This is a genomic window from Micromonospora sp. B9E7 (assembly GCF_039871815.1).
Taxonomy (GTDB): domain Bacteria; phylum Actinomycetota; class Actinomycetes; order Mycobacteriales; family Micromonosporaceae; genus Micromonospora.
On record NZ_JBDPLX010000002.1, the window covers coordinates 285,132 to 342,005 of the forward strand.

The 56,874-nt window shown below is 72.6% G+C and carries 52 protein-coding genes, 1 pseudogene and 1 riboswitch (2 of these 54 running past the window's edge); of the genes and pseudogenes, 33 read left to right on the forward strand and 20 right to left on the reverse strand.

The window, feature by feature from the left end; all coding sequences use genetic code 11:
• Positions 1-387: the beginning of a thiamine pyrophosphate-dependent enzyme gene (locus ABGB10_RS04000; RefSeq protein WP_347659465.1), read on the reverse strand. It extends 2,133 nt beyond the left edge of the window; 387 of the gene's 2,520 nt are visible here — the first part of the coding sequence; its start codon is at positions 385-387; its stop codon lies beyond the left edge, outside the window.
• Between the two features lie 51 nt (positions 388-438).
• On the reverse strand, positions 439-843 hold the full coding sequence (locus ABGB10_RS04005; protein WP_347659697.1) for a MarR family winged helix-turn-helix transcriptional regulator: 405 nt from the start codon (positions 841-843) through the stop codon (positions 439-441).
• A gap of 337 nt (positions 844-1,180) precedes the next feature.
• Between ABGB10_RS04005 and ABGB10_RS04010 the strand changes: the two genes are divergently transcribed.
• Positions 1,181-2,824 carry an alkaline phosphatase D family protein gene (locus tag ABGB10_RS04010; RefSeq protein WP_347659467.1) on the forward strand — a complete coding sequence of 548 codons (1,644 nt, stop codon included), beginning with the start codon at positions 1,181-1,183 and terminating at the stop codon, positions 2,822-2,824.
• Positions 2,825-2,929: 105 nt separating this feature from the next.
• On the opposite strand, the gene ABGB10_RS04015 is transcribed toward ABGB10_RS04010, so the two are convergent.
• Both ABGB10_RS04015 and ABGB10_RS04020 read right to left on the reverse strand, forming a co-directional pair.
• Positions 2,930-3,334 (reverse strand): YjbQ family protein, encoded by a 405-nt coding sequence (locus ABGB10_RS04015; RefSeq protein ID WP_347659468.1) that lies wholly within the window; start codon positions 3,332-3,334, stop codon positions 2,930-2,932.
• Positions 3,335-3,360: 26 nt separating this feature from the next.
• A complete protein-coding gene (locus tag ABGB10_RS04020; RefSeq protein WP_347659469.1) occupies positions 3,361-3,765 on the reverse strand; it encodes a hypothetical protein in 405 nt (134 codons plus the stop codon).
• Positions 3,766-3,943: 178 nt separating this feature from the next.
• Here ABGB10_RS04020 and aceE point away from each other — a divergent pair, with 178 nt between their 5' ends.
• Positions 3,944-6,682, forward strand: coding sequence for a pyruvate dehydrogenase (acetyl-transferring), homodimeric type (gene aceE / locus ABGB10_RS04025; protein ID WP_347659471.1), 2,739 nt, complete (start codon positions 3,944-3,946; stop codon positions 6,680-6,682).
• A 255-nt stretch (positions 6,683-6,937) separates the two neighbouring features.
• On the opposite strand, the gene ABGB10_RS04030 is transcribed toward aceE, so the two are convergent.
• The gene (locus ABGB10_RS04030; protein ID WP_088988232.1) at positions 6,938-7,384 is read right to left on the reverse strand and encodes an SRPBCC domain-containing protein; all 447 of its coding nucleotides are present in this window, start codon (positions 7,382-7,384) and stop codon (positions 6,938-6,940) included.
• A 187-nt stretch (positions 7,385-7,571) separates the two neighbouring features.
• On the opposite strand from ABGB10_RS04030, the gene ABGB10_RS04035 reads away from it, so the two are divergent.
• From ABGB10_RS04035 to gltX, 3 genes are all read left to right on the forward strand, one after another.
• Positions 7,572-8,921, forward strand: coding sequence for a GH1 family beta-glucosidase (locus tag ABGB10_RS04035; protein ID WP_347659472.1), 1,350 nt, complete (start codon positions 7,572-7,574; stop codon positions 8,919-8,921).
• Complete coding sequence (locus ABGB10_RS04040) at positions 8,918-10,195, forward strand: MFS transporter (RefSeq protein WP_347659473.1); 1,278 nt, start codon at positions 8,918-8,920, stop codon at positions 10,193-10,195. Before ABGB10_RS04035 ends, ABGB10_RS04040 begins: the two co-directional genes overlap by 4 nt.
• Positions 10,196-10,280: 85 nt before the next feature.
• Positions 10,281-11,690, forward strand: a complete 1,410-nt coding sequence (gene gltX, locus ABGB10_RS04045) for a glutamate--tRNA ligase (RefSeq protein ID WP_347659474.1) — start codon at positions 10,281-10,283, stop codon at positions 11,688-11,690.
• Between the two features lie 227 nt (positions 11,691-11,917).
• On the opposite strand, the gene ABGB10_RS04050 is transcribed toward gltX, so the two are convergent.
• Positions 11,918-12,532 (reverse strand): copper resistance CopC family protein, encoded by a 615-nt coding sequence (locus tag ABGB10_RS04050; protein WP_347659475.1) that lies wholly within the window; start codon positions 12,530-12,532, stop codon positions 11,918-11,920.
• A 252-nt stretch (positions 12,533-12,784) separates the two neighbouring features.
• On the opposite strand from ABGB10_RS04050, the gene ABGB10_RS04055 reads away from it, so the two are divergent.
• Positions 12,785-13,435: a hypothetical protein gene (locus tag ABGB10_RS04055; protein ID WP_347659477.1), complete on the forward strand. Its 651-nt coding sequence runs from the start codon at positions 12,785-12,787 to the stop codon at positions 13,433-13,435.
• Positions 13,436-13,557: 122 nt separating this feature from the next.
• On the opposite strand, the gene ABGB10_RS04060 is transcribed toward ABGB10_RS04055, so the two are convergent.
• Both ABGB10_RS04060 and ABGB10_RS04065 read right to left on the reverse strand, forming a co-directional pair.
• Positions 13,558-13,884 (reverse strand): hypothetical protein, encoded by a 327-nt coding sequence (locus ABGB10_RS04060; RefSeq protein WP_347659479.1) that lies wholly within the window; start codon positions 13,882-13,884, stop codon positions 13,558-13,560.
• 211 nt (positions 13,885-14,095) lie between these two features.
• A complete protein-coding gene (locus ABGB10_RS04065; protein ID WP_347659481.1) occupies positions 14,096-14,638 on the reverse strand; it encodes an orotate phosphoribosyltransferase in 543 nt (180 codons plus the stop codon).
• Between the two features lie 119 nt (positions 14,639-14,757).
• On the opposite strand from ABGB10_RS04065, the gene ABGB10_RS04070 reads away from it, so the two are divergent.
• The 8 genes and pseudogenes from ABGB10_RS04070 (at position 14,758) to fabF (ending at position 22,390) form a co-directional block, all read left to right on the forward strand.
• Positions 14,758-15,963 carry a histidine kinase gene (locus ABGB10_RS04070; RefSeq protein ID WP_347659483.1) on the forward strand — a complete coding sequence of 402 codons (1,206 nt, stop codon included), beginning with the start codon at positions 14,758-14,760 and terminating at the stop codon, positions 15,961-15,963.
• Positions 15,960-16,643: a response regulator transcription factor gene (locus ABGB10_RS04075; protein WP_347659485.1), complete on the forward strand. Its 684-nt coding sequence runs from the start codon at positions 15,960-15,962 to the stop codon at positions 16,641-16,643. The genes ABGB10_RS04070 and ABGB10_RS04075 overlap by 4 nt, the downstream gene beginning before the upstream one ends.
• A gap of 171 nt (positions 16,644-16,814) precedes the next feature.
• Positions 16,815-17,579 (forward strand): septum formation family protein, encoded by a 765-nt coding sequence (locus ABGB10_RS04080; RefSeq protein WP_347659487.1) that lies wholly within the window; start codon positions 16,815-16,817, stop codon positions 17,577-17,579.
• Between the two features lie 11 nt (positions 17,580-17,590).
• On the forward strand, positions 17,591-18,892 hold the full coding sequence (locus tag ABGB10_RS04085) for a helix-turn-helix domain-containing protein (protein ID WP_347659489.1): 1,302 nt from the start codon (positions 17,591-17,593) through the stop codon (positions 18,890-18,892).
• 78 nt (positions 18,893-18,970) lie between these two features.
• A pseudogene (locus ABGB10_RS04090) lies at positions 18,971-19,879 on the forward strand (ACP S-malonyltransferase); the annotation flags it as partial.
• Positions 19,880-19,893: 14 nt separating this feature from the next.
• Positions 19,894-20,838 (forward strand): beta-ketoacyl-ACP synthase III, encoded by a 945-nt coding sequence (locus ABGB10_RS04095; protein WP_347659491.1) that lies wholly within the window; start codon positions 19,894-19,896, stop codon positions 20,836-20,838.
• 83 nt (positions 20,839-20,921) lie between these two features.
• Positions 20,922-21,161 (forward strand): acyl carrier protein, encoded by a 240-nt coding sequence (locus ABGB10_RS04100; RefSeq protein WP_030330276.1) that lies wholly within the window; start codon positions 20,922-20,924, stop codon positions 21,159-21,161.
• Positions 21,162-21,163: 2 nt separating this feature from the next.
• A complete protein-coding gene (fabF, locus tag ABGB10_RS04105) occupies positions 21,164-22,390 on the forward strand; it encodes a beta-ketoacyl-ACP synthase II (protein WP_347659494.1) in 1,227 nt (408 codons plus the stop codon).
• A gap of 73 nt (positions 22,391-22,463) precedes the next feature.
• Here the strand turns inward: fabF and ABGB10_RS04110 are convergent, their stop codons facing one another.
• Positions 22,464-22,682: a hypothetical protein gene (locus tag ABGB10_RS04110; protein ID WP_347659496.1), complete on the reverse strand. Its 219-nt coding sequence runs from the start codon at positions 22,680-22,682 to the stop codon at positions 22,464-22,466.
• Between the two features lie 134 nt (positions 22,683-22,816).
• Here ABGB10_RS04110 and ABGB10_RS04115 point away from each other — a divergent pair, with 134 nt between their 5' ends.
• Positions 22,817-24,694: an NAD-binding protein gene (locus ABGB10_RS04115; protein ID WP_347659498.1), complete on the forward strand. Its 1,878-nt coding sequence runs from the start codon at positions 22,817-22,819 to the stop codon at positions 24,692-24,694.
• A gap of 4 nt (positions 24,695-24,698) precedes the next feature.
• Here ABGB10_RS04115 and ABGB10_RS04120 read toward each other — a convergent pair whose 3' ends face one another.
• Together ABGB10_RS04120 and ABGB10_RS04125 are read right to left on the reverse strand one after the other, a co-directional pair.
• Complete coding sequence (locus tag ABGB10_RS04120) at positions 24,699-26,420, reverse strand: glycoside hydrolase family 3 N-terminal domain-containing protein (RefSeq protein ID WP_347659698.1); 1,722 nt, start codon at positions 26,418-26,420, stop codon at positions 24,699-24,701.
• Between the two features lie 97 nt (positions 26,421-26,517).
• Positions 26,518-27,009, reverse strand: a complete 492-nt coding sequence (locus ABGB10_RS04125; RefSeq protein ID WP_347659500.1) for a DUF3145 domain-containing protein — start codon at positions 27,007-27,009, stop codon at positions 26,518-26,520.
• A gap of 309 nt (positions 27,010-27,318) precedes the next feature.
• Between ABGB10_RS04125 and ABGB10_RS04130 the strand changes: the two genes are divergently transcribed.
• Positions 27,319-27,648 carry a hypothetical protein gene (locus ABGB10_RS04130; RefSeq protein WP_030330285.1) on the forward strand — a complete coding sequence of 110 codons (330 nt, stop codon included), beginning with the start codon at positions 27,319-27,321 and terminating at the stop codon, positions 27,646-27,648.
• Positions 27,649-27,733: 85 nt separating this feature from the next.
• On the opposite strand, the gene ABGB10_RS04135 is transcribed toward ABGB10_RS04130, so the two are convergent.
• Complete coding sequence (locus tag ABGB10_RS04135) at positions 27,734-28,360, reverse strand: carbonic anhydrase (protein WP_347659501.1); 627 nt, start codon at positions 28,358-28,360, stop codon at positions 27,734-27,736.
• Positions 28,361-28,529: 169 nt separating this feature from the next.
• Here ABGB10_RS04135 and ABGB10_RS04140 point away from each other — a divergent pair, with 169 nt between their 5' ends.
• From ABGB10_RS04140 to ABGB10_RS04160, 5 genes are all read left to right on the forward strand, one after another.
• Positions 28,530-29,474 (forward strand): alpha/beta hydrolase, encoded by a 945-nt coding sequence (locus ABGB10_RS04140; RefSeq protein ID WP_347659502.1) that lies wholly within the window; start codon positions 28,530-28,532, stop codon positions 29,472-29,474.
• Between the two features lie 108 nt (positions 29,475-29,582).
• On the forward strand, positions 29,583-31,700 hold the full coding sequence (locus ABGB10_RS04145) for an AAA family ATPase (RefSeq protein ID WP_347659503.1): 2,118 nt from the start codon (positions 29,583-29,585) through the stop codon (positions 31,698-31,700).
• 106 nt (positions 31,701-31,806) lie between these two features.
• Positions 31,807-32,724 carry a cation diffusion facilitator family transporter gene (locus tag ABGB10_RS04150; protein WP_347659504.1) on the forward strand — a complete coding sequence of 306 codons (918 nt, stop codon included), beginning with the start codon at positions 31,807-31,809 and terminating at the stop codon, positions 32,722-32,724.
• Positions 32,725-32,836: 112 nt separating this feature from the next.
• Positions 32,837-32,968, forward strand: a riboswitch (cyclic di-AMP (ydaO/yuaA leader).
• A gap of 55 nt (positions 32,969-33,023) precedes the next feature.
• On the forward strand, positions 33,024-34,037 hold the full coding sequence (locus ABGB10_RS04155) for a hypothetical protein (protein WP_347659699.1): 1,014 nt from the start codon (positions 33,024-33,026) through the stop codon (positions 34,035-34,037).
• Between the two features lie 77 nt (positions 34,038-34,114).
• Entirely contained in the window at positions 34,115-34,648 is a 534-nt protein-coding gene (locus ABGB10_RS04160) for a hypothetical protein (protein WP_347659505.1), read from the forward strand.
• A 288-nt stretch (positions 34,649-34,936) separates the two neighbouring features.
• On the opposite strand, the gene ABGB10_RS04165 is transcribed toward ABGB10_RS04160, so the two are convergent.
• The gene (locus ABGB10_RS04165; protein WP_347659506.1) at positions 34,937-35,404 is read right to left on the reverse strand and encodes an SRPBCC family protein; all 468 of its coding nucleotides are present in this window, start codon (positions 35,402-35,404) and stop codon (positions 34,937-34,939) included.
• Between the two features lie 193 nt (positions 35,405-35,597).
• On the opposite strand from ABGB10_RS04165, the gene ABGB10_RS04170 reads away from it, so the two are divergent.
• Positions 35,598-36,560 carry a PfkB family carbohydrate kinase gene (locus ABGB10_RS04170; RefSeq protein ID WP_347659700.1) on the forward strand — a complete coding sequence of 321 codons (963 nt, stop codon included), beginning with the start codon at positions 35,598-35,600 and terminating at the stop codon, positions 36,558-36,560.
• Positions 36,557-37,384, forward strand: coding sequence for a 5'/3'-nucleotidase SurE (locus ABGB10_RS04175; RefSeq protein ID WP_347659507.1), 828 nt, complete (start codon positions 36,557-36,559; stop codon positions 37,382-37,384). The genes ABGB10_RS04170 and ABGB10_RS04175 overlap by 4 nt, the downstream gene beginning before the upstream one ends.
• 16 nt (positions 37,385-37,400) lie before the next feature.
• Here the strand turns inward: ABGB10_RS04175 and ABGB10_RS04180 are convergent, their stop codons facing one another.
• Positions 37,401-37,763: an STAS domain-containing protein gene (locus tag ABGB10_RS04180; RefSeq protein WP_030330302.1), complete on the reverse strand. Its 363-nt coding sequence runs from the start codon at positions 37,761-37,763 to the stop codon at positions 37,401-37,403.
• 387 nt (positions 37,764-38,150) lie between these two features.
• On the opposite strand from ABGB10_RS04180, the gene ABGB10_RS04185 reads away from it, so the two are divergent.
• The 5 genes from ABGB10_RS04185 (at position 38,151) to ABGB10_RS04205 (ending at position 41,118) form a co-directional block, all read left to right on the forward strand.
• Positions 38,151-38,294 carry a hypothetical protein gene (locus ABGB10_RS04185; RefSeq protein ID WP_347659508.1) on the forward strand — a complete coding sequence of 48 codons (144 nt, stop codon included), beginning with the start codon at positions 38,151-38,153 and terminating at the stop codon, positions 38,292-38,294.
• Positions 38,295-38,421: 127 nt separating this feature from the next.
• Positions 38,422-38,820, forward strand: a complete 399-nt coding sequence (locus tag ABGB10_RS04190; RefSeq protein WP_347659509.1) for a hypothetical protein — start codon at positions 38,422-38,424, stop codon at positions 38,818-38,820.
• Positions 38,821-39,290: 470 nt separating this feature from the next.
• A complete protein-coding gene (locus ABGB10_RS04195) occupies positions 39,291-39,977 on the forward strand; it encodes a BON domain-containing protein (RefSeq protein WP_347659510.1) in 687 nt (228 codons plus the stop codon).
• A gap of 98 nt (positions 39,978-40,075) precedes the next feature.
• Complete coding sequence (locus ABGB10_RS04200) at positions 40,076-40,573, forward strand: redoxin domain-containing protein (protein ID WP_347659511.1); 498 nt, start codon at positions 40,076-40,078, stop codon at positions 40,571-40,573.
• Complete coding sequence (locus ABGB10_RS04205) at positions 40,570-41,118, forward strand: thioredoxin domain-containing protein (protein ID WP_347659512.1); 549 nt, start codon at positions 40,570-40,572, stop codon at positions 41,116-41,118. The genes ABGB10_RS04200 and ABGB10_RS04205 overlap by 4 nt, the downstream gene beginning before the upstream one ends.
• Before the next feature lie 4 nt (positions 41,119-41,122).
• Here the strand turns inward: ABGB10_RS04205 and ABGB10_RS04210 are convergent, their stop codons facing one another.
• The gene (locus tag ABGB10_RS04210; RefSeq protein ID WP_347659513.1) at positions 41,123-43,990 is read right to left on the reverse strand and encodes a LuxR C-terminal-related transcriptional regulator; all 2,868 of its coding nucleotides are present in this window, start codon (positions 43,988-43,990) and stop codon (positions 41,123-41,125) included.
• Between the two features lie 134 nt (positions 43,991-44,124).
• On the opposite strand from ABGB10_RS04210, the gene ABGB10_RS04215 reads away from it, so the two are divergent.
• The 5 genes from ABGB10_RS04215 (at position 44,125) to serS (ending at position 49,478) form a co-directional block, all read left to right on the forward strand.
• Positions 44,125-44,610, forward strand: coding sequence for a hypothetical protein (locus ABGB10_RS04215; RefSeq protein ID WP_347659514.1), 486 nt, complete (start codon positions 44,125-44,127; stop codon positions 44,608-44,610).
• The gene (locus tag ABGB10_RS04220) at positions 44,607-45,755 is read left to right on the forward strand and encodes an alcohol dehydrogenase catalytic domain-containing protein (RefSeq protein ID WP_347659515.1); all 1,149 of its coding nucleotides are present in this window, start codon (positions 44,607-44,609) and stop codon (positions 45,753-45,755) included. The genes ABGB10_RS04215 and ABGB10_RS04220 overlap by 4 nt, the downstream gene beginning before the upstream one ends.
• A 50-nt stretch (positions 45,756-45,805) precedes the next feature.
• Positions 45,806-46,987, forward strand: coding sequence for a saccharopine dehydrogenase NADP-binding domain-containing protein (locus tag ABGB10_RS04225; protein WP_347659516.1), 1,182 nt, complete (start codon positions 45,806-45,808; stop codon positions 46,985-46,987).
• A gap of 25 nt (positions 46,988-47,012) precedes the next feature.
• Entirely contained in the window at positions 47,013-48,095 is a 1,083-nt protein-coding gene (locus ABGB10_RS04230) for a MerR family transcriptional regulator (RefSeq protein WP_347659517.1), read from the forward strand.
• A 96-nt stretch (positions 48,096-48,191) separates the two neighbouring features.
• Positions 48,192-49,478, forward strand: a complete 1,287-nt coding sequence (gene serS, locus ABGB10_RS04235) for a serine--tRNA ligase (RefSeq protein WP_347659701.1) — start codon at positions 48,192-48,194, stop codon at positions 49,476-49,478.
• A 130-nt stretch (positions 49,479-49,608) separates the two neighbouring features.
• On the opposite strand, the gene ABGB10_RS04240 is transcribed toward serS, so the two are convergent.
• From ABGB10_RS04240 to ABGB10_RS04260, 5 genes are all read right to left on the reverse strand, one after another.
• Positions 49,609-52,752: a discoidin domain-containing protein gene (locus tag ABGB10_RS04240; RefSeq protein WP_347659518.1), complete on the reverse strand. Its 3,144-nt coding sequence runs from the start codon at positions 52,750-52,752 to the stop codon at positions 49,609-49,611.
• 251 nt (positions 52,753-53,003) lie between these two features.
• Positions 53,004-53,894 carry a cytochrome c biogenesis protein CcdA gene (locus ABGB10_RS04245; RefSeq protein WP_347659519.1) on the reverse strand — a complete coding sequence of 297 codons (891 nt, stop codon included), beginning with the start codon at positions 53,892-53,894 and terminating at the stop codon, positions 53,004-53,006.
• Entirely contained in the window at positions 53,891-54,499 is a 609-nt protein-coding gene (locus ABGB10_RS04250; RefSeq protein WP_347659520.1) for a redoxin domain-containing protein, read from the reverse strand. The genes ABGB10_RS04245 and ABGB10_RS04250 overlap by 4 nt, the downstream gene beginning before the upstream one ends.
• A gap of 78 nt (positions 54,500-54,577) precedes the next feature.
• On the reverse strand, positions 54,578-56,041 hold the full coding sequence (locus ABGB10_RS04255; protein WP_347659521.1) for an NADH-ubiquinone oxidoreductase-F iron-sulfur binding region domain-containing protein: 1,464 nt from the start codon (positions 56,039-56,041) through the stop codon (positions 54,578-54,580).
• On the reverse strand, positions 56,041-56,874 hold the 3' portion of the coding sequence (locus ABGB10_RS04260) for a ferric reductase-like transmembrane domain-containing protein (protein WP_347659522.1). 801 nt of this gene lie beyond the right edge of the window; the window shows 834 of its 1,635 coding nt (coding positions 802-1,635); its start codon lies off the right edge, out of view; it ends in the stop codon at positions 56,041-56,043. Before ABGB10_RS04260 ends, ABGB10_RS04255 begins: the two co-directional genes overlap by 1 nt.

Consider the following 56,874-nt stretch of genomic DNA (forward strand, 5'->3'; position numbering starts at 1 on the left):
GTCGGCCGCGGACCCCGGGTCGCTGGTCGGCGCTGGATCGGCGGCGACCTGGGCGGCGCGAAGGCAGTAGAAGGCACCGGAGCGGTAGTGCAGCAACGCCGGATCGGTGGGGCGCAGCGCGGCGGCGACCGCGGCGTTGCCCTCGTGCCCAGCCGAACCGATGGTGTAGAACCCCTCCCCGAAGCTGCGCAGCCAGCGGCCGGCCAGATCGAGCTGCCGGCTGGTCACCTGCGCGTCGAACAGGTCGAGCACCTGCGCGCCGGTCAGTGGGGCGTCGTCGTTGATCGGGTCGGCGGGGTCACGCCGACGCTCAGCGGCGGGCAGCGCCGCCAGCGTCTCCCGGAACCGGTCGTCGAGGTCTTGCGGGGTGGTCACGTCGCACAGCATTACCGACGGGAGGCCTGGTCGCCCAGTGGGACACGGCCGCCACGGGTCGACTCACTCCGGATCGCAGGGCTCCGGAATGCCACCGTCGGACACCTTCCAGACCAGGTCACGCAGGGTGCTGAGCTCCCCGTCGGTAAGCGTGGACAGGAGTCGGGAGTCGGACATCACCATGGTCACCCGGTCCCGTTCGACGCGGCCCTTCTCGGTCACCACCAACGTCTTCTGCCGGCGGTCCGTCGGGTCGGTGCGTCGTTCGACCAGCCCGGCCTGCTCCAGCTTGTCGACCAACACCGTCACGTTCGACCGGTCGCAGCCCAGTTGCCCAGCGAGATCACGGGCCGGCAGCGGGTGGTCCGGGTCCAGCTGGTGCAACGCCCGCGCCGTCGCCGGGGTGAGCCCCAACTCGGCGAACGCGGAACCCTGCCGGTGTCGCAGGGCGTCGCTGACGTGGGCCATCCGGCGCAGCACATCGGCGGCGAGGCCAGCCCGGTCCACCGGTCCACCTGCTACGGAACCCACCTCCTGCGTCACGGCCACATCGTACAAAGCACGCCGTTCGCGCAGCTCACCGATCAGGTTCGGGCACCACGACCGGACGGGCATCGTCGGTCACGGCCCGGCCGGCCGGATCACCAGTGGGACGGCGGATCGGTGGGCGGCGGGTCGGGACGCATCGACGGAGGCCATTGGTGTTCGACTGCCGGAGACGAGCAGGGCCACTCACTGTCACCTGTCGGCCACCGAGGCTCGCCAGGCTCCCGGAGTCACGAAGATCGGACTCTGGGGAGGATTCGTGTCACTGTCCCGACGTACCATCCTGTTGTCCAGCGCAGTCGGCGCCGCGGGCGCGGTCACCGGGCTGCCGGCGGCGGCCGGCGCGGCGGCGGGCCGGCCGCTGGCCTATCCGTTCACCCTCGGTGTGGCCTCCGGCGATCCCGACCACGACGGGTTCGTGTTGTGGACCCGCCTGGCCCCGCAGCCACTGGCCGAGGACGGCCTCGGCGGCATGCCGGACCGCGACGTGCCGGTGCACTGGGAGTTGGCCGCCGACGAGCGGTTCCGGCATGTGGTGCGCCGCGGGGTGGTGGTCGCCCGCACCCGCTCGGCGCACAGCGTGCACGTGGAGTTGGCCGGCCTGCTGCCCGGGCGCGAGTACTTCTACCGGTTCCGTGCCGAGCGCCATGTCTCGCCGACCGGACGCACCCGCACCGCCCCGGCACCGTGGAGCATGCCGGCCGCCCTGGCGATGGGCTTCGCCTCCTGTTCCCAGTACGAGCACGGCTACTTCACCGCCTACCGGCGGCTGGCCGAGACCGAGCCGGAGCTGATCCTGCACCTGGGCGACTACCAGTACGAGTACGCCCCGGACACGTACAACGTCCCCGGTGGCAACCCGCGTGACCACGAGGGACCGGAGACCCGGACGCTGGCCAACTACCGGCAGCGGCACGCCCAGTACAAGACCGACGCCGACCTGCAGGCTGCGCACGCGGTGGCGCCGTGGGCGGTGGTGTTCGACGACCACGAGGTGGAGAACAACTGGGCCGACGAGGTGCCCGAGGCGCCGGACCCGGAGTTCCCCGCGCGGCGGGCGGCGGCGTTCCAGGCGTACTACGAGAACATGCCGCTTCGGCGCACGTCGATCCCCCGTGGCATCGACATGCAGCTCTACAGGCGGGTGCGCTGGGGGCGGCTGGCCACGTTCCACCTGCTCGACACCCGGCAGTACCGCGACGACCAGGCCTGCGGCGACGGCTACCGGGACTGCGCGGCGGCATCCGACCCGGCCCGGTCGATCACCGGGGCCGAGCAGGAGGCGTGGCTCCTGGACGGCTTCCGTCGCTCGGACGCCCAGTGGGACATCCTGGGCCAGCAGGTCTTCTTCGCGCAACGGGACAACAACTCCGGCCCGCTCACCGTCACCAGCATGGACTCCTGGGACGGCTACGTCGCCTCCCGGGACCGCATCACCCGGGGTTGGTTGGCCGCCGGGGTACGCAACCCGGTGGTGCTGACCGGCGACGTGCACGCGCACTGGGCCAGCGATCTCAAGCTGGACTACACCGATCCGACCTCGCGCACCGTCGGCACCGAACTGGTCTGCTCCTCGATCACCTCGACGGGTGACGGCGCGGACTCGGCGTCCGGCTCGCACCCGTGGTTCGCGTTCAACCCGCACCTCCGCTTCCAGAACAACCTGCGGGGGTACGTGCGCACCACGATCACCCCGGGACAGCTCACCGCCGACTTCGACGTGCTGCCGTACGTCAGTCGGCCGGGCGCGCCCGCGTACACCCGGGCCTCGTTCGTGATCGAGGACCGCGTGCCCGGCCTGCACCAGACGGCGGACAACCCGGTCCCGTCGGCGGTCCGCAGCGCCACGCCGTTCGCGGACCCCGGCCAACAGACCGTCGACCAGGAGACCGCCCGCCCGTAACCCGCCCGACGCGTCACGATCCTCGAACGGTGCCGCCTCGCTCCTGTCGAGGCGGCAGTTCCGGGGATGCCGCGCGGATCGTGACGCGGGACGGCGGCGCGACCGTCAGCCGGGGAGGAAGGAGAAGCGGACCTGACGGGTCGGGTTGTCGCCGTTGGTGTCGACGAGGCAGATCGACTGCCAGGTGCCCAGCGCCAGCCGGCCGGCCAGCACCGGCAGCGTGGCGTACGGCGGGACGAACGCCGGCAGTACGTGGTCGCGGCCGTGGCCGGGTGAGCCGTGCCGGTGCCGCCAGCGGTCCTCGGTGGGTAGCAGGTCGTCCAACGCGCTGAGCAGGTCGTCGTCGGACCCCGAACCGGTCTCGATGATCGCCACGCCGGCGGTGGCGTGCGGCACGAAGACGTGCAGCAGTCCGTCGCCCTCACCGGAGACGAACTGCTGGGCCTCCGCGGTGATGTCGCGGACGGCCGGGCGGGACCCGGTCTGGACGGTGATGACGTCGCTGCGCATACCCCGCATTCTGCCGCAGCGGGGGATCAGGAACTGCCGCCACCACCGGAGTCGCCGCCGCCGGACCAGCCTCCACCGGAGTCACCGCTGGTGCCGCCGCTCACCGGGTCCGTGCCGCCCGAGCTGTCGTCGCCGTCCCGTTGACGGTTGACGTGCCACTCGCTGCCGACGTCCCCGGTCGGCCCCGGGTAGACGCTGTGGCCGCCCTCGTCCGTGTCCGGACGGCGTCGGCGGCCGGGGCTGCCCGTCACACGAGCTGCGCGGATCGTGTCCCGGAGCAGGAGTGCTCCGATCACCGCCACGAGCGCGCCGATGGCCGCCAGCCCCACCAACACCGCCTCGCCGGAGGCGACGGCGACCACGCCGACCACCAGGCCCACGACCCCTAGAACCATCATGGTCGCGGCGACCGCGACATGGCGCCTGTTCATGTCCGCAACGGTAGGAGTGGAGGGCAAACCGCCCAGAATCCGCTGCGTCGTCGCGCTAAGTTACCGACGGGTACCTGTGTTCAGCATCGCGTCGGGGGCACCTAGACGTGACGGCAGGTGCCACCAGGGGGCAGGATGGCGCTAGAGACCTATCCCACACACAACCGAGGGAACGCCTGTGGCTACGGAACGCAAGCGCCCGGTGATCAGCGACGGCCTACCGAGCCAGCTTCCGGACATCGACCCTGAAGAGACAAGCGAATGGGTCGAGTCGCTTGACGGTGTCATCGACGAACGCGGTGCCAAACGCGCCCGGTACGTCATGCTGCGCCTGCTGGAGCGGGCCCGTGAGCGCCAGGTCGGGGTTCCGCCCCTGACCACCACCGACTACATCAACACCATCCCGTCGGAGCGCGAACCGTGGTTCCCGGGCGACGAGCACGTCGAGCGGCGGATCCGGGCGTACGTCCGGTGGAACGCCGCCATGCTGGTGCACCGGGCACAGCGCCCGGAGATCGGCGTCGGCGGGCACATCTCGACCTTCGCCAGCTCGGCGTCGCTCTACGAGGTGGGCTTCAACCACTTCTTCCGGGGCAAGAACCACCCGGGCGGCGGCGACCACATCTTCTACCAGGGCCACGCCTCCCCCGGCATGTACGCGCGGGCGTTCCTGGAGGGGCGGCTCAGCGAGCACCAGCTCGACGGGTTCCGTCAGGAGTTGTCGCACCCCGGCGGTGGGCTGCCGTCGTACCCGCACCCGCGGCTGATGCCGGACTTCTGGGAGTTCCCCACCGTCTCGATGGGCCTCGGCGGTCTGAACGCGATCTACCAGGCCCGGTTCAACCGGTACCTGCAGCACCGCGGCATCAAGGACACCTCGCAGCAGCACGTGTGGGCGTTCCTCGGCGACGGTGAGATGGACGAACCGGAGACGCTGGGCGCCATCGGCGTGGCCGCCCGCGAGGAGCTGGACAACCTCACCTTCGTGATCAACTGCAACCTCCAGCGGCTGGACGGACCGGTCCGGGGCAACGGCAAGGTCATGCAGGAGCTGGAGGCGTTCTTCCGGGGTGCCGGCTGGAACGTGATCAAGGTCGTCTGGGGCCGCGAGTGGGATCCGCTGCTCGCCGCGGACACCGACGGCGCGCTGGTCAACCTCATGAACACCACGACCGACGGCGACTACCAGACCTACAAGGCGGAGTCGGGCGCGTACGTGCGGGAGCACTTCTTCGGGCGCGACGCGCGTACCCGCAAGATGGTCGACCCGCTCAGCGACGACGAGATCTGGAACCTCAAGCGGGGCGGGCACGACTACCGCAAGCTCTACGCGGCCTACAAGGCGGCCACCGAGCACACCGGTCAGCCCACCGTCATCCTGGCGAAGACGATCAAGGGCTGGACGCTCGGCTCGCACTTCGAGGGCCGCAACGCGACCCACCAGATGAAGAAGCTGACGCTGGAGGACCTCAAGACCTTCCGCGACCGGCTCTACCTGGACATCCCGGACAAGGCGCTGGAGGACAACCCCTACCTGCCGCCGTACTACAACCCGGGTGAGAAGTCCGACGAGATCCAGTACCTGAAGGAGCGGCGCGAGCAGCTCGGCGGCTACCTGCCGTCCCGGCGGACCAGCACCAAGCGGCTGACCATCCCCGGTCCGGAGCGGTTCGCCGACGTCAAGCGCGGCTCGGGCAAGCAGAAGGTGGCCACCACGATGGCCTTCGTCCGCCTGCTCAAGGACATCATGAAGGACAAGGAGTTCGGCAAGCGCTGGGTGCCGATCATCCCGGACGAGGCCCGCACCTTCGGCCTCGACTCGATCTTCCCCACCGCGAAGATCTACTCGCCGCACGGCCAGCGCTACACCTCGGTCGACCGGGAGCTGTTCCTGTCGTACAAGGAGTCGACGACCGGGCAGATCCTGCACGAGGGCATCAACGAGGCCGGTTCGGTGGCCTCGTTCACCGCCGCGGGCTCGGCGTACGCCACCCACGACGAGCCGATGATCCCGATGTACATCTTCTACTCGATGTTCGGGTTCCAGCGGACCGCCGACGGGCTGTGGGCAGCCGCCGACCAGATGGCTCGGGGCTTCCTGCTCGGCGCCACCGCGGGGCGCACCACGCTCAACGGTGAGGGCCTCCAGCACGAGGACGGTCACTCGTTGCTGATCGCCGCCACCAACCCGGCGGTGGTCGCGTACGACCCGGCGTTCTCGTTCGAGATCGCGCACATCATGGAGCAGGGCCTGCACCGGATGTACGGGGACGCGCAGGAGAACGTCTTCTACTACCTGACGGTCTACAACGAGCCGATCCTGCAGCCGGCCGAGCCGGCCGGGGTGGACGTGGAGGGCCTGCTCAAGGGCATCTACCGCTACTCCCCGGCACCGCAGGTCGACGGCCCGAAGGCCAACGTGCTCGCCTCCGGCACCGGCATGCAGTGGGCGCTCAAGGCCCAGCAACTGCTCGCCCAGGACTGGGGGGTGGCCGCCGACGTGTGGTCGGTGACCTCCTGGACCGAACTGCGTCGCGACGCGGTGGAGACCGAGGAGTACAACCTCCTCAACCCTGGCGCCGAGGCGAAGATCCCGTACATCCAGCAGAAGCTGGCCGACGCGGACGGCCCGAAGGTCGCGGTCAGCGACTGGATGCGGGCCGTACCGGACCTGATCGCCCGGTGGGTGCCCGGCGACTACACGTCGCTCGGCACCGACGGCTTCGGCATGTCGGACACCCGGCACGCGCTGCGCCGGCACTTCCACGTCGACGCCGAGTCGATCGTGGTGGCCACGCTGCGGCAGCTCGCCCGTAGCGGCGCGGTGGCGGCCACCGTGCCGGCCGAGGCCGCCAAGAAGTACGCGATCGACGACGTCAACGCCGCCCCGGTCGGCGAGACCGGCGGCGACAGCTGATCCAGCACGATCGAGGAAGGGCCCGGCGTACACGCGCCGGGCCCTTTTCTTCGGTACGACCCACCCCCACTCGCGTCGATCATGGAGTTGTGGCGGGGGACGAAGCGGTCAAGCCACCTCGCACCGGGCACCACAACTCCATGATCGACCGCAGCGGAGGGCCGGTCAGGGAGCCGGAAGCGGCGGGGGTCCGGGGTCCCTGGCGGGGACCCGGACCACCGCCGTCGCGGGTGACGCCGGGAGGATGGGCGCTCGTCAGCCGACGGCGGCCAGGTCGGTGAGCCGGGCCAGCGAGTCCTCCAGGTCGGCGCCGACCCGACGCAGTCCGAGGCGCAGCAGGGCCGCCTTGACCGGGCCGGCCGGCCAGCGGACCACGATGAGCCGCACGATGGTCCCGCCCTCCTCCTCGTCGGTGGTGAGCTGGACGTAGATCTCGGTGCGTGCCTCCGCCCGAGAACCGGCGCCCTTGGCCCGTTCCCGCCAGCCGATCAGCGTCGGCTCCTGGTAGGCGATCACCTCGGCCTCATGCGCCGAGCCGCGCCCCGCCTGGACCAGTTGTCGCCGGCCGAAGCCCTCTCCCGAGAGCACTTCGGCCGCGCGGACCCCCGCCAGCCAGGCCGGCAACTGCTCGGCCCGCTGGACAACATCCCAGACCACTTCAATTGGCGCCGCCACGTGCGCACTGCGTTCAACGAGGATCATTTCCGTCTTCCTCCGGTGAGGACATCCCACGATATCGGCACTCTATGCGCTAAATCGGACTTACCTGGACGGGTTCGGAAAAAGACACGCCGATCAACCATTGCGGATTGCGCCAGGCCGGCCTATGGCGCATTCATCGAGAGCGCTTTAAAGTCCCGAACACGTTTCACGTTGACCGGGAGGGCGCATGTCGACCGCACCGATGCCCCAGTTCCCCACCGGCTTCCGCTGGGGCGTGTCCACATCGGCCCACCAGATCGAGGGCGCCACCGCCGCCGATGGGCGCGGTCCGTCCATCTGGGACACGTTCGCGCACTCGCCCGGCCGGATCAGCGACGGCAGCACCGGTGCGGTGGCCTGCGACCACTACCACCGGCACACCGAGGACGTCGCGTTGCTGGCCGGGCTGGGCGTCTCCGCGTACCGGTTCTCCATCGCCTGGCCCCGGGTGCAGCCCACCGGCACCGGCCCGGCCAATGCTCCCGGCCTGGACTTCTACGACCGCCTGGTGGACGAGCTGCTGACCGCCGGCATCGACCCGGTGGCCACCCTGTACCACTGGGACCTGCCCCAACCGCTCGAAGACGCCGGCGGCTGGCTGCACCGCGACACCGCCGCCCGGTTCGCCGAGTACGCCGACCTGACCGCCGCCCGGCTCGGCGACCGGGTCCGGCTCTGGATCACGCTGAACGAGCCGTTCATCCACATGAGCATGGGGTACGGGATGGGCGTGCACGCCCCCGGCCGGATGCTGCTCTTCGACGCCTTTCCGGTCGCCCACCACCAACTGCTCGGGCACGGGCTCGCGGTCGCCGCACTGCGGGCCCACACCGCCAGCCCGGTCGCCATCGCCAACAACTACTCCCCGGTGCGGGTGCTCGGCGACCGCGACGCCGACCGGGCCGCCGGTGCCGCGTACGAGGCGCTGCACAACCGGCTCTTCACCGATCCGCTGCTCGGCCGCGGCTACCCGGAGCTGCCCGGCCTCGACCCGGGCCTCATCCAGCCCGGCGACCTCGACACGATCGCCGCACCGATCGACGTGCTCGGGGTCAACTACTACAACCCCACCGGGGTACGCGCTGCCGAGGAGGGTTCGCCCCTGCCGTTCGACCTGGTCCCGCTGGACGGCTACCCGCGCACCGCCTTCGACTGGCCGGTGGCCCCCGACGGGCTGCACGAGCTGCTCGGCTGGCTGCGTGACACCTACGGAGACGCGCTGCCGCCCATCGAGATCACCGAGAGCGGCTGCGCCTACGACGACGCACCCGACGCCGACGGGCAGGTGACCGACCCGGAGCGGATCACGTACCTGGACGGGCACCTCCGGGCGGTCCGTGCCGCCATCGACGACGGGGTGGACGTGCGCGGGTACTTCGTCTGGTCGCTGCTGGACAACTGGGAGTGGGCCGAGGGGTTCACCAAACGCTTCGGGCTGGTGCACGTCGACTACGCCACCCAGACGCGTACGCCGAAGTCGTCGTACACCTGGCTGCGGGACGTGATCGCGGCCGGCCGGCCGGGGTCGACGCGGTGACCACCCTCGACCCGACGCCGGCGTCGCTGCCGGGGGCGCTCGCCGAGCCGACCGTGCCGGTCCGGCGCGGCTGGATCGGTTTGATCTTCGCGGCCAACCTCGGCGTGTGGATGGCGTTCTTCACGCCCATCCAGGTGCTGCTGCCCCAGCAGATCGAGCAGATCGCCCCCGGCGACAAGGAGAACATGCTGGCCGTGGTCACCGGCCTCGGCGCGCTGGCCGCGGTGCTGGCCAACCCCCTCGCGGGCGCGCTCTCCGACCGGACCTGCCTGCGGATCGCCGGCCGCGAGTTCGGCCGTCGGCACGTCTGGACGGCGGGCGGGGCGCTGCTCGGCGCGGCGGCCCTGGTGCTGCTGGCCCAGCAACGGACCATCCTCGGCGTCGCCCTCGGCTGGGTCGCAGCGCAGGTCTGCTTCAACGCGATGCTGGCCAGCCTCACCGCCGCCATCCCGGACCGGGTGCCGGTGGCGCAGCGTGGCGGCGTCTCGGGTTGGGTGGGGATCCCGCAGGCGCTGGGGCTCGTGCTCGGCGCGGTGCTGGTCACCGCCCTGGTCACCGGCAACGCCGCGGGCTACCTGGCCATCGCGGTGGCCATCCTGCTGCTGTCGCTGCCGTTCGCGCTGCTCACCCCCGACGAGCCGCTGCCGCGTACGCATCGGCCGGCGATCCGGGCGCGGGCGCTGCTGGCCTCGATGTGGATCAGCCCCCGCCAGCACCCGGATTTCGCCTGGGCCTGGATCACCCGGTTCCTGGTCCAGTTGGGCAACGCCCTGGGCACCCTCTACCTGCTGTACTTCCTCACCGACGGGGTGCGCCACCCCGACCCCGAGGGCGGCCTGCTCGTGCTGATCCTGCTCTACACGCTCGGGATGATGCTGACCGCGGTGGTCGCCGGCCGGCTGTCGGACCGTTCCGGGCGTCGCAAGATCTACGTGATCGCGTCCGGGCTGATCATGGCGGTGGCGGCGCTGCTGCTCGCGGTCGCGCCGGTCTGGCCGATGGCGATCGTCGCCGCGCTGCTGCTCGGCGCCGGCTACGGCGTCTACCTCTCGGTGGACGCCGCGCTGATCACGCAGGTGCTGCCCCGGGCCACCGACCGGGCCAAGGACCTCGGCGTCATCAACATCGCGAACTCGGCGCCGCAGGTGCTCGGGCCGGCGCTCTCCGCCCCGCTCGTGGTGTACCTGGGCGGCTACCCCACGCTCTACGCGGTCACCGCGGTGGTCACCCTGATCGGCAGCGCGCTGGTCGTCAAGATCCGCTCGGTGCCCTGAGTGTTAGGAAGGGACCCTTGTACAACGCCGGACGATAAGAAGGGGCCCTTCCTTACACGGTCGACGGTCGCCGTAGGCTGGGGGCGTGACGGTACGTGTGCGCTTCGCCCCTTCCCCGACCGGTATGTTCCACGTCGGCGGCGCCCGCTCGGCGCTGCAGAACTGGATCTACGCCAAGCAGCAGGGCGGGGTGTTCGTGCTGCGTATCGAGGACACCGACGCGGCACGCAACAAGCCCGAGTGGACCGAGGGCATCCTCTCCGCGCTGGACTGGATCGGCATCTCCCGGGGCAGCTACGAGGGCCCGTACTTCCAGTCGGAGAACGCCGGCGAGCACCGGGCCGCCGCCGCCCGCCTCTACGAGTCGGGCCGCGCCTACTACTGCGACTGCACCCGTGAGGACGTGCAGGCCCGCACCGGCTCGCAGTACCAGGGCTACGACGGCTACCACCGCGACCGTGGCCTCGGCCCGGGCCCGGGGCACGCGCTGCGCTTCCGTACGCCCGACGAGGGCACCACGGTGGTGGTCGACCTGATCCGTGGCGAGCCCACCTTCGAGAACAAGCTCATCGAGGACTTCGTCATCGCCCGGGGAGACGGCTCGCCGGTCTTCCTGCTGGCCAACGTCGTCGACGACATGACCATGGGGATCACCCACGTGATCCGGGCCGAGGAACACCTGCCCAACACCCCCAAGCAGCAGCTGCTCTGGGAAGCCCTCGGGGTCAAGCCGCCGGTCTGGGCGCACGTGCCGGTGGTGGTCAACGAGAAGCGGCAGAAGCTCTCCAAGCGCCGGGACAAGGTCGCCCTGGAGGCGTACCGCGACGAGGGTTACCTCTCCGGCGCGATGCGCAACTACCTGATGCTGCTCGGCTGGGCCCCGTCCGGCGACCGGGAGATCGTGCCCTGGTCGGTCATCGAGGACGAGTTCCGGCTGGAAGAGGTCAACCTCTCCTCGGCGTTCTTCGACGAGAAGAAGCTGCGCGCGTTCAACGGCGAGTACATTCGGGCGCTGCCGGTGGCCGAGTTCGTCGACACCTGCCAGCCGTGGCTGACCGGCACCGGGACCATCGCGCCGCCGCCGTGGCAGCCGGAGGAGTTCGACGCCGACGCGTTCGCCGCCGTGGCGCCGCTGGCCCAGACGCGGATCGCGGTGCTCAGCGAGATCGTGCCGAACGTCGACTTCCTCTTCCTGGCCTCGCCGCTGATCGACGAGGCCGCCTGGACCAAGACGATGAAGGACGGCTCCGCCGAGCTGCTGGACGACGCCGTCGCGGCGTTCGAGGCGCTGGAGTCCTGGGACGCCGAGTCGTTGAAGTCGACGCTGGAGGCGGTCGGCGCCGAGCGTGGGCTCAAGCTCGGCAAGACGCAGGCGCCCGTGCGGGTCGCGGTCACCGGCCGCACCGTGGGGCTGCCGCTGTTCGAGTCGTTGGAGGTGCTCGGCCGCGAGCGCACCCTGACCCGGATGCGCGCCGCCCGGCTCCGCCTGGTCTAGACGAGAGTAAGTCCTGGCTCAAGACGGGGCTGCGAGCGCAGCGAACGGCGCTCGCCATCCGCTCTGGCTGCCTGCCGTGCCGATGTGCTGTTGAGCGATATACCTCAGAGGTATGAATATGACTCTGAGGTATATCGCTCACTACCGCATCCGCCCCCAACCGGGGTGACCGACGGTCACCGCCGGCCGCCGGCTGCGCCCACGGCCCGAGCCAGGGTCAGGACTTACTACTCCAGGCCACCGACCTTGTCGCGTCGACGGCGGAACATCAGAGCGGCGGTGCCCAGCGCGGCCAGCAGCAGGCCGCCGAGCGCCCAGAGCCACCAGCGACCGCCGGAGTCGGACTTCTCCGACGCCGCCGGCACCGTGGACGCCGTCGGGCTGCCGGGGGTGGCCGACGCCGGCGCGGCTGAGGCTGAGGCCGTAGCAACTGTTGACGGGTCAGTCGAGGGCGCTCCGGCCGACGGCGAGGCGGACGGATTGGCGGCGGTGCCGGTCGTGAGGGTGAACCGCACCTCGCCCTTCACCGGGTGCCCGTCGGAGGACGCGAGCTGGTAGCCCACGATGTAGAGACCCGCCGCTGCCGGCTTGAACGGCACCCGCACCCGGCTGCCGTCGAAGACCGGTGGGCCGCCAGCGACCACATTGTCCGGCCCGGTTATTGTGATCTTCGTCGTTGCCGGTGGCGGCTTGGCGAGGAACCGCAGCTCGATCCGGGCGGGTGCCGTCGCCACTCGGGCACCGTCACGCGGGTCGCTGCCGGTCAACGAGTTGTGCGCGGCCGCTGGCGTCGGCGGCGCCAGAAACGACACACCGAACGCCACGCCGAGCACCACTGGCACAACCCGCACCGTACGTGTAACCCTGCCCCCCATGAACCCCTCCGTAAGGGTACGATCCGCCCGCTGATCAAACGGCTCCTCATTAGTCGAGCCGAGATCGCAGATAGTTCCAAATACTGTTCCACAAGCTGCAACTCATCGACGTTCCCCGGAGTCTGTAAGGATGACCCCGGCCATCCGGTCGGCTTCGCACCGACAGACCGGTCCGGACGTCACAACGATGCCATCCATCGAACGGGGCGAGGAGGCGGGATGGTCCGACAGATGAGGCGGTTGGCCGCCGTGCTGGCGGGCGCGCTGGCGACGGCGCTGCTGTCACTCGGCACCGCAGGCCCGGCCTCGGCGGCGCCGAAGCCCGCACCCGCCGGAGTGGACATCACCGGCGTGGGGCTGTCCGCGCCACTGCGGTTGCGCGCGGAAACGCAACCCGCCCACGTCGGAGCGGTCATCGACCAGGTCAACTTCCTCGGTCAATCCGGCATGGCCAACGGCCCGAAACCGGCCGACCTCGGTCCGAAGTACACGGTCGTGGTGCTCGCCGGCGAGACGCCGAAGCAGACGTACGACCTCTATCCCAAGGCGGTCGGTGGCCCCCGGGTCTACCGGCCGGCGAAGCAGCCGGACGGCCGCAAGACCAGCGCCGGTTGGTTCCTGGGTCGACTCAGCATGTCCGAGACCCTGCGCACCGCCGGCGTGCCGCTGGAGCGGCAGTTCGACACGGTCAGCGGCGGCGTGGGCGGCGGCGAGCGGGTGCTCCCGGAGGACACGCTCGACCCCGCCAAGGATCTCGACGAGGCGCTCGGCGACCTGCAACGACTGCTGCTGCTCAACGTCGGGGTGATGCTCACCATCACGGTCGGCCTCGCCGGGATCGCCCTGCTGATCCGCCGTCGTACACGCTGATCCGCCGTCGCACGCTGAACAGCCGCACACGCTGAACAGCCCCGCACGCGCTGAACAGCCCCGCACGCGCTGAACCCGCGCCCGTTGAACCGCCGCGCCCGCTGGTCAGCGGCGGGCGGTGATCAGCACCAGCGGCGGGGTGGGCGTTCGCGGCGGGTGGCCCGCGGACGCGGCCGGACCGGGCCGTGCCGGTGCGCCCCGGCCCAGCCGGGAAGTTCGCTGAGGCAACCAGCCGGGACGTCGACGTCGGGCTCACCGAGGGCGGCGGGCTCGCCGGAACGCTGACGCGGAAGAGGGCTCTCGTCGTCGGCCCGACCGGCGAGCGGCTCCGCCGGGTGCGATGGCGCGCCGCCGACCGACCGGCGGTGCTTACCGGCCGGCTGCGGGTCGTGCCCCGGCCGGCAGGGCTCGCCCTGGGCGCAGCCGTGTTCGGCCTCCCCGTGCGCCATCCCCGGTCTCCTCACGTTCGTCTACCCCCGGGTGCTCCCCCGACGTGCCCTGTCACCGTACTGGCCGGGACCGACGGGCCGCGCACGGCGTACCCGGGGTCAGGACCGGGCGGCCCACCGAGACGACGGTGAGCGCGAGAACCCGTTGCGCAGTTCACAGCCTCTTTTCGCGCCGTTCACCCGTGGGTCGCCAGCGGAGTCGGTTCGGCGGTCAGTGGGTCCGGTGAGCCTCCAGGTCGACCCGGGTGAAGAGCGCCCGCAGCGTCACGCCGTGACCGGCGAGCGCCTGCGCCCCGCCCTCGGCCCGGTCGATGACACAGAGGGCGTGCTCGACCCGGGCACCCAGTTCGCGTAGTTGGCCCGTCGAGATGACCACCTGACCGCCGGAGGTGACCACGTCCTCGACCACGAGCGTCCGCCGACCGACCAGCTCGGCCCCCTCGGCCAACCGGGCCGTCCCGTACGGCTTGGCGTTCTTGCGGACAAAGGCGCAGGGCAGCCCGGTGTGCCGGCCGAGCGCGGTCACCACCGGGATCCCGCCCATCTCCAGGCCGGCGAGCACCTCGGTGTCCGTCGGAACGAGGGGTGCCAGCTGGGCGGCCACCCGGTCCAGCAGGCGAGGGTCCGCCTCGAAGCGGTACTTGTCGAAGTACTCGTCGGCGGTCCGCCCGGAGCGGAGCACGAACGTTCCCGTCAGCCGGCAGGTGGCGTCGATCTCACGAGCCAGCGCGGCCCGAGCTTCCCCATCAGTCATGATGATCATTCTTCTGTCATCGGGGCGCTTTTCGCGTACCCCTTTCGGCGCATGCCGGGGGCGGCGGTGTCCTCCCCCGGTCGGACTCCGACCGGGTGCGGCTGTGGTGGGATCGGGGCATGCGTCCGCCACCGTGGCTCGGCTCCGGCACCCGCGGCCGGGATCTGGCGCTGGCCGGGGCGTCGCTGGCCGGCGGCCTGGTGCTGTGGACCCTCGGTTGGCAACCGCAGATCCGTCCGTACCCGGACGTGCCGCCCGCGCTGTTCCTGCCACCGCTGCTGGCGATGTGCGTCGCCGTGGGTCTGCGCCTCGTCGCTCCGCGCACCAGCCTGACCGTCGGCACCGCGGCAGTGGTGGTGGACATCGCGCTCGGCGGATCACTGGGGACGATCCTGATCTACACCCAGGTGCTCTACGACGCCTGCGTCTACGGTCCGCCACGGCTGTGGCGGTGGCTGCTGTGGGCGACCATCGGGCTGAGCCTGGTCGGTGCGATCGTCGGCGTGGTCCTCGCCGACCAGTGGAGCGGGGTCGCCATCGGGGTGCTGGTGGTGCTCGTCGGCCTGCTGCCGGTCCTGACCGGGATCAGCGTGCGGCAGTACCGCGACCAGGCTGCCGCCGAACGCGCCCGGGCCGAGCAGACCGCCCGGCTGGTCGAGTTGGATCGGCGGCAGGCGGTCAGCGCGGAGCGGGCCCGGATGGCCCGGGAGCTGCACGACGTGGTCGCCAACCACCTCAGCGCGGTGGCGATCCACGCCACCGCCGTGCTGTCCGTGCCCGGGCTGGACCGCGGCCAGGTCGAGTCGGCGTTGCGGGTGATCCGGGAGAGCAGCGTGCAGGGCCTGGCCGAGATGCGTCAGATGATCGAGGTGCTACGCGAACCGGGGCCCGGGGGCGGGCCCGCCCCGACGGGCGACGACGCGGCCCTGCCGGAGCTGGTCAGCGCGCGGCTCGCCGAGACGGACGACCTGGTCGAGCGGGTCCGGGCCGCCGGCCTCGCGGTGCGGGTGCGCACCGACGGCGCGCCGGGACCGCTGCCGGTGGGGGTGGACCTCGCCGCGTACCGGATCGTGCAGGAGTCGCTGACCAACGCGCTCAAGCACGGCACGGGTGAGGCGGACCTGACCATCGCGTACCGGCCGGCGGAGGTGGTGCTGACGGTGGAGAACCCGGTACGCCGGGACGGGGCCGGGCTACCCGGCGCCGGCGCCGGACTGATCGGGATGCGGGAGCGCGCCACCCTGCTGGCCGGTCGGTTCAGCGCCGGACCGCATGACGGCCGCTGGCAGGTCCGAGCCGCGCTGCCCATCGGGGAGGGCGGGTGAACAGGGGCGCGGTCGCGGCGACGGTACGGGTGGTGCTCGCGGACGACCAGCCGGCGGTACGGGCCGGCCTGGCCCTGATCCTGGACGGTTCGCCGGGCATCGAGGTGGTCGGCGAGGCGGCCGACGGCGACGAGGCGGTGCGGTTGTGTCGGGAGTTGCGCCCGGACGTGGCGGTGCTGGACGTACGCATGCCTCGTCGGGACGGAATCTCCGCCACCCGGGAGATCGTCACCGATGTGCTCGCCGACGTGCTGGTGCTCACCACCTTCGACCTCGACGAGTACGTCTTCGGCGCGTTGCGGGCCGGCGCGGCCGGGTTCCTGCTGAAGGACACCGACGCCGACGGTCTGGTGGACGCGGTGCGTACGGTGGCGCGTGGCGACGGCTTCATCGCTCCCGCCGTGACCCGCCGGTTGATCACCGCTTTCGCGGCCACCGCGCCGACCGCGTCGGCCGACACCCGGGCCGCGCTGGGCACCCTCACCCCGCGTGAGCGGGACGTGCTGGCCTGCCTCGGCCTGGGCCTGTCCAACCAGCAGATCGCCGATCGCCTGGTGCTGGCGGAGAGCACCACCAAGACCCACGTGAGCCGGATCCTGGCGAAGCTGGACCTGCGTAGCCGGGTGCAGGCCGCGATCCTGGCCCAGGAGCTGGGCCTGCCCGCTCCCCCGCACCCGTGAGCCCCGCGGGAGTCCACCCTGGACATCGGTGGCCGTCGACCCGTCGTACGCTTTCCGCCATTCACGCCGATGGCGGCTGCTCAGAATGGGGACGATGTGCGACGTTCGTGGGGCACGACGATCATCGTGGCGCTGACCATCGGAGCAAGCGGTTGTGACGGCGCGCCCTCAGTGAAGGGGACCTCGACCTTCGTGCCTTCGGCGGGGGTGTGCCACGCCACCGCCTCCGACGAACGCAGCCCCGAGGCGTACACCCCCATTCCCTGCTCTTCGAAACACGAGGTGGAGACGTTCCTGGTCGGCCGAATCACCGGCCCGGAGGGCGCCGCGTCGGGGCCGCCGGACGCCGACACCGAGGGGATCTCGCGGCTGTACGAGGCCTGCGACGCCGGGGCCGCCCCCTTCCTGGGCGGCGAGTGGCGCGAGTCACGGGTGGCGATGCGGACGCTGGTCCCGTCGGCTGCGCGCTGGAAGGCGGGTGAGCGGTGGTACCGCTGCGACCTGCTGGAGATGCACGCGGTGGACCGGTGGTTCCCGAACCCCCGGGCGAACAGCCTGCGCGGCGCCCTGGCCGGTGACTCACCGCTGAGGTACACCTGTTTCACCGATCCGACCGAGTCCGGCGATCTGCCACCCGCCTCCTGCACCGGGCCGCATGACACCGAGTTCGCCGGCATCTGGCGGGCCGAGCCGGAGGTCGGGGAACTCACCGACGACATCGTGGACGCGGGGTGTCTGACCACCGTCTCCCGGTACGTCGGGGTGTCCGAGCCTGACGTGGAGAGCCGGTTCCAGGTGTTCGGGTTCACGCCGGAGGGCGAGCCCGAGTGGCAGGCGGGCAGGCTCAGCGTGGGGTGTTTCCTGCACAGCCCCGAAGGAGTGCTCAAGGCGTCGGTCAAGGGTGCCGGTCGGAAAGCCCTCACCATTACCCGCTGACCGGTGCCGACGTGGATGGCCTGCTCAGAACGTGTCAGGCTAGGGCGGTGAGCACGCCGGGCGGTGGAGACCTGTCGGCCACGCTGCGCCGGATCGAACGTTCGGCGGGGGCGTTGGCCACCTCCAGCGTGGCCCGGATGGACGAGACCCTGCCGTGGTTCCGGGCGCTGCCGGCCGACCAACGCTCCTGGGTGATGTTGGTGGCCCAGGCCGGTGCCCGGTCGCTGGTGCAGTGGTTGCACGACGGCGGCGGCACGGCGGACAGCACCCAGGAGGTCTCGGACGAGGTCTTCGCCGCCGCTCCACAGGCGCTGGCCCGGTCGATCACCCTCCAGCAGACCGTGGCGTTGATCAAGGTGACCATCGACGTGGTCGAGGAGCAGGTGTCGCACCTGGCCGCCGAGGGCGAGGAGCAGCAACTACGCGAGGCGGTGCTGCGCTTCTCCCGGGAGATCGCGTTCGCCGCCGCCCGCGTGTACGCACGGGCCGCCGAGTCGCGTGGCGCGTGGGACGCCCGTTTGCAGGCCCTGCTGGTCGACGCGCTGCTGCGCGGTGACTCGCCGGACGTGCTGGCCAGCCGGGCCGCCGCGCTCGGCTGGGCGGACGCGCCGCCGGTGGCGGTGGCGGTCGGTCGGTCGCCCGGCGGGGAGGTCTCCGCGGTGCTGCACGTGGTCTACCGGCAGGCCCGCCGGATCGGCGTGGAGGTGATCGGCGGTGTCCACGGCGACCGGCTGGTGATCGTGCTGGGTGGTGCGGCAGACCCGCTGACCGCCACCGCCAAGTTGCTGAGCGCGTTCGGGGACGGGCCGGTGGTGGTCGGTCCGGCCGTGCCGAGCCTCGACGAGGCGACCGAGTCGGCGCGGGCCGCGTTGTCCGGTTTCCGGGCCGCGCCGGCCTGGCCCAGCGCCCCCCGGCCGGTGCCGGCCGCCGACCTGTTGCCGGAGCGGGCTCTCGCGGGCGACGCCGAGGCCCGCCGGCGGTTGCGGCACGACGTGTACGCCACGCTGGTGCGCGCCGGTGGCGAACTGCTGGCGACCCTGGACGCGTTCCTCGCCGCCGGCGGCACACTGGAGAGCGCCGCGCGGGCGCTGTTCGTGCACCCGAACACCGTGCGGTACCGGTTGCGGCGGATCGCCGAGGTGACCGGCTTCTCGCCGTTGTCTCCCCGGGACGCGTTCGCCCTCCAGGTCGCGCTGACCGTGGGCCGGTTGGATCCGGTCGCCCCGCTCACCTCGCCTGTCCCGACTCAGACAATGACCCCGGCCACCCGGAAAACCACCCAAAACGAGGATGATCCTCGCCGATCTTTGTAGGAAACCTCCAAAGGTACTAGTGCGGTTTGGTCGGGGGCGGCACAGCGTTACCCGCGCGTATCCGGGAGAGTCATAGGCGTGCTCGCCGTACTTAGTCCCGGCCAGGGTTCTCAGAAACCCGGCTTCCTGACCCCCTGGCTCGACCTGACCGGCACCGAGGCGCGCCTGCGCGAGTGGTCGGAGTTGGCCGGGGTCGACCTGATGCATCTGGGCACCAACGCCGACGCCGACGAGATCAAGGACACCGCCCGCACCCAGCCGTTGCTGGTCGCCGCGGCGCTGCTCGCCGGCGAACACCTGCCGCTGGACGACGTCGCGCTCACCGCCGGTCACAGCGTCGGCGAGTTGGGTGCCGCCGTACTGGCCGGCGTGCTGTCGGCCGAGGCCGCGATCAGCCTCGCCGGGGTTCGTGGCCGGGAGATGGCGGCCGCGTGCGCGCTGGAGCCGACCGGCATGGCCGCGGTGCTCGGCGGCGACCCCGACGAGGTGCTCGCCGCGATCGAGGCGAACGGGCTGTACCCGGGCAACCGCAACGGCGCCGGCCAGATCGTCGCCGCCGGCGCGCTGGACGGGCTCGACAAGCTCGCCGCCGAGCCGCCCGCGCGGGCACGGATCATCCGACTCAAGGTGGCCGGAGCGTTCCACACCCCGTACATGGCCCCGGCCGAGGCCGCGCTCGCCGCGGTCGCCGCCGAGATCACCCCCGCCGACCCGGCCCGCCTCCTGCTGTCGAACCTCGACGGCACGGCGGTCGACAACGGCCCCGACATGGTGCGGCGCCTCGTGCGTCAGGTCACCGCGCCGGTGCGGTGGGATCTGTGCATGCGTACGCTGGCCGACCTCGGGGTCACCGGCGTGATCGAGTTGCCACCGGCCGGCACTCTCGCCGGGCTGGTGAAGCGGGACCTCAAGGGCGACGGCGCCCCGGAGATCGTCACCCTGAACACCCCGGACGACCTGCCGGCCGCACGGGACCTGATCGCCCGCATCGGAGGTCGTTCATGACTGGCAGTCGCATCGTCTCGATGGGGCACTACCAACCCTCCCGGGTGGTGACCAACGACGACATCGCCCAACTCGTCGACACCAACGACGAGTGGATCCGTGACCGGGTCGGCATCGTCAGCCGGCGGATCGCCGACACCGAGACGGTGGCCGACATGGCCGCCGCCGCCGCCGGCAAGGCGCTGGCCAACTCGGGCCTGACCGCCGCCGACATCGACCTGGTCGTGGTGGCCACCTGCACCTCCATCGACCGCAGCCCCAACGTGGCCTGCCGGGTCGCCGCCAAGCTGGGCATCGCCGCCCCGGGCGCGTTCGACGTCAACACCGCCTGCTCCGGCTTCGCGTACGCGCTGGGCACCGTCGACCACGCCATCCGGGCCGGCGCGTCGCGCAACGCGATCGTCATCGGCGCGGAGAAGCTCTCCGACTTCACCGACTGGACCGACCGCTCCACCTGCATCATCTTCGCGGACGGCGCGGGCGCCGCCGTGGTCTCCGCCACCGCCGACGACGAGCCGGCCGGGATCGGGCCGGTGGTCTGGGGTTCGGTGCCGGAGAAGAGCGACGCGGTCCGCATCGAGGGCTGGCGCCCGTACGTCCAGCAGGAGGGGCAGGCGGTGTTCCGCTGGGCCACCACCGCGCTGGCGCCACTCGCGCTGCAGGCCTGCGAGCGGGCCGGAGTCGACCCGTCGGAGCTGGCCGCGTTCGTGCCGCACCAGGCCAACGCCCGGATCATCGACGGCATCGCCAAGCGGCTCAACATCCCCAACGCGATCATCGCGAAGGACATCGTCGAGTCCGGCAACACCTCCGCGGCGAGCGTGCCGCTGGCCCTGTCCAAGCTGGTCGAGCGTCGGGAGGTGCCCTCGGGCGCGCCGGTGCTGCTGTTCGGTTTCGGCGGTGGCCTGACCTACGCCGGTCAGGTCGTCCGCTGCCCCTGATGACCCCCTCGGGCGCGTACGCGTCCAGGAGTGCGGTCGGCGACGCCGTCCGCCGGAAACCCCGATGAAAGGAACCAACCGCAATGACCCGTGACGAGATCACCACCGGCCTCGCCGAGATCCTCGAAGAGGTTGCCGGGGTGAACCCGGACGACGTGGCCGAGGGGAAGTCCTTCACCGACGACCTCGACGTCGACTCGCTCTCCATGGTGGAGGTCGTGGTTGCCGCCGAGGAGAAGTTCGGCGTCAAGATCCCGGACAACGAGGTGCAGAACCTCAAGACCGTCGGTGACGCCGTCAGCTACATCGCGGCGCAGTCCTGATCATGAGTCGTCCTGACGTCGTCGTCACCGGGCTCGGCGCGACGACCCCGCTTGGCGGGGACGTCGCGTCGACCTGGGACGCCATGCTCGCCGGCCGCTCCGGGGTGAGTGCTCTCACCCAGGAGTGGGCCGCGCAACTGCCGGTCCGGATCGCCGCCCAGCTGGCCGTGGAGCCGTCCGAGGTGCTGGACCGGGTCCGACTGCGTCGGCTGGACCGTTCCGAGGCGATCGCGATCATCGCGGCGCAGCAGGCCTGGGCGGACGCCGGCCTCGCCGGCTCCGACCTCGACGGGGAGCGGCTGGCCGTCAGCGTCGGCTCCGGCATCGGTGGCGCCACCACCCTGCTCGCCCAGGACGACATCCTGGAGGCCTCCGGGCCACGGCGGGTCTCCCCGCACACCATCCCGATGCTGATGCCGAACGGTCCGGCCGCCTGGGTCGGGCTGGAGTTGGGCGCGAAGGCCGGCGTGCACTCGGTGGCCAGCGCCTGCGCCACCGGCGCCGAGGCGATCGCCCTCGGCCTGGACATCATCCGCTCCGGTCGGGCCGACGTGGTGGTGGCCGGCGGCACCGAGGCGGTCATCCACCCGCTGCCGATCGCCGGCTTCAGCTCGATGCGGGCCATGTCGACCCGCAACGACGAGCCGGAGCGCGCCTCCCGCCCGTGGGACCGGGGCCGGGACGGTTTCGTCCTCGGTGAGGGTGCCGGCATCGTGGTGCTGGAGCGGGCCGAGCACGCCGCGGCCCGGGGCGCCCGGGTGTACGCGCGCCTCGCCGGCGCCGGTATCACCTCCGACGCGTACGACATCGTGCAGCCGCACGCCGAGGGCGAGGGTGCCGTCCGTGCCATCGCCAAGGCGATCGCGGACGCGGACGTGGCGAAGCGGGACATCGTGCACGTCAACGCGCACGCCACCTCGACCCCGGTCGGGGACATGCTGGAGATCGGCGGGCTGCACAAGGCGCTGGGTGACCACCCGGTGCTGTCCGCGACGAAGTCGATGACCGGTCACCTGCTCGGTGCGGCCGGCGCGCTGGAGTCGATCGCCACCATCCTGGCCATCCGCGACAGCGTCGTCCCTCCGACGATCAACCTCGACGACCCGGAGCCCGGCCTCACCCTGGACGTCGCCGCGCACAAGGCCCGCCACATGGAGATCCCGGCCGCGTTGAACAACGCGTTCGGCTTCGGCGGCCACAACGTGGCTCTCGTCTTCGCACGGCCCTGAGCAAGGTTTCGCTTTAAAAGTAAGGAAGGGCCCCTTCTTATCGCCTGGCGATAAGAAGGGGCCCTTCCTTCGTTCAGCCCCGGTTGCGGGGGTGCTGCTTCGCGGTGCGCTCGTTGCCGTGGCGGTAGTTGCCGGTCCAGCGGGCCATCACCAACTGCGGGTCGTCGTCGACCTCGGCTAGGAATTCCGCCGCCCGGGCACCGCGCAGTGTGCCGGCCACCCGCCCGTGGTGGGTGATCACCACCGTGCCGTCGGCCCGTCGCACGTGCCGGAATCCTTCTGCCACTCCCATGCCTGGAGACTGTCAGTCCGCTCGAACCGGGGCGACCCGTTTTCGCCGGCCGAGGTCAGTGGGAACCGGCTTTCCTCAGGGACGCCGATCCGCACGGGCTCGGCTGCCTGGCCAGTGACAGCTACCATGCGGACGTGCCCGACGACAGCGCGGACGGCATCGGCTCAGAGCCCGGCCGACGGTTCGTGGTCTGCGGCGACAACGCTCTGGCCCGCCGACTGGTCACCGAACTGGTCGACCGGTACGGCGTCACGGTCACCGTCCTGCTGCCGTCGTTGACCGAGAATCACGCGCCGGACATCGCGGAGCTCGCGTCGGACGCCGAGGCGACGGGCCCACGCCCCGAGGTGGTGGTGGCCCGCCGGCTGACGGCCGAGGTCCTGGACCAGGCCGGCGTACGGGCTGCGGCGGCGGTCGCGCTGGTCAGTGCCGATGACGTGGCCAACGTGGACGCCGCATTGATCATTCGGGAGTTCGACCCGGACGTCCGGATCGTGGTCCGCCTGTTCAACCCGGTGCTCGGCGAGGGCGTGGCCACCATGCTCGGCGACTGCGCGGTCCTGTCCGGTTCGGAGATCGCCGCGCCCGCGTTCGTCGCGGCCACCCTGGGCGACGACACGCCGACCTTCCTCCGGCTGCCCGACGACGAGCTGCTGCGCACGGCGAACCGGGACGCGCTCGACCCGGCGACGACGGACGTGGTCTGCGCGCTGGCCGACACCAGCGGCCCCGAGCCGATCACTCTTCCGGAGGACGAGGACTCCGCCGATCTGGTGCTGGTGCGGGCGTACGGCCAACGGCGTCCGGTCCGGGCCCGACCCCGGCGGCGTCTGCTGCGGACCGCCCGGCTGGTCCTCGGCAGACGCCTGCGCTGGGCGCTGGGTGCCTCGGCCGCGCTGCTCATCGTCGGTAGCCTCCTGCTCGGGCAGGCCCGGGACCTGGACCCGGTGCAGGCCGGCTACCTGACGCTGCTCACCGCCCTGGGCAGCGCGGAGGCCGACCCGGCCGCTTCACTGGTGGAAAAGCTCACCGCCCTGCTGCTGGTGGTCACCGGCGTGGCCCTGGTTCCCACGGTGACCGCGCTGGTGGTCGACTCGGTGGTACGGGCCCGGTTGGCGGTCGCGGCCGGTCGGCTCACCGACCCGCTCGACGACCACGTCATCGTGGTCGGGTTGGGCAACGTCGGCACCCGGGTGGTGCAGGAACTGCACTCGTTCGGCGTGACCGTGGTGGCGGTGGACCGGGCGCCGACCGCTCGTGGCGTGGCGGTGGCCCGCGAGCTGGGCGTGCCATTCCTGATCGGCGACGCGACCAGCCCGGAGACGTTGCGGGCGGCGTCCGTGTCGACCTGCCGCGCCCTGGTGGTGCTCTGCGCGGATGATGTGACCAACCTGGAGACCGCACTGCTCGGGCGTTCGCTGCACACGACGGCGACCGGCGGTGTGGCGGCTCCGCTGCGGGTGGTGCTGAGGCTTTTCGACGAGGGGTTCGCGCAGCGGGTGCAGCGCGCGTTCGGGATCAACCACTCGCGCAGCGTCTCGTACCTGGCCGCGCCGGCGTTCGCCGCGGCCATGATGGGCCGCGAGGTGATCGACACGATCTCGGTGGGTCGGCGGGTCCTGCTGGTTGCCGAGCTGCCGGTCGGGGCCGGCTCGGATCTGGAAGGCCGCTCCTGTCCGCAGGTCAGCCGTCCGCGGGAGGCCCGGGTGATCGCGATGCGGACCGGGCGGGCCGGGCAGACGATCTGGTCGCTGCCGCAACGGCGGCCTCTGGTGCGTACCGATCGGTTGCTGGTCGTCGCCACCCGGGCCGGGCTGGCGGCGCTGCTCGCCCGCACGGTGGCCAGCGCCGACCCGCCGCCGACGTCGCCGGCCACGATCGGCGGGACGCCACTACGGCTGCTGCGACCACCGGCGACGCGCCACCCGGCCGACCCGCCGGGAACGAACGCCCTGCCGCACCCCTCCGGCGCGGACGGCACCGATCCGCCAACGGCCGAGGGCGGGCTCTGACGGGTCAGGTGCCGCAGGTGGTGGCGGGCAGGCCGGGCACGGTCACCGGGGACCGGCCGCTCGGCCGGGCCTTGCCGGCCAGCACGGCGGCCAGCCCGGTCATCGACGCCCGGCTGGACGAGTAGGTGGCCAGCAGCGTCGGCGACTTCGCGCCGGTCAGCACGTACGGGGTGTCCATGGCGACGGTGACCGCCGCGTCGGGACGCAGGTCGTTGGCCCCGTCGCCGTAGCCGACCAGGTGCACGATCGTGCCGCCGCTGGGCTTCACCTGCACCCCGGCTGCGGTCAGCGCGGCCCGGGTGCCGTCCCGCCCGCCGGAGGAGGTGACGGTGATCGGTCCGGGTACCGCCCCGCCGCAGGTGCCGCGCAGCATGGTGACGGCGGCGGCGGCCAGCGCGTCGGCCGCCGCGCGGTGCTCCGGGGCGTTGAGCGTGGACATCTGCGCGGCCGGGGTCTCCGCGAGACGGAATTTCATGGTCAGCACCCGGGTGACCGCCTCGACCAGCCGGGTCCGGGGCAGTGACCCACCGCGCAGCGCGGCGAGAAGCCCGTCGTACGCCTGACCGACGTTCGGGGTCATCAGGATGAGGTCGTTACCGGCGTTCAGCGCGCGGACGGCCGCCTCGCCGGGCGCCCAGCGCTTCGCGGGGGGCATGTTCATCCCGTCGGTGATCACCACGCCCTTGAAGCCGAGCTGGCCGCGCAGGACGTCGGTGAGCAGCTTGTGCGAGAACGTCGCCGGGGTTCCCGGGTCGATCGCCCGTGCGTCCAGGTGGCCGGACATCACCGCCATCGCTCCGGCGTCCATGCCGGCGGTGAACGGCGGCCAGGCGCCGGTCTGCAACGCCTCGGCGGACTGGGTGAGCACCGGCAGATCCTGGTGCGAGTCGTCGGCGCTGTGGCCGTGCCCGGGGAAGTGCTTCAGGGTGGCGGCGACCCCGACCGCCTGCAGGCCACGGACGGCACCGCCCACCTGCGCCGCGGCCTGCTTCGGGTCGGAGCCGTACGACCGGGACCCGATCACGGTGCTGCGGGTGGCCAGCACGTCGGCCACCGGGGCGAAGTCGACGTTGATTCCCATCGCCGCCAACTCGGCACCGGCGGCCCGCCAGGCGGCCTCGGTCAGCTTCGGGTCGCCGGCCGCGCCCGCCGCGAGCGCGCTGGGCAGCAGGGTGACCCCGTCGGTCACGCGGGTGACGACGCCGTACTCCTGGTCGGTGCCGATCAGCAGCGGCGCGGGGCCGGCGGCGAGCCGACCGGCGGCGGCGCGCAGCCCGGTGGTGAGTTCGTGCACCTGCTTCGGGTTGTCGACGTTGGTGGTCTCCTGGTTGCCCTTGGTCGGGTCGTCGGCGCTGAAGCCGACCAGGATCAGACCACCCAGCCGATACTTGCTGATCATGTCGGCGGGGGTGTCGACTCCGGCGAGGGCCTGGTTGCCGGCGGCCGAACCGGCCGAGACCTTCGTCGCCGAGTCGCCGTAGGCGTACGGCATCAGCACCTGGCCGACCAGGTCTTCGTCGGACAGCGTGGCGACCAGCGCGGTGGCCCTGGCGGCGGGATCGCTGGCTGGCGGCGCGGCGGAGGTGCCCGGCGCTGTGGAGGTGCCGCCCGGGCTCGGCGTCGGGGCCGGGCGTTCGGCGGCACCCGAGCAGCCGGAGACGAGCAGCACGGTCAGAGCGGCGACTGCGACGGCGGCGCGCCGCGGGCGATTCGACACGCGGCCTATCCCATCAGTTCCCCCTTATCGGGGCAACTTGACCTTTCCGCCCGCAGGGGTCCACCGACGACATGCGTGCAGGTTGCCCGACCGGCACGCGTACGGGTCAGCCGACCCGGGTGAGCAACGTCACCGGCGCGCCGTCGCCGGCGTAGCGGAAGGGCTCCAGGTCAGCGTCCCACGCGGTGCCCAGCGCCTTGTCGAGGGCGTGCGCCAGCGCCTCCGGGGCCCGGGAGGCGGCCATCAGCGCCCGTAGCCGGTCCTCGCCGAGCTGGATGTCGCCGGCCACGCCGACGGTGGCCCGGAACAGGCCACGGGCCGGCACGTACATGAAGCGTTCACCGTCGGCGCCGGGACTCGGCTCCTCGGTGACCTCGAAACGGATCATGGGCCACTGCCGTAGGGCAGCAGCCAGCTCGGCGCCCGTCCCCGGACGACCGGTCCACCCGCACTCGGCCCGGCGTGCGCCGGGGTCGACGGGCTGAGCCGTCCACTGCAGGTTGACCGGCGCGGCTAGGACGCGCGCGATCGCCCACTCGACGTGCGAGCACACGGCGAGCGGGGTCGAGTGGACGTATACGACGCCACGCGTTGGCACGGTGACCTCCCGGAGAGCGAGGTGCGTCTTCCCCTACGACCTCGACCACCCAGGTGGCTCGTGCAACACATGATGACTCCTGTGACGCGTGGTGCGCCAGGGAATCGGAAAAAACGCCGGGCGGAATAGCCGGACGGGTGGCTGCCGTTGCCTCTCAGGACACCGCGACGACCAGCATGATGTCGTGGTCCTGTACAGTTCCACCGGCGGCTTATGCCGCGTTACACCTACGCGAGCCGAGTCCACGTTCGGCCCGCACACAGCCCCCGGACGTCCAGTCCTCCCGTACGTCTTGCAAGGAGTACCTCCGTGGCGAGCAACACCTCTAAGACCGCGCGCGCGTCAGTCCGGGCCGGCCAGGCTGGCCAGGGTGGCGCCCTCAGCGTGCTGGGCGAGTTCAAGTACCTCATCCCGCTCAACGGCGGCAAGCACGCCTACGTGCGGAACCTGACCAACGGCAAGACCGCGCACCTGCGTACCGACTCGGACGCCTTCGTCGAGGAGATCCGCGTGCTGGCCGCTGCCGGCCACGCCGCCAAGATCCGGGCGGAGATCAACAACCTGGCTGCCACCCACCCGGGTGACGGCTGGGAGGCCACCGAGAAGCGCCTCGTCGCGGCCGGTGTCTTCGAGGGCTGAGCCCTCCCCCACCGCATCATCTGAAACCGCCCGTCGGGAGTTCCCGGCGGGCGGTTTCGCGTGTCCCGGGCGAGATCCCCCGGGGTCACGAGCCCGGGTCGAGCAGGGCGACCTCACCGGTGGCCAGGTCGTAGAGGCCGCCGGTGACGGCCACCCGCCCGGCGGCCACCGGCCCGGCCAGCAGGTCGTCCTCACGCAGCATGCGCACCGTCCGCCGGACGTGCCGGCGGATGGCCAGCGGGTGCACCGCCGGGTCGTCGAACCCGACGTCGGTCACCGCCGGGGCGATCTCGTCCACCAGGTACGCCAGCGACCCCCCGGGACGTTCCCCGGTGCGCAGCGCGTCCACGGCGGCGCCCACCGCGCCGCACCGCTCGTGGCCGAGGACCAGCACCAGTGGTACGCCGAGCTGCCCGACCACGTACTCGATGGAGCCGCACACCGCCCGGTCGAGCACGTGCCCACCGGTACGGATCACGCAGATCGCGCCGAACGTCTGGTCGAAGATCGCCTCCAGCGGCACCCGAGAGTCGATGCAGCCGAGCACCACCGCGTACGGCTGCTGGTCACCAGAGGCGGCGGCTGCGGCCGTGACGTCGTGCCCGTGGATCGGCTGCCCGCTGACGAACCGCCGGTTCCCGGCGAGCAGGTCGGCCAGCGCGGCGCGGGGCGTGCCGCCGGCCTGCCGCCCCTGCCCCGGCGTACCACCCATGGGTGCTCCCGACGACCCCATGCCGTTCAGCTTGGCCTTCCTCCGACGAGCAGGGGCGAGGTCGGGAATGTTCGCCCTGGTGCGATTGGCGTGGTGTCATGGCGGGTAGCCGGTGTTACCGCCGGGTATCCCGGTGCTGGTGGTGCTGGGCGGCCCTGGGGAGGTGGCGATGCCGGAGCGGTTCGAGGTTGCCATGCCGGACGGCGTACGGCTCAACGTCGAGGTGACGGGGCCGACGGACGCCCAGGTGACGGCTGTCCTGCTGCACGGTTGGACGCTGGACGGGCGCGCCTGGCACCGACAGGTCGACGCGCTCAGCGCCTCGGTCGACGGGGCGGTGCGGGTGGTCACCTACGACGCGCGGGGGCACGGGCGCTCCAGCTGCATGGCGCTGCCCACGGCCACCCTGGCCCAGCTCGGCGACGACCTGGCCGCGCTGATCGACAGGGTGGCGCCGTCCGGGCCGGTGCTCCTGGTCGGGCACTCGATGGGCGGCATGACGATCATGGAGTACGCCCACCGCCACCCCGCGCACTTCGCCGCCCGGACGGCCGGGCTGGTCTTCGTCTCGACCACCGCCGAGGGGCACACGCACACCGTCTACGGGCTCTCGCCGCGGATCGCCCGGCTGATCCGGCTGGCCGAGACCACCGGTGCCGGGGTGTTGGCCAGGTGCGGTTCGTGGCGGGCGCCCCGGGCGCTGCTGAACGCGCTGCGACCGAGCATCCGGTGGATGCTCTTCGGCGACCGCTGTGAGTCGTCCGACCTCCGCCTGGTTACCTCGGCGGTGGCTCGTGCCTCGCTGCGCTCGATCGGCGGGTTCCGCGCCTCCATCGGCGCCCAGCACCGCCTGGACACGCTCGCCGCGCTGGCCCATCTGCCGGCCGCCGCGCTGGTCGGCGACCGGGACCGGCTGACGCCACCACCGTGCGCCGAGTCGATCGCGGCGGCCCTGCCGGCCACCGAGCTGACCGTCTGCCCTGGTGCCGGGCACATGCTGATGATGGAGCGCCCGGACGAGGTCAACACCGCGCTCACCGGCGTCCTCCGTCGGGTGCTCGCCGAAACTTCGTCCCGCGGCCTCGGCGTGGCTCCCGCCCGGAGCGGCGCCTGACCACGTTCCCGCACCTCGGGCGCGGCGGGTCGGGCGCGGGGCCGTACCCTTCTGCGGTTGGCTTGCGCGGTTCCCGCCGCCTGCCGGCGACCTTCGAAGGAGCGTGCGTTGACCGACCAGACCGGCCTGGAGCAGGAGATCGCCGTCGAGCAACGCCACCTCGACCGGGTGTACGCGCGGTTGGCCGAACTGCGGCAGTCGGCGGTCCGCGCCGAGCGTGACGGCTACCGGATGGCCCGGGTGGGTACGCACGGCGCGCTGGTCGAGCGCGACGCGATGGTCTTCCACGCGGCGCAGCGGCGGCACACCCTGGACGCCGAGCACGAGGGGCTGGTCTTCGGCCGGCTGGACCTGCGCGACCGTCAGGTGCTGCACGTCGGGCGCCTCGGCATCCGGGACGAGGACGCCCGCACGCTGGTCGTCGACTGGCGGGCGCCGGCCGCCGCCGCCTTCTACCAGGCCACGCCGGCGCAGCCGCTGGGCGTGGTGCGCCGCCGCACGATCCAGTCCCGCGCCGAACGGGTCACCCGGATCGAGGACGATCTGCTGGACCCGAACGCCGCCCCGGAGGGGATGACCGTCGTCGGTGACGGCGCGTTGCTGGCCACCCTGTCCAAGGCCACCGGCCGGGGCATGCGGGACATCGTGGCGACCATCCAGCGGGAACAGGACGAGGCCATCCGCTCTCCCGGCTCCGGGGTCACGATCGTCGCCGGCGGCCCCGGCACCGGTAAGACCGCTGTCGCACTGCACCGGGCCGCGTTCCTGCTCTACTCCGACCGCAGCCGGTACGCGGGCGGCGGCATCCTGGTGGTGGGCCCGTCGTCGGTCTTCGTGGAGTACATCGGCTCGGTGCTGCCGTCGCTCGGTGAGGACACCGCGACCCTGCACTCGCTGGGCACCCTCTTTCCGGGGATGACGGCGACGCGCCCCGACCCGCCGGAGGTGGCGGCGGTGAAGGGTTCGCTGCGGATGCGTCGGGTGCTGGAGCGGGCGGCCCGTGACGCGGTGCCGGGTGGCCCGGGTGAACTGCGGCTGCTCTACCGGGGCACGCTGCTGCGGCTGGACCGGACGACGCTGGACCGGATCCGGGACCGCGCGCTGCACCGGGGCGCCCGACGCAACGAGGTGCGCCGGGCCGGCTTCGACGGGGTGTTCGCCGCGCTCTGGGCGCAGGCCCGGGAGGTGGGCATCACCCGACTGCCGGAGCAGCGGGCCTTCGAGGCGGAGATCGCCGAACGGTCGGAGTTCCGGGAGTTCCTCAAGGCGTGGTGGCCTCGTCTGCACCCCCGGCACGTGCTCGGCTGGCTGACCCAGCCGGACCGGCTGCGTCGGTACGCCGGGGGGATCCTCTCCCATGCGGAGATCCGAATGCTCACCGCCGCGTACCGGGACCTCGACTCGACCGGGCTGACCATCGCCGACATCGCGCTGTTGGACGAGTTGGACGCGCTGCTCGGCAAGCCGGCGCAGCCGGCCCGGGCCCGTCGCGACCCGTTCCAGCTGGCTGGTGGCGTACGCGAGCTGAGCACCCTCGGCGACCGGCAGCGGGCCGCCCGTGCGGCGGCCCGGGAACGCCCGGAGGACTACCGGGACTACGCCCACGTGGTGGTCGACGAGGCGCAGGACGTCTCACCGATGCAGTGGCGGATGATCGGTCGTCGTGGTCGGCTGGCCTCCTGGACGGTGGTGGGTGACCCGGCGCAGACCGCGTGGACCGGCGACCCCGACGAGTTGGACCGGGCTCGGGACCAGGCGCTGGGCCGGCGCAAGCGGCACGATTTCACGCTCACGACCAACTACCGCAACTCCTCGGAGATCTTCGCGGTGGCGGCGGCGGAGATCCGTCGGCTCTACCCGGACCTGCCGCTGCCGACCGCCGTCCGCTCCACCGGGGTCGATCCGGTCGAGCTGGTGGTGCCCGCGACGGGGTTGGCGACCGCGACCGTGAAGGCCGCCGCCGACCTGCTGGCCGAGGTGGAGGGCACGGTCGGCGTGATCACGCCGGTGCCGCGTCGGGACGAGGTCGCCGGATGGCTCGACGCGCTCGACGCGCCGAGGTTGCAGGTGGTCACCAGCCTGGAGGCCAAGGGCATGGAGTACGACGGAGTCGTGCTGGTCTCCCCGAGCGAGATCCGGGCGGATCCGGGTGCCGGGGTGCGCACCCTGTACGTGGCGCTGTCCCGGGCCACCCAGCGACTCACCACCATCGACCCGACCGGCTGACCTGGCCGGGCGGCCGTCGGTGGGAGGCACCGCCCGCACACTTGCATACATTGCGATGTGAACATACATTGGACCGGAACCCGGATGGCGGCGGAAGGTAATTCACGTGGGCGCAGGTCATGACCACCACCACGGGTCCGTCGCCAATGCCGCACACCAGCACCGGGGGCGACTCTGGGCGGCATTCGGGCTGCTCGCCACCCTGATGGTGGTCGAGGCGGTGACCGCCCTGCACACCGGCTCGCTCGCCCTGCTCTCCGACGCCGGGCACATGTTCACCGACGTGCTCGGCATCGGAATGGCGCTCGCCGCGATCACCGCGACCCGGCGGGCCACCGGTGACCCGCAGCGCACCTTCGGGCTCTACCGACTCGAGGTGCTCGCCGCGCTGGCCAACGCCGTCCTGCTCTCCGGCGTCGCGGTCTACGTGGTGGTCGAGGCGATCCGCCGCTTCGGCGACCCGCACGAGGTCGTCACCGGCCCGATGCTCGTGGTGGCCGTGCTCGGCCTGCTCGCGAACGTCGTCGCCTTCGCCCTGCTCCGCCCCGGCGCGCAGGCGAGCATCAACATCCAGGGCGCCTACCTGGAGGTGCTCGGCGACCTGCTCGGCTCGGTCGGCGTGATCGGCGCGGCGCTGCTCATCACCGTCACCGACTGGTGGTGGGCCGACCCGCTGGTCGCCGTCGCCATCGGCGTGTTCATCCTGCCGCGCACCTGGCGGCTGGCCCGGGCAGCCGTCCGCATCCTGGTGCAGGCCGCACCGGAACACCTCCAGGTGACCGCCGTGCACGACCGGCTGGCCGCGGTCCCCGGCGTGGTCGAGGTGCACGACCTGCACGTCTGGACGCTCACCTCGGGCATGGACGTGGCCTCCGCACACCTGACCATGGAGCCCGGCGCGGAGGTCGGCGCGGTGCTCACCGCCGCGCGTACGGCCCTGCACGACGACTTCCGGATCGAGCACGCGACGTTGCAGATCGAGCCGGGTGCCCCCTCCGGGGCATGCGGCTCCATCGAGTGGTGACGGCGGCTCCCCGTCACGACGCACGCACCGTCCGTCACATTCGCTGCAGCCGCCCCACCGGTACCGGTAGGCTCGGTCCCGGCCGCCACCAGGCGGCGCCTCCCGGCGCCGGTGGTGGTCGTCGCCTAATCGCCCGCACGGGCGAACCGGGGAACCATGTTCCTGGGGTGCATCCGCGTCAGCGGTAGGGATCTTCCGTCCCGAACCCGTCAGCTAACCCGGTCGGCGGCTGACGGAAGGACTGCGCAGTGGCACCAGCACGACCACCTGCCGCCCGACTGGCGGCCCTGATCGTCGCGATGTTCGCCCTCGGCGTCGCGCTCCCGGCCGGCACCGCCTCGGCCGCTCCCCCGACCGGCCAACGGGCCGCCGCACCTGACTCCGACGAAGAGGGCGGCACCCCGGCACTTCGAGCCCAACTCGAGGCCGCCAGCAAGGGCTACCTGGACGCGAAGCGCGCCCTGGACGCCTCCGTGCAGCGGCAGCAGCAGCTCACCACCCAGTTGAAGACCCTCGAGGTCGAGCTCGACCAGCGCAGCGGCAAGGTCGGCGAGATCGCCGGCGTCGCGTACCGCACCGGCCGACTCAGCGCGATGTCGGCGCTGCTCAACAGCGACAGCCCGGAAGGCTTCATGGACCGGGCCGCCGCCCTGGACGCGGTGGCCGCCAACGAGGACCGGGTGCTGCGCGACCTCCTCGCCAGCAAGGACCAGGCCAACCGCACCCGGGTCGCCCTGGACGGTGAGATCAACGAACAACGCAAGCAGGTCGCGGTGATGGCCAAGCGCAAGGAGCAGGCAGAGCGGGCCCTGACCGTCGCCACCGCCCCGAAGCCGCAGACCACCGCCGACACCGACTCCAACCGGGGCACCTCCACCAGCAACGCGAAGGCCGCGCCGCGCAACTCCGACGGCTCCTGGCCGAAGGAGTCGTGCAGCGTCGACGACCCCACGCCGGCCAGCGGCTGCGTCACCCCGCGCACCCTGCACGCCCTCAACCAGGCCAAGGCCGCCGGCTTCACCCGGTACGTCTCCTGCCACCGCAACGGAGGCTCCGGCGAACACCCGAAGGGCCGAGCCTGCGACTTCGCCGCGCAGAAGAGCGGCTTCGGCGGGAACGCCACCGGCGGCGACAAGACGTACGGCAACAACCTGGCCGCGTACTTCATCCGCAACGCCGACCGGCTCGCCGTGCTGTACGTGATCTGGTACCGACAGATCTGGCTGCCCAGCAGCGGGTGGAAGTCGTACAGCGGCGCTAACGGCACGCCGTCCACCGACCACACCAACCACGTACACCTGTCGGTCTACTGACCACCCGTGGCCGGACGTACACCTGATGTCGTCGGTGGTCGGACGACCCGGCCAGGGTCGGCGGGCAGCATCGCGGTATGCCTCGGATCCCACCCACGGCCCGCAAGGGGCTGCTCACCCTGCATCTGGTCACCTCGCTGGGCTGGCTCGGCACCGACCTGGTGCTGCTCACCCTCGGCATCGCCGTGCAGCGGGGTGCCGACCCGGCCGTCTTCTACCCGGTCGGCGCGGTGGTCGGCACCGTCCTGTTCGCGCCGCTGAGCGTCCTGGTCTGGCTGATCGGTGTCGCCAGCGCGTTGCTCACGCCGTGGGGCCTGCTGCGTTACCGGTGGGTGCTGGTCAAGCTCGTGCTCACCACGGTGATGGTCGGACTGGTGCTGTTCCTGCTCACCCCGAACCTGCGACACGCCGGAGCATTGGGCGCCGCCCTGCCCGCACGGGATCGCGCCGACCTGGTGATCGCACCCGCGGTGTCGACCAGCCTCATGATCATCGCGACGGTGCTGTCCACCTACAAGCCGTGGGGCCGGCGGCCGGTCACCCGACCGACCACCGCGAACAGCACCCGCGCCGCCCTGGACCAGGCCGCGACGACGACGCCGCCAGGGTGACCACCTACATCATGATCGCACTGCAACCATGATGTAGTGGCCTCCTGACGCCACGGAGGCCACTACATCCACGATCGAGCGTGACCTTGGCGGCTGCGGACGTTCCGATCCGCTCCCGGTCGGCCGCGCCGGTGTTCGTCCTCAAGATCCGCGCAACATCAGGGATGGTGGTGTCTCCCGCCTGCCGGAGGCAGCAACATCCGAGATGTTGCTGGGATCTTGGGCAGGGCGCAGGGCGCGGGCGCACGGCATGGGCACGAGGCCTGGGGCGTAGGCGGGTCAGGCGGGTCAGGCGGAGGGCGGGGGGTCGGTGGCGCGTTCCAGGGCCGGGCCCAGTCGGGTGGCCAGGGCGAGGTGGGCGGCACGGGCCTGGCGGAACGCGTACCGGAACAGCGGGGTCGGCGCGGTCAGGGTGATCTCGACGTCGATCCGGACCAGGCCGTCCGGCTCGGGGCGCAGCCGGGTGTGGTTGCGCACGGTGGTCGCCGGCCACTGACGGGCCACCATGACGATCTCGTCGTCCTCGCTGATCAGCACGTCCGCGTGGTACGTCGTCGTGAAGCGCAGCGGGCCGACCGCCAGACGGTCGTTGATCGTGTAGCTGGCCTGCGCGCCGGGTCGGGGCGGCAGTCGACGGACCCGGACGATCAACGGGTGCAGCTCGCCCTGCCGGGTCAGGTCGCTGAGTATGGCCGCCGCGTGGGCCGGCGAGCACCGGGCCTGGACGGTGTAGCTGAAGGTATCGCTGCTGAGCACACCGTCTCCCGCCATCGATGGTCGCACGATCGTCCCCTACCGATGTCCGGCTGGCAACGGCCCCGGTGGACGGACCCGGGACGATGAGACACCGCACCACCAGTCGTCGCATTAAGGTTGTTCGGTGAGGAATCACCCGACCGTGCTGGGGGCGGACACCATGAACGGCGACGATCCGGCGAGCGGGCACGTGATGGTCTTCGCGCCCACTCCACAGCTGACCGTGACCGTGGACCAGCCCAACGACCACCCCGAGTTGCACCTGCACCCGGGCGGGCAGGGTGTCTGGCAGGCCCGGATGGTGCTCTCGCTCGGCGTCGACGTGGTGCTCTGCGCCGCCCTCGGGGGCGAGATCGGCCAGGTGTTGGAGCCGCTCCTGGTCAGCGAGGGCGTCGACCTCAAGGTGGTGGTCCGTGACTCCGGCAGCGGCGGGTACGTGCACGACCGCCGGAGCGGATCCCGGCAGGAGATCGCCGACGTACCCGGGCAGCCGTTGAGCCGACACGAACTCGACGAGCTGTACAACCTGGCTCTCGGGGAGGGCCTGGGGGCGGCGGTGAGCATCCTCAGCGGGCCGAACGAGCCGTGGCTCGTCCCCGCCGACCTGTACCGGCGTTTCGCGGCGGACCTCGGCGCCAACGGCGGTCGGGTGGTGGTCGACCTCTCCGGCGACCATCTCGCCGCGGTACTGGAGAGCGGCGTGTTCTTCCTCAAGGTGAGCCACGAGGAGTTGATCCGCGACGGCCGTGCCCGCACCGACGACAGCGTGGAACTGACCCGGGCCATGTACGAGCTGCACGCGGCCGGCGCCGAGACGGTGGTGGTGAGCCGGGCCGAACAGCCGGCGCTCGCGCTCATCGACGGGGAACTGTTCGAGGTCGAGATGCCGCGGCTGGAGGCCGCCGACCCGCGCGGCGCGGGCGACTCGATGACCGCCGGGGTCGCCGCCATCGTGGCCAGCGGCGGGGACATCCGGACCGCCATCCGGACCGGCGCGGCGGCCGGCGCGCTCAACGTGACCCGGCACGGCCTGGGCACCGGACGGCTGGACTCGATCACCGGCCTGGTGGATCGGGTCCGACTGGTGCCGGCGGACAGTCGGCCACAGGAGCGGACCACCCCCGACGAGCTGGCCGACCGGGTGGTCGAACGATGACCCTGCGGGTGCTCATCACCAACGACGACGGGATCGCGGCCCCGGGCATCCAGGCACTCGCCTGGGCGGCCGTGCAGCGGGGCCTGGACGTGGTGGTCGCCGCGCCGCTGGAGGAGGCGAGCGGCACCAGCGCCGCGATGAGCGCCATGGAACGGGACGGGCGGGTCGTCGTGAACGATCACCCGCTGCCCGACCTGGAGGGCGTGCCGGCGTACGGCGTCGGCGGCTCCCCCGGCTTCATCACGCTGATCGCCCTGCACGGCGCGTTCGGCCCACCGCCGTCGGTGGTGCTCTCCGGCATCAACCGTGGTGCCAACGCCGGTCGCGCAGTCCTGCACTCGGGCACGGTCGGGGCCGCGTTCACCGCAGCCACGAACGGATGCCGCGCGATGGCGGTCTCCCTCGACGTGCTCTCCGCGGGTGAGGCGACGGCGGCGAGCGGCGGCGCCGCCGTGGATGCCGCCGCCCGGGTACGGGACGCCGAACGGCACTGGAGCACCGCCGCGCGGGTTGCCCTGGATCTGCTCCCCCGGTTGACCTCCGCGCCGATCGAGAGCGTGCTGAACGTGAACGCACCGGACCTGCCGCACGGGCGGCTGCGCGGAGTGCGTCGAGGTGCGCTGGCCAGCTTCGGTCAGGTGCAGATGACGGTGGCCGAATCCGGCCACGGCTTCGTGCGTACCTCGCTGGAGGAGCCGGGGCAGGCCGCGCAGCCCGGCACGGACGTGGCGTTGCTGGCCGCCGGGTACGCCTCCGTGACGGCCGTCCGGGCGGTCACCGAGGCGACCGACGTCGACCTGACCGGGCTGGACGAACAACCGTGACGGGTGGCCGGTGCGCTCAGGCGCCGGGCAGCACCTCGGGGGTGGCGGCACCGGCGAAGTAGGGCTCCGGGGCGCCGAACAGGCCGAGCAGGCCGGTCACCCAGAGCTGCCGGTGCACGAACCGGCTCGGTTCGGTGACCACCAGCTTGACGTCGCTGACCTCAGCCGTCTGGAAGCCGGCGACCATGGCGCTGATGCCGACGGAGTCGATGAAGGTGACCAGCCTCATGTTGAGCTCGATGCGCAGGGGCCGACCCTTGGCCAGCACCTCCGCGATCGCTTCGCGCACCTCGTACGCTGTGTCGACGTCGATCTCGCCCCGCGGGGCGATCTCCACGACACCACCGGACAGAACCGACTTCACGATCGACAGGCTCACGCGAGCACCTCCACCCGCCCGTCCCCCGGGCGCCTCATCAGTACGCGGGCCGCGACCGAGAGTATTCCTCCAACGGCCTCGGTCGCCACCCCTCGGGATGAGCAATTCGCGGATCCGAGCCCACAAAGGGGCCCATATCCGTACTTTTCAGTATCTGATTACTCAACACTTTTCGTTATCTGCGCCTCGTCGATCAGTCGTGACCGACGCGTCGCCGGACCAGGGTAGCCGTCCGGGCCCGGCACGCCCGACAACCGCCCCACGACGTACGCCTGTCCCGCGTGCCACCGGCGTGTCGTCCGCGACCGCCCGCCCCGATCGGTGCCCATGGTTGCCGACCCGTCCTAGCATCGGCCGGGACACCCACCCTGACGGAGAGGACCTTCAATGATCAAGCGACTTGCCGGGCTGGCTGGAGTCGGCGTCCTGCTTGCCCTCGTGCTGGCCTGCGGTTTCGGCGGCGGCGACGGGGATGACGACGATGACGACGACGACTTCGCCCGGGGCGTTGCGGCAGTGGCGGTGCGCTGACTCTCGGCGAGCCGGGTTTGCGCCCGGGCACCCCTGGGCACTGGCGGGGTAGGCGAACCGTGACGCGCTGAACAGACGCCGAAGTCCGAAGTGGCCGGCGGCTTCGGCACCCGAGGAGGTAACCACGATGTTCGGAACCAACCTGCTGGACCGCCGCAGCAAGCCGGAGCGGATCGCGGACCAGGCCTGGGAACACCTGGCCTCCGCTGTCAGCTACGCCGGAGACAGTGTGCGGGACACCGCGCGGTCGGCCCGTCGCAACAGCGGTGACCTCGCCGATGGCGCTGGTGACCTGGTGGGCTCCGCCGCCGAAGAGGCGCGCCGCCGCGCCTCGTTGGCCTTCGACGCACTCGCCGGTCGCCAGCCGGCTCTGCCCTGGACACTGCTGATCGGCGCGGCCCTGGTCGGCGCGGCGGTCGGGTGGGCCGTCGGTTCCGCCGCGCGGGCCGCCGGCAGCCGGGACAACTCCTCCGTCGACGACGTGGAGTTCGTCGACGTCGACCGCCCCAGCTCCCCGGCGGTCTGACCACCACCTTCCCGCGCACCGCATCCCACGGGCCCCGATCGACCCAGGTCGAACGGGGCCCGTACCGCTGAGGTCGGTACGGGGTGGGGCCGGTCCGCCGGGTGCCGGACCCCTCAGGCGGCCCGGCGGACCGGTGCTCGGGTGGCGGTGGTGGGGCACACCCCGGGGGACGGGGGGCGACCGTTCGGGAACGCCGTGGCCCGGGGGACGGGCACGACGACGGGGACGGACGGAGCTGCCCCTGGCTCCACCACCCGACGCGACGGCTCCCGCGATCGAGGAACGCAATTACCGTAACCGAAACACGCCCGTGATGGAAGCGCTCCCATGGACGGATATCGCGGAGCGACTGTGCCGTCACCCGTTCCGGGCGAGGACGGTTCACCCGGTGCGGCGGCAGGTTCGACGTCGGCGGGCCTCCGGCTGCGAGTCGCCGCCCGGTTCGCCATCGGAGCACGGGAGGAGGACAGATGGCCGTCGCGGAGATCAGCCGCACCGACCAGGACATCCAGTCCGCCGTACTCGACGAGCTGACCTGGGAACCACGGGTGCAGCCGCACGAGATCGGCGTTACCGTCGCCGAGGGCGTCGTCACGCTGACCGGCCGGGTGGACAGCTACGCGAAGAAGTGGGCCGCCGAACGCGCCGCGCATCGGGTCGCCCGGGTCCGGGCCGTCGCCAACGACCTGGCCGTGCAACTCGCCACCGGCGCGGAGCGCACCGACCCCGACCTGGCCGCCGCCGCCAGCCACGCGCTGGAATGGGATGCGTTCGTGCCCATCGAGAAGCTCCAGGTCACCGTCTCGGCCGGCTGGGTGACGCTGCACGGCGACGTCGAGTGGGAGTACCAGCGCCGCGCCGCCGAACGGGCGGTCGGCCGGCTGACCGGCGTACGCGGGGTCAGCAACGGCATCACCGTCCAACCGGCCGCCGCGTCGGACGGTCGAGACCTGGCCGAGCGGATCGTCGACGCTCTCGCCCGAGCCGGGGCGACTGAGGCCGAACGGATCAGCGTCCGGGTGCACGGCGACACGGCGGTGCTCGCCGGACTGGTGCACTCGATGCCCGAGCGGGCCGAGGTCGAGCAGGTGGCGTGGTCCGCGCCCGGCATCCGCGAGGTGCAGAACCACATCGCGGTCGCCCCGGTGCTGGATTGAGCGAGCGCCCCGCGCGGCGCTGAGTGGGCGCCGCGCGGGCACGGAACCACCCGGGGTGGGTGAGTCCGCCTCACCCACCCCGGGAGCAGGCTGGGGGCATGAGTGATCCGAACGGGCTGATCCAACCGGGACACGCCGCCCCCGGCTTCACCCTGCCGGCCACCCCGGACGGGGACCTGACGGGGCCTGAGCAGTTCCGTGGCCGACCGGTCGTGCTCGCCTTCTACCCCGCCGACTGGAGCCCGGTCTGCGGTGACCAGATGTCGCTCTACCAGTCCGCGGCACCCGTCTTCGCGCAGTACGAGGCGGTCGTGCTCGGCCTCTCGGTGGACGGCATCTGGTCGCACCGGGCGTTCGCGCAGAGCCGGGGCATCGAGTTCCCACTGCTGGCCGACTTCGAGCCCAAGGGCGAGGTGGCCCGTGCCTACGGCGCGTACCAGCCGCGGGGTGAGGCCGCCCGCGCGCTCGTGGTGCTCGACCCGGCGGGCACGGTGGCCTGGAGCTATCTCTCGCCGCCCGACGTGAACCCGGGCGCCGACGGCATCTTCGACGCGCTGGACCAACTCACCGCCGATCGGAAGGTGACGACCGGATGACCACGCCACTGCAGGTCACCGCCCGACTCCGGGATCCGGTGACCACCGAGGACCACATCCGCGGGCCGGCCGACGCCTCGGTCACCGTCGTCGAGTACGGCGACTTCCAGTGCCAGTTCTGCGGTGCCGCGTACCCGAATCTGCACGAGTTGCTGCGGCAGCGGGCCGACACCGTACGGCTGGTCTACCGGTACTTCCCGATCGCCAACGTGCACCCGTACGCCGAACGCGCCGCCGAGACGGCCGAGGCAGCCGGGGTGCGGGGGCGGTTCTGGGAGATGCACGACTGGTTGTACGAGCACCAGGACCAGCTCGATCCGGTGCACCTCTCGCTCGGTGTCGAGCAGGTCGGGTTGCCCCCGGAGGAGTTGAACGCCGAGGTGGAGAGCCGTGCGCACGCGGACCGCGTACGCCGGGACTTCGTGGGCGGCATCCGCAGCGGAGTGAACGGCACACCCACCCTGTTCGTCAACGGCGTCCGGCACGACGGCGGCTACGACCTGCCCGACCTGTTGACGGCCGTGGACGCCGCCGGCAACGCCTGACCGCTCAGATCAGCCGCAACTCGCGCGCCCGCCGGACCGCTTCACGCCGGCGGGTCGCGTCGAGTTTGCGGTAGATGTTGCGGACGTGGGTCTTCACCGTGTTGACCGAGAGCGACAGTTCGCTGGCGATCTCCACGTTGGACAGGATGCTCTGCAGGTAGCGCAGGATGGTCAGCTCCCGCTCGGTGAGCGGCTCGTCGAGCATGCCTCTGGGCGCGGCGGCCGGCCGGGCGGTGGTGCTCGCGCTGGCCCCTCGGACCAGGTCGCTGACCAGCGCGAAGTGCGCGGTGCCGGCGTCCAGGTGGGCGGCCAGCAGGTTCCGCACGGGTGGCGCGGCGCGGGTGAAGACCCGCCGGCAGCCCTGCGGGCCGGCCAGATCCAGCACCTGTTCCAGGATCCGGCCGGCCCGACGACCGTCCCCGGCCTGCTCCGCCAGCACGGCGTCCAGCAGCCCCGCGTCCAGGCGTACCGGCAGGGGCCAGGCCGTGGCCGCCGGCGACTGCCAGCTCGGCAGGGCCCGCCCGGCCGCGGCAGTGTCGCCGGCGAGCAGTTCCACCTTCGCCATCGTCACCGCGAGCGCCGGGTCGGTCCCGTCGTCGGCGGCGCCGCTCAACAGGTCGCGGGCGGCGTCCAGGTCGCCCCGCTCGGCGCGCAGTTCGGCCTCGGCGGCTCGCAGCAGGCTGGTCAGCTCCGTGGCGGAGGGCCGGTCGACCAGCGCCGCACCGGCCTGGACGAGCAGCCGCTGGCCGGCTGCCGGGTCGCCGGCGTCGCGGTGCAACTGCGACCGGCACAGGGCGGCCACCGCCGCCGCCACGGGCTCGCCGGGGGCAGCGGCGAGCCAGGCGTCGCCGGTACCCGTCTCGGCGCTGCCAACCCAGCCGTCAGCGACGCCGAACGCGGGGCCGGCGAGAGCGAGGTTCGCCGTCGCCTCGTCGGGCTGGTCCCGCAGCAACGCCACCAGGGCCAACGCCAGGTACGCGTAGGCGCAGTCGAGCCGACAGGACCAGCCCCGGCAGGGCGGCATGCCCAGTGCGTCCCGGGCCGCCTGCTCGGCCGCCCGCAGCTCGCCGCGGACTGCGAGCAGCAGTGCGGCGCGGCTGGCGCCGACCAACTCGGTACGCGGCCGACCAGCCTCCCGAGCCGCCGCCCGGGCCCGGACGAAGCGGGCGGTCGGCAACGCGCCCTCGGCCAGCTCGACCAGCCCCAGGGCGGTGCCGGTGAACGCCCTCAGGTCCGCGTCGTCGGCCGCGCCGCCCCCACCGGTGGTGGGCGCGGAGCTGGCAGTCCCGGTCGGCGCGGAGTCCGGCACCCGGGTCGGTGTGGCGCCCGCCGGGCGGGTTCGCAGCAGTCGGGCGGCGGCGGCCCGAACCTCCGCCGGGTCGTCGGCGAGCCGGGCCACGCTCATCTCCAGCGCGGTGACCAACCGCAGGAACCGGTCGCGTCGCGGCACGGGAAGGCCCGCGGCGTGTCCGGCCGCCGCGCGTAGGTGGCCGGCGGCGGCCGGCAGATCGCCGGCGTACGCACGCTCGGCGGCACAGGCCAACGCCACCTCCGGATCGGCGCGGACCACCTCCGCCGGTGGGGACCCGGGGGCCGGAGCGTGCACCGGTGCACGGTCGTAGCGGGTCAGCTCCGGCCAGTGCGCGACGAACAGGTCACCGGCCAGCTCCCATCGGCCGGCGGCCAGCGCGTGCCGCAGACCGTCGGGCGGCCGGCCGTCGCCCGCGTACCAGTCGGCGGCCCGAGCGTGCAGCTCGCGCAGCTCGTCGGCGGGCAACCGGGCCAGGTCGGCGCGGAGCAGGTCGGCGAGCAGGGGCTCGCACCGGTACCAGGGTGGGCGGACGTCCTCCCGGTGCAGCAGACCGCCGGCCCCGGCCAGGTCGGCGAGCGCCTGCCCGGCATCGGCGCGGCCGGTCAGCGCCTCGGCCAGGTCGGCGCAGACGGTGTCGACCAGGGCGGTACGCCGCAGCAGGTCCTCCTCGGCCGGGTCGAGCGTCGCGAGCACCTCCTCGTGCAGGTAGCCGGCGATCTCCGGTTGGTCGCCGCCGAACTGTCCCACCCAGCGCTCCGGGTCGGGCTGACCGCGTACCGCCAGGGCCGCGATGCGCAGCGCGGCCGGCCACCCTCCGGTCCGATCCCGCAGACGGTGCACGGCGGCCGCCGGTAGCGCGGCGCCGTGCGCGGTGAGCAGGTCGGCCACCTCGTCGTCGGTGAACGCCAACTCGTCCGGGCCGATCTCGGTCAGCTCGCCGGCGAGGCGAAGCCGGTGCAGCGGCAGGTGCAAGCCGGCCCGCGCGCCGATCACCAGACGCAGCCGCTGCTCGGCATGGCGCAGCAGGAACTCCAACCCGCTCAGCGCGGCCGGGTCGGTGACCCGGTGCAGGTCGTCCAGGATCAGCAGCACCGGCCGGTCCGCGGCGGCGAGCGAGGCGGCCAGCGCCTCCAGGTGCTCGGGGCGCGGCGACCGGTCGGGCACCGGCCCGCTCTCCGTCGAGCCGGTCGCCGAGCGCAGCGCCGCCGCGAGGTACGCCCAGAGCCGGTCACCGTCGTCGCCGACCTCCACGGACACCCATGCCGGGACCGGGCTGGCCTCGGGCGGGGCCGCCAGTTGGCCGGAGTCGGGCACGACAGCGCCCGGCTCGACGTCGGCCGGAGCGCCACCCAGCCGCACCCAGGACGCGAGCAGGGTGGTCTTGCCCCAGCCGGCGGGAGCAGCGATCCGGGTGACCGGTCCCGCGCTGCCCTCGTCCAACCGGCGCAGCAGTCGGGGCCGGGCCACCACCGGTTCCGGCGGCACGGCCGGCGTCAGCCGGGACGCCAGCAGCGGCGGCCCCGCCGCCGGCTCGACCCGCACGCGATCCTGTTCCGGCACCCGGCCCCACCCCCACCGCACGTTCCGCCCCCGGTCGGCGAGCGGTTACCCGGCGGGGGGCGGTTCACCCCTTCCGGGCGAGCACGCTTCACCCGACCGGGACCGACGATCGGGAGACGTGGACGGGAGGACGGGTGGGACCGATGGGACGGCTGGCGCGGGCGGGACCCGCCTTCGGCAGCGGTGCGCTGGCCGGGGCGGCGCGGTTGCTGCGCGTACCCCGGTGGCTGGGGTGGCCGGGCGCGGACGGCGATGCCGCCGCGCGCCGCCGGACCGGCGCGGACGGCGACCCTGTCGGGCCGGCCCGGTGGGAGGTGGTGACGGTCGACCGACCGCCGGAGCAGGTGCTTCCCGACGGTCGCTGGCCCGAGCCGCTGCGCCGGCTGGACGGGGCGATCGAGGTGCGGGTGCGGCCGGCGCCCGGCGACCGGGGCACGGAGTTGGCCGCCCGGCCGCTGGCCGGCGGCACCCCGCCCGCCGGGTTGGCCGCGCACCTGGTCGGCGACGACCCCGGGCTGCTGGTGCGCCGGACGTTGCGCCAGGTCAAGCAGCACGTGGAGGCCGGCGAGGTGCTGCGCGCGGACCGGTCCCCGCTGGACCGCCCCGAGGTGCGCGGGTGAGGGCGCTGTGCTGGGTGGCCGCCGACGAGGTGGCGGTACGCGAGGTGCCCGACCCGGAGCTGCGCAACGAACGGGACGTCATCGTCCGGGTTCGGCGCAGCGCCACCAGCGGCGGTGACCTGCCGCTGCTGGCCGGCCGGGATCCGCTGCTGCGGGCCGGTGACGTGCTCGGGGCCGAGTTCCTGGGCGAGGTGGTCGAGGCCGGGCCCGCGGTCCGCCGGCACCGCACCGGCGACCGGGTGGTCGTGGGCGCGAGCGTCGCCTGCGGCGGCTGCTGGTACTGCCGTCAGGGCCTGCACTCCTGCTGCGACAACGGCAGCGCCGACCCGGCGAGCGCGGACCTCGACTGGGAGCGTTCCGACGCCGGTTGCTTCGGCCGGCCCCGAGCGGCGGGCGGGTTCGCCGGCGGTCACGCCGAGTACGTGCGGGTGCCGTACGCCGACGTGGGCGCTTTCGGAGTGCCGGACGGGGTCGACGACGACCGGGCGGTGTTCGCCGCCGACGCCGCGCCGACCGGGTGGCTGGCGGCGGATCTGGGGGCGGTGCGTCCGGGTGACGTGCTGGCGATCTGGGGTGCCGGGGCGGTGGGTCAGCTGACCGCCCGGGCGGCGGTGCTGCGCGGTGCCGCCCGGGTGCTGGTGGTGGACCGCCACGAGGCGCGGTTGCGGATGGCCGAGCGGCACTGCGGTGCGGAGCCGCTGGACTACCGCCGCACCGACATCGCGGCGGAGCTGCGCGACCGCAGCGGCGGACGCGGTCCGGACGTGTGTGTGGTGGCGGTCGGCACGCCGCCGGCCCGATCACTTGTCGACCGGTTCGGTGGCCACACCGCCGACCGACCGGACGCGCTGCGGGAGGCCGTGCACGCCTGCCGCAAGGGCGGTGTGGTGGTCGTGCTCGGCGCGACCGGCGGCTTCGCCGACGCGTTTCCGCTGGGCACGGTGACCGACCGCCGGCTCACGCTGCGCGGCGCGCGTCGGCCGGACCTGCGCGAAATACCGATGCTGCTGGACCGGATGGCCCGCGACGAGCTGCGTACCGAGCATCTAGCCACCCACCGGTTGCCGTTGGAGCAGGCCCCCTACGGGTACGCGTTGTTCCGGGACCGGTCCGACGGTTGTGTACGAGCCGTGTTCACGCCCTGACGGCCTCTTCGGGATCTGCCATCGGGGGCCACGAATGGCAGACTCTGGGGATGGCTGGGGAGCGGACGTACGACGTGGTGCTGTTCGGGGCGACCGGGTTCACCGGCGGTTTGACCGCTGAATACCTGGCCCGGCACGCGCCGGGCGGGCTGCGCTGGGCGCTGGCCGGGCGCAACCAGCAGCGTCTCGCCGCCGTCCGGGACCGGCTCGCCGCGATCGACCCGACGCTGGCCGAGCTGCCGCTGCTCATCGCCGACGTGACCGACGCGGCCTCGCTGCGCGCGGTGGCGGAGAGCACCCGGGTGGTGGCCAGCACGGTCGGCCCGTACGTCCACCACGGGGAACCGCTGGTCGGGGCCTGCGCCCGGGCCGGCACCGACTACCTGGACATCACCGGCGAGCCGGAGTTCGTCGACCTGATGTACGTGCGCCACCACGACGAGGCGACCGGCACCGGAGCGCGGCTGGTGCACGCCTGCGGGTTCGACTCGATTCCACACGACCTGGGGGCCTGGTTCACGGTCAAGCAGTTGCCCGCCGACGTGCCGATCACCGTGGACGGTTACGTGCGCGCCGGTGGTCGGTTCTCCGGCGGCACGTACCATTCCGTGCTCACCGCGTTCTCCCGCACCGCGCAGGCCAGCAAGGCCGCCCGGGACCGCCGTGCGGTCGAGCCGCGCCCCACCGACCGCCGGGTCCGGGCGGTGCCCGGCCGGCTGGCCCGCTCCGCCGAGCTGGGCATCTGGACCGTCCCGCTGCCGACCATCGACCCACAGGTGGTCCGCCGCTCGGCGGTGGCCCGCCCGGAGTACGGCCCGGACTTCCGCTACCGGCACTTCGCGGCGGTGAAGCGGCTGCCCACGGTGCTGGCCGGCGCGGCCGGGCTCGGCGCGCTGATCGGGCTGGTGAAACTGCCACCCAGCCGACGTTGGCTGCTCGGTCGGCTCGCGTCCGGGCAGGGGCCCACCGCCCAGCAGCGGGCGGCGTCCTGGTTCCGGGTGCGGTTCGTCGGCACCGGAGGCGGCCAGCGGGTGGTCACCGAGGTCTCCGGCGGCGACCCGGGCTACGACGAGACGGCGAAGATGCTCGCCGAGTCGGCGCTCTGCCTGGCGCTCGACGACCTGCCGCCGAGCGCCGGCCAGCTCACCCCGGTCGCCGCGATGGGTGACGCGCTGCTCGACCGGCTCGTCCGGGCCGGGCTCTCCTTCCGGGTGCTGGACCGCTCGGCTTGACCCTCGACCGGGTCGAGGGGGCAGGATGCCCAGCGTGAGCGACCTGCACAGCATCGGTGAGCTGGCCCGGGCCAGTGGTCTGACCGTCAGCGCCCTGCGCTTCTACGACTCGGCGAGGGTGCTGGAGCCGACCCTGGTCGACCCGGTGACCGGCTACCGGTGGTACACCGACGCGCAGATCGCGCCGGCCCGCCTGGTGGCCGGGCTGCGCCGGATCGGCATGCCGGTGCCGGAGATCGCCGCCGCGGTACGCGCCGAGCCGGCCGTGGTGCACCAACTGCTCGACGCGCACCTGCGCCGGCTCGCCGACGGGCTCAGCGACGCCCGCCGCGAGGTCGACCGGCTCCGGGCCCTGGTGGACCCGGCCCCACCGACCGCCACCACGCTCCTGGTCTCCCCCGCCGCCCTGGCCGCCGCGCTCGACGCGGTGCGCTTCGCCGTCGGCGTCGACCCGGAGCTGCCGATGCTCGCCGGCGTGCTGTTCGACGTGGAGCCCGACGGCGTCCGGCTCGTCGCCACCGACCGGTACCGGCTCGCGCTGGCTCGGGCCGGGGCCGACGTCGACGGACCGCCGGTACGGGTGTTCGTGCCGGTGGCCCTCGTCGACCAGCTCCGGCCACTGCTCGACACCGCCGACGCCTGGCCGGTACGGCTGACCGTGGCGGGCACGGACCTGCGGGTGCGGGCGGCCGACCGCACGGTGACCGGCACCGCCCTGCCGTACGACTTCCCGGACTACCACCGGTTGCTGCGTCAGTCCGTCGGCGAGCGGCCGGCCGCGCGACGGATCCCGGTGGACGTGGCCACGCTGCGCGCCGCGCTGGCCGACCCGGCGGCCCCCACGGTCGCCCTCGACCACGACGGCACGACCCGGAAGGTCACCGTGCTCGGCGTCGACGACCAGGGCGGGCTACGGCTGCTCCCCGCCGCTGAGCCGGGGACCGACGCGCTGCGGATCGGCGTGGACGGTGGCTACCTGCTGGACGCGTTGAACGCGGGCGGCGCGCCGCAACTGGTGCTGGAGCTGGACGGGCCGATCGCCCCGCTGGCCGTACGCCGTCCGGACGACGCGGACACCTACTCGGTGCTGATGCCGATCCGGCTGTAGAACCGGGGTCGTCACTCCCCGTCCCGGGCCGGGAGGGCCGCGACGGTAGCATCTGGTGGTTCACCTGTGACCCCGGACGGAGGCGTACGGAGCAGCATGCTCGACATGGAGTTGATCCGGAAGGATCGCGAGGCGGTGGCGACCGCGCTGGCGAAGCGTCTGGATCCCGCCGAGGTCACCCGTGCCCTGGACGAGATCCAGCGGCTCGACCAGGAACGACGCGCACTGATCACGGAGATCGACGCCGAGCGGCAGCGCCGCAAGGCGGAGGCCCGGGCGTACGCGCAGGCGAAGCGTGCCGGCGAGGAGCCGCAGGTCGTCGCGCCGGACGCCGAGCGTCGACAGCTCGCCGACCTGGAATCCCAGCTGGACGAGGTGCAGGCCCGACTGCGCGACGCGATGAGCGAGCTGCCCAACCTGCCCAGCGACGACGTCGTGGCCGGCGGCAAGGAAGCCAACCAGGTCGTGAAGACCTTCGGCGAACCGCCGGTGATCGAGAAGGTCCGCGACCACGTGGAGCTGAGCCGGGCACTGGGCCTGGTCGACTACGAGCGCGGGGTCAAGCTCGGTGGGTCCGGTTTCTGGATCTACACCGGCATCGGTGCCCGGCTCGAGTGGGCGCTGCTCAACTACTTCGTCGACCAGCACATCAGGGCCGGCTACGAGTTCCTGCTCCCGCCGCACCTGCTGCTGGACTCGGCCGGCTTCGCCGCCGGGCAGTTCCCCAAGTTCTACGACGACGTCTACCACCTCGACTCGGCGTCCGCCCCGCGCGGTCAGTTCCTGCTGCCCACGTCGGAGACGGCGATCCTCGGGGCGTACCAGGACGAGATCCTGGAGACGCCGAAGCTGCCGCTGAAGGCGTTCGCGTACACCCCGTGCTACCGGCGGGAGTCGGCCGGCTCGCACTCGGACGAGCGCGGCACCGTGCGCGGGCACCAGTTCAACAAGGTGGAGATCTTCCAGTTCACCCTTCCGGAGCAGGCCGACGCCGCGCTGGAGGAGATGCTCGCCCACGCGGAGAGCCTGGTCGAGGGGCTGGGCCTGCACTACCAGCGCACCCTGCTCTCGGCCGGTGACGCCAGCGCCTCGATGAAGAAGACCCTCGACATCGAGGTGTGGATGCCGAGCACCGGGAAGTACAAGGAGGTGTCGTCGGTCTCCTGGGCCGGCGACTACCAGGCGCGTCGGGCTGCCATCCGCTACCGGGAGCCGGGCGGCAAGCAGACCCGTTTCGTGCACACGCTCAACGGCTCGGCGCTGGCCACCAGCCGGCTCTTCCCGGCCATCCTCGAGCAGTACCAGCAGGCCGACGGCAGCGTCCTGATCCCCAAGGTCCTCCAGGAGCGCCTGGGCACCGACCGTCTGACCCCCCTGCGCTAGCTGGAGGACGACGCTCCCCGAACCTGGTCGACGGCGGCGGGACCGATGCGTTCGCATCGGTCCCGCCGCCGTCCGTGGTCAATCCCGACGCGGAGCTTTTCCGGCTCCTGCGCGGACAGGCGGTGCCGGTTCAGGCACCGAACACCTCCGCGTGGGTCAGCCGGGCGTCACCGGGCTGCCAGTCGGCGACCGCGATCGCCACGTACCGCCCCGAGGACCTGGTCGAGATGGTGGTCTCGGGTCGCGGCTTCGGGACCGAGGCGACCGCTACGTAGCCGAGTCCGTCGGCAGAGGTGGCTACGGTGACCGGCCGCCGCCGACCGGGGGTCCAGGTCAGGCGGACCGATGCCAGATCCTGGAGCGATCCGAGGTCGATCACCAATCGGCCGTTCGGGCCGGGTTGCCAGGCGGTACCCGGGTCGCCGTCGACGGCGGCCGACGGGTCGGTCATACCAGCCGGGAGCGGTGACGTCGGGTAGGTCGTCCGAGACCGGGCCAGGTCGCTGGTCGGCGTCACCGTCCCACCCGCGAACGCGACGTCCCGGCTACGTCCAGCGGGTACCGTCACTCGCTGTCGGGCGCCACCGGCCGCGGACTCCAGCTGCACCATCACGATGTCCTCGGCGGGTGCGGTGATTCGGAGGTGGTGCGAGTCGGTTACGTCGAACCGGGTACCGGCGGGAATCGCCTTCCCAGGCCGTGTCGCGGTCGCGGTGAACCGGGGCGGCTCGACGTGTGCGGTAGCGGCGGCGAGGTCGACCTGGTAGTTGGTGGTCCCCGACCCGGTGACCTGGCTTCCGTGGTACAGCCGCAGCGTGGCACGCTGCGAAAGCGTGACGGCCGCCGTCGTGATGTCGTCGTCGGAGAGGTTGAACAGGCTCAGGTATCCGTCCGCGTCACTCACCCGCAACGCCTCCGGACCGCCGCTGGGCAGGGTTCGAGACGCCGCGGTGGCCAGGGCCGACCTGCTCGCGCCCGCGTACCCCTCGATGATCAGCCGAGTGCTACCGGTGGCCGGTCCGCTGGACAGGGTGACGGTGGTGGCGGTCACGGTGATCGGATTCTGGCCGTTGTGGACTACCAGACCCGCTCGTCCGTCGACGTCCAGCCAGGAGCCGGCGATGGTCGGGCTGTCCGGCACAACCGCCGCGTCGCTCCAGTTGGTGCCGTCAAGAGAGGTCTGGATGACGTAGCGGGTGCCGTACGCGGCCTCCCAGTCCAGGCGTACGCCACTGATGTCGATTGCCGCGCCCAGGTCGACGGCGAGCCAACTGTCCGCGCGGCCGCGTTCCTCACGGGCGACAGCCCAGCGGGTGCCGGGGTTGCCGTCGGTCGCGCGTGGTGCGGGGTAGGCGGGGTCGGCGGACGAGGCCGTGGTGTGCCGTCCGGTGGCGAGGTCGACCCCGCTGGCGTCGAGCACGGCGAAGGCGAACAGCGAGTAGCCGTACTGATTGACGGGGGATCGGCCGAGCATCCGCACGTACCTGGCTGTACGAGACGCAAAGCTGATCTGGTCAGTTCCGCCGTCGCCGACGCCCTGTTGTCCAGCCAGGGTGACGGACCCCTGTTCGCCGGTGAAGGTGCGGGTGCCGGTGAGCCCGGGTACCCCGGGCATGTCCAGGTTGAACAGGGTGAGGGCACCTTCATCGGCACCGATGCCGGTGGTGGCGTACACGACCGTACCGGTGGGCAGGGTGACGTATCCGGCGGTGCCATCGGCGACGCGTAGAACGGTGGCCGTGGCGTCGAGACCGTCCCGGGCCGTGGTGTACGCAGCGGAGGTGCGGCCGAGGACCGGCGCGGACTGCCTCGGCAGCAGCGACGCGGCGCGGGTGTCGAACAACCAGTTGTCGTGGGCGGGGGCCCACTGGAACGACACATACCCGGTCTTACTGACCGCTGCGGCGAAGGCGGTCGGGGTCTGCTGGGCGGTCAGGCCGGCCTGTTCCCCGAAATCCCGAGTGCCCGCCGCGGCGGTGAAGAAGGTGGTGCCATCAACCGGCTTGACCGCGCCGCCGTTGGCTGCCCGCCAGGTATGGAAGAGGTAGCTGATCGCGACCTCGGCCCGGGCCTCGGGCTCGTACTTCGGTTCGCCGCTGAACTTGGTGAGCCGGTTCTCGGGCGGGTAGTTCAGGTATGGCATGAGCCGGTCGGCCAGGTCCGCCTCGGCCCGGGCTGCGTGCCGGTCGCCCTGGACCTGCGCGAGGAAGGCGAGCGGCAGGACATCGCGGCCGTACAGGTGGTAGCGGTCCGCGACCATCGGCATGAACGGCTCGCCAGCGTCGCTGGCCATCAGTCGCATGGTCCGCCACAGTTGGTCGCCGTTGGGCTGCCGGGTGAGTGCCTCGGGCAGTGGCTGGCCGGCGGTCAGGAAGTGCGCGGCGGTACGGCCCGCGGTACGCCACAGTTCTTCCTGGTAGTGCGGGCCGAAGGAACCGTGGTTCTCGACGACGAAGGTGTCGTAGATGTTGTGGGCGGTGTTCCACTCCGCCACCGCCCGCCCGTCGACGATGGCGGGGTTGGCGCGGTCGGCCGGGGGCAGTCCGGTCGCGTTGAGCGTCCACGTCAGGAACCGCTCGCGCCACGCCGCGGCGGAGGGGTCGTCCGTCGCCCAGGCCAGGCCGGGCGCGATCGCCTGCGCGTAAACCCCCATCTCTTCGAGCTTGGTGTCACCGATCCAGCCGCCGGTCAGGCCGTTCGGCGTCCAACTGCCACTCAGCGGGTCGTTACCGGTGCCGAGGGAATGGGCGTAGGCGGCCTGCCCGCGGGCGATGCGGTCGACGTTGTTGCGGGTCACCTCGTCCAGTTCGGACCAGAGCAGCCGGGCGGCCAGGACGAAGTACAGCTCGAAGGTGCTGTCCCAGAACAGCTGTCGGCCCCACTCGGTGCCGCCGGCGAGCCGGTTGGTGGCCGCGTACCGCCGGATGGTGGCGAGGGTGCGGCCGTGCAGGGTGTCCCGGTCGACGCCGGCGACGGCTGGGTCGTACCCAGGCGAGCTGAGCAGGACCGCGTTGCCGAGGACGACCGCGAACCTGAAGTCCGCGAGGCGGTACGCGTTGATCGCCGGATCCCATTGCTGCTCCGACCATCGCGTGTGGGCGAGCAGGAGCGCGTGGTAGGTGTCGGCAACCGGGCCGGTGGCTGCGGCCGGTGACGGCGTGGCGGCTGGGGCGGCCTGGGCGGCGGCGGGTCGGGCGATGGCGAGTCCAGCGCCGACGGCGCTGCCAAGGATGAGGAGCCGCCGCCTGCTCAGTTCGAATTCGGATATGCGCATGGTGGTCCTTCGGTGTGACAACGTTGTCAGACAGACTCCGACGATCGTTTTCGGATGTCAAGACCAACGCCCTTGCCTCAGGGTTGCGGCCCGCGGGGGTTCCGGTACCGCGAGCCGGGCGGCAGGCAGACCCGTTTCGTGCACACGCTCAACGGCTCGGCGCTGGCCACCAGCCGGCTCTTCCCGGCCATCCTTGAGCAGCACCAGCAGGCCGACGTTCCCCGCCCGCACCCCGGCTGTTGATCTTAAAGTTATTGCCCCTCGCCTCGGGGCGTCACGGCGACAACTTCATGGTCAACGGGGTTGGGCGGGGGGCGGTGGAGGCGCTTGACGAGGATTGCGGTCAGGATCAGGGTGGCCAGCACGGCCAGCAACAGCGCCGGGCCGATGCGGTCGAGGGTGTCGGCCAGGGTGTGCTGCAGTTTCGACGCTGCCTGGATCACCGGGTCGTGCAGGGCGTCGCGGCGGCCGGCGGCCAGCCGTAACTCGTACCAGCCGTACCAGGCGACGTAGCCACCGGCGAGCAGCAGCATCAGACCGCTGAGGCGGGGCACCAGCGCGCCGGCCACACGCAGCCGCGCCACCAGGCCGTCGCGCACCAGCGCCACCCCGAGCGCGGCGACCGCGACCACCAGACCCATCCCGAGCGCGTACGCACCGAACAGTGCCAGCCCTCGTCCGGTCGAGTCGGCCTGGAGGCTGGTCACCACGATCGCCAGGAACGGCGCGATGGCGCAGCCCAGCGACGCCAACGCGTACGCCGCGCCGAACAGGGCCATCGACGGCCAGGACCGGGTCAGCCGGGGCGCCCGGGCCGACCAGCCGGGGCTGGGCAGTCGCCTGCCGGCGAGCAGCCAACAACCGGCCACCACCAGCAGCACGCCGAGCGTCACGGTCAGCCACGGCAGTCGGGGCCGCAGCCAGCCGGCCAGCGGCGCGAGCGCCAGGCCGAACGCGCCGAAGACCAACACGTACCCCAGGGTCAGCCCGGCCGCCGCGGTGAGCGCGCGGCCGACCGCGCCGCGGGTGTCCGACGCCCCGGCGACCAACAGCGAGAGGTACGCGGGCAGCAACGCGAAGCCGCACGGGTTGACCGCGCCGAGCATGCCGGCGGTCAGCGCGAGCAGCAGCGCGGCGGTCACGCCCCGGCCAGGGCGGCGACGCGGGCGCTGAGCGCCTCACCGTCCAGGAATCCCTGGTGGACCACCTTGCCGGTCCGGTCGATGATGACGAAGATGCTCTGCTCGGTCACCTTGAACCGCTTCCAGAGCGTGCCCTTGCGGTCGTCGACCTGGGTCGTCCCGGTCAGGTCGAACTCGGTGACGAACTCCTTCATGGCCCGCTGTTCGCCCAGTCCGGCGACGCCGACGATCGGCACGGTGTCCCGGTACTTCGGCGCGATCTCGGCCACCGTCCACGCCTGACTGGCGCAGGTGGCGCACCACGGCGCCCAGAACCACAGCACCACCGGCCTGCCGGCGAGCTGCGCCGCGTCGAACGCGGCACCGGTGAGGGTGGTCCCGGTGAAGCGCAGGACGTCCGGGACCTGGGCCGGGGCTGCGGGCGGCGCTGCGGGCGGCACGCTGGTCGCCGCGCCCGTCGGTGCACCGGTCAGGGTCGGGGCCGGCCCGGCCGCGGGCCCGCCCGGCGCGGTGCCGGTGCAGGCCGCAGCGCCGAACAGGACCACGACGAGCGCCCCGGCGGTGGCGGCGAGGCGCAGGTGCCCGACCACTGCTGCCCCAGCCATGCCCATCCGCATCCCGATCTCCATTCTCGTTAGGAAGGGACCCTTCCTATACCTGAGGCGTTAAGAAGGGGCCCTTCCTTACTCCGCCTTGGCGAGGCGCAGCGCCAGCTCCGGGCACACCTTGACCGCCTTCAGCGCGCCCTCCCGCAGCCAGGTCGGCACGGGGGTGGGCGGGAAGGCCGGGTATCCGTTCGCGTCCAGCCGGATGAAATCCGGTACGACATGCGCGCAGAGGCCGTGCCCGTCGCAGCGCGACCAGTCCAGGGTGAGCTTCTGCGGGTTCGCGTCCGGCGCGCCCGGCAGCCCCATCACGCCCTTGACCCGTCGGCCGCAGCCGTCGCCGGTGCTGTGCAACCGCAGGTCGTCGGCGAAGACCTCGATCGCGGAGAGCGCGAACCGGGCGGTGCCGTCCGGGTGGCTGCACGCGCCCCGGCCCTTCACCTCGCCGGCGGCGGCCCGCACCACGTCCGCCGGTTGGCTGCCGGCCACGGCCAGGTCCACCGCGCGGGCCAGGTCCGGCAGGCCCATCTTGCACGGTCCGCACTGGCCGGCGGACTCCCCAGCGAGATAGCGCACCACCTGCGCGGCCTCACCGAGGGGGCAGGTGTCGACACCGACCGGGACGATGATGCCCGCGCCGAGGGTGCCGCCGACCGCGGCCAGACCCTTGCGGGACACCTCGGCCTTCTCCGCCGCCTCCGGGGTGATCCACTTGCCGTGGTAGCCGCCCATCAGGATGCCCTGCACGTCCGGGACCTCGCACAGGTCGAGCACGTCGCGCAGCGGCATGCCCGCGGTGCACTCCACGACGGCCGGCCGACCCGCCGCGCCGGTGACGGTGAGCAGCACGGTGCCGGGCTCGTCGTCGGTGCCGAGCGCCGCGTACTCGTACGGGCCGAGTCTCGCGCCGACCGCGAGCTGGGCGTACGTCTCGGCGTTGGACAACAGGGTGGGCAGACCGCTGACCCCGGAGTCGCTGGAGCGCTTCTTGGTGCCGGGCGGGATGTGCGGCAGGCCGTTGATCCCGTTGACAAGTGCGCCGCCCTCACCGGAGATGAACCGGTGCGGCACGGTGACGATCGTCGTCAACACCGGCATCCGGCGCTCTTCGAGGGCCTCCATCAGCGAGTCCCGGCCGACCCCGTCGTCGGCCACCCCGATGACGATCTCGTCGGCGTCCAACGCGTACGCGGCCAGGGCCGCGCCGTCCAGGATCAGGTGCGGTGCGCGGGTCAGCAGCACCTTGTCCTTCCAACTGGCCGGCTCGCCCTCGGTGGCGTTGACCACCACGACGGCGGCGAGGTCCTGCCGTTCGCAGGACTCCAGCACGGCGCGCAGCTTGCGAGCGAACGGGAAACCCGCCCCGCCCTTGCCCTTGAGCTGCATGCCCTCGGCGAGCCGGAGCAGCTGCGCCGGCTCCATCGGCCCGATCGGTCCGTGCACCTCCTCGTGCGCGGCCAGGTCGAGCCGGCCGTACTCGGCGAAGCCGGCGGTGAGCCGCGGCTCACCCACGCAGGCGACCGGTGGCACAGCCGTCCGCATCACTTCGCCTCACCCCGCAGCCCAGCCCAGTACGCCCCGTCCACCGCGTCGGCGCTGGCCTTGCGGCGCTTGGCGGAGCGGCCCTCACCGGCGGCCCGCTTGGCGCGCCGCGAGGCCAGGTCGACAAGGGTCGGGGTGTCGTCGACGGGCGGCACCTCGTCCGGCACGTACCGGGCCGGCGGGCGCCAGTAGTCCGGCTCCTCCGGCAGGTCGTCCTCCGCGCTGTGCCGGCCGCTGCCGCTGCGCGGCGTCGCCGAGATCGGGCTGCTGGAGATCGGTTCGGCGGAGACCGGGCCGGCGGAGATCGGCTCGTCGGCCTGCCACCGGCGCGGGCTGTCCCACGGCTCCTCGGGCTCGGCCGTCGGCAGCGGCGGGGCCGAGTACCGGCTCTCCTCGTCCTCGCGGCGGGACCGGCGGCTGGTCCGCTCGGCGGCCGGCTCCTCGGCGCGTCGCCGGCGGGTCGGAGCCTCCTCGTCCCGGGTACGCGAGCCACGCCGCCGGGCCACCGGCTCCACCTCCTCCTCGTCGCGCCGGCGACTGCCGGTCTCCTCGACGCTGCGGCGGGCCGACCGGCGGGTGGTGGACTCCGCCTCGTCGCGCCGGCCGCGGGACGACCGTTCGGTGTCGCGGCGGGCAGCCGGCTCCTCTTCGCGTCGACGTCGGCTGGGCCGGGCCGGCTCCACGAGGGAGCCCGGCTCGGGCACCACCGGGACGGTGAAGCGTTCGGGGTCCCGCCGCGCGGCCGGCGCGGCCCACGTGGCGGTGGTGGTGTCCGCCCAGGCGGGGCGCTTCTCCGCGGCGGAGCTGCTGCGTCGACCCAACCCGCCCAACAG

Coding starts and splice junctions, on each gene's coding strand:
- ABGB10_RS04005 (WP_347659697.1), bottom strand. CDS start 843: ATGGCCCACGTCAGCGACGCCCTGCGACACCGGCAGGGTTCCGCGTTC.
- ABGB10_RS04015 (WP_347659468.1), bottom strand. CDS start 3,334: ATGCGCAGCGACGTCATCACCGTCCAGACCGGGTCCCGCCCGGCCGTC.
- ABGB10_RS04020 (WP_347659469.1), bottom strand. CDS start 3,765: ATGAACAGGCGCCATGTCGCGGTCGCCGCGACCATGATGGTTCTAGGG.
- ABGB10_RS04030 (WP_088988232.1), bottom strand. CDS start 7,384: ATGATCCTCGTTGAACGCAGTGCGCACGTGGCGGCGCCAATTGAAGTG.
- ABGB10_RS04035 (WP_347659472.1), top strand. CDS start 7,572: ATGTCGACCGCACCGATGCCCCAGTTCCCCACCGGCTTCCGCTGGGGC.
- ABGB10_RS04055 (WP_347659477.1), top strand. CDS start 12,785: ATGGTCCGACAGATGAGGCGGTTGGCCGCCGTGCTGGCGGGCGCGCTG.
- ABGB10_RS04060 (WP_347659479.1), bottom strand. CDS start 13,884: ATGGCGCACGGGGAGGCCGAACACGGCTGCGCCCAGGGCGAGCCCTGC.
- ABGB10_RS04065 (WP_347659481.1), bottom strand. CDS start 14,638: ATGACTGATGGGGAAGCTCGGGCCGCGCTGGCTCGTGAGATCGACGCC.
- ABGB10_RS04070 (WP_347659483.1), top strand. CDS start 14,758: ATGCGTCCGCCACCGTGGCTCGGCTCCGGCACCCGCGGCCGGGATCTG.
- ABGB10_RS04095 (WP_347659491.1), top strand. CDS start 19,894: ATGACTGGCAGTCGCATCGTCTCGATGGGGCACTACCAACCCTCCCGG.
- ABGB10_RS04100 (WP_030330276.1), top strand. CDS start 20,922: ATGACCCGTGACGAGATCACCACCGGCCTCGCCGAGATCCTCGAAGAG.
- fabF (WP_347659494.1), top strand. CDS start 21,164: ATGAGTCGTCCTGACGTCGTCGTCACCGGGCTCGGCGCGACGACCCCG.
- ABGB10_RS04110 (WP_347659496.1), bottom strand. CDS start 22,682: ATGGGAGTGGCAGAAGGATTCCGGCACGTGCGACGGGCCGACGGCACG.
- ABGB10_RS04135 (WP_347659501.1), bottom strand. CDS start 28,360: ATGGGTGGTACGCCGGGGCAGGGGCGGCAGGCCGGCGGCACGCCCCGC.
- ABGB10_RS04140 (WP_347659502.1), top strand. CDS start 28,530: ATGCCGGAGCGGTTCGAGGTTGCCATGCCGGACGGCGTACGGCTCAAC.
- ABGB10_RS04155 (WP_347659699.1), top strand. CDS start 33,024: ATGTTCGCCCTCGGCGTCGCGCTCCCGGCCGGCACCGCCTCGGCCGCT.
- ABGB10_RS04160 (WP_347659505.1), top strand. CDS start 34,115: ATGCCTCGGATCCCACCCACGGCCCGCAAGGGGCTGCTCACCCTGCAT.
- ABGB10_RS04170 (WP_347659700.1), top strand. CDS start 35,598: ATGGTCTTCGCGCCCACTCCACAGCTGACCGTGACCGTGGACCAGCCC.
- ABGB10_RS04175 (WP_347659507.1), top strand. CDS start 36,557: ATGACCCTGCGGGTGCTCATCACCAACGACGACGGGATCGCGGCCCCG.
- ABGB10_RS04185 (WP_347659508.1), top strand. CDS start 38,151: ATGATCAAGCGACTTGCCGGGCTGGCTGGAGTCGGCGTCCTGCTTGCC.
- ABGB10_RS04190 (WP_347659509.1), top strand. CDS start 38,422: ATGTTCGGAACCAACCTGCTGGACCGCCGCAGCAAGCCGGAGCGGATC.
- ABGB10_RS04195 (WP_347659510.1), top strand. CDS start 39,291: ATGGCCGTCGCGGAGATCAGCCGCACCGACCAGGACATCCAGTCCGCC.
- ABGB10_RS04200 (WP_347659511.1), top strand. CDS start 40,076: ATGAGTGATCCGAACGGGCTGATCCAACCGGGACACGCCGCCCCCGGC.
- ABGB10_RS04205 (WP_347659512.1), top strand. CDS start 40,570: ATGACCACGCCACTGCAGGTCACCGCCCGACTCCGGGATCCGGTGACC.
- ABGB10_RS04225 (WP_347659516.1), top strand. CDS start 45,806: ATGGCTGGGGAGCGGACGTACGACGTGGTGCTGTTCGGGGCGACCGGG.
- ABGB10_RS04230 (WP_347659517.1), top strand. CDS start 47,013: ATGCCCAGCGTGAGCGACCTGCACAGCATCGGTGAGCTGGCCCGGGCC.
- serS (WP_347659701.1), top strand. CDS start 48,192: ATGCTCGACATGGAGTTGATCCGGAAGGATCGCGAGGCGGTGGCGACC.
- ABGB10_RS04240 (WP_347659518.1), bottom strand. CDS start 52,752: ATGCGCATATCCGAATTCGAACTGAGCAGGCGGCGGCTCCTCATCCTT.
- ABGB10_RS04250 (WP_347659520.1), bottom strand. CDS start 54,499: ATGGCTGGGGCAGCAGTGGTCGGGCACCTGCGCCTCGCCGCCACCGCC.
- ABGB10_RS04255 (WP_347659521.1), bottom strand. CDS start 56,041: ATGCGGACGGCTGTGCCACCGGTCGCCTGCGTGGGTGAGCCGCGGCTC.